Here is a 57,166-nt window from a genome sequence, read left to right as displayed (position 1 = left end):
GAAGGCCTCGGGGCTCGGCCCCGGCCCCGGGAAGATCTCGTCCAGCGAGGCCAGCAGTTCCTCGCTCAGCTCCAGCTCGGCCGCCCGCAGCGCGGACGCGAGCTGCTCGGCCGTGCGCGGGCCGACGATCGGACCGGTCACCCCGGGCCGGGTGAGCAGCCAGGCCAGCGCCGCCTCGCCGGGCTCGATGCCGTGCTTGTCGAGCAGGTCCTCGTACGCCTGGATCTGCGCACGTGCGGTCGGATCGGCGAGCGTGTCGGCGGCCCGCCCGGAGGCGCGGCGACCGCCCTCGGCCTGCTTCTTCAGCACACCGCCGAGCAGTCCGCCGTGCAGCGGCGACCAGGGGATCACCCCGAGCCCGTAGTCGCGGGCGGCCGGGATCACCTCCATCTCGGCGCGGCGCTCGGCGAGGTTGTACAGGCACTGCTCGCTGACCAGCCCGATGGTCCCGCCGCGCCGGGCGGCGATCTCGTTGGCCTGGGCGATCTTGTAGCCCGGGAAGTTCGAGGAGCCGACGTAGAGGATCTTGCCCTGCTGGACCAGGACGTCGATCGCCTGCCAGATCTCCTCGAACGGGGTGTCCCGGTCGACGTGGTGGAACTGGTAGACGTCGATGTAGTCGGTGCCCAGCCGCTTCAGCGAGGCGTCGACGGCCCGCCGGATGTTCACCGCCGACAGCTTGTCGTGGTTGGGCCAGGCCTCGCCGTCGGCGCCCATGTTCCCGTAGACCTTGGTCGCGAGGACCACCTTGTCGCGGCGGTCGCCGCCCTGCGCGAACCAGCTCCCGATGATGCTCTCGGTGCGGCCCTTGTTCTCGCCCCAGCCGTACACGTTGGCGGTGTCGAAGAAGTTGATACCGGCGTCCAGCGCCGCGTCCATGATGGCGTGACTGTCGGCCTCGTCGGTCTGCGGACCGAAGTTCATCGTCCCGAGGACGAGCCGGCTGACCTTGAGACCTGTGCGTCCGAGCTGCGTGTACCTCATGTTCATCAAGCCAACGGCTTGGAGTGCGCTCTATGCAAGGGGGCGATGATCAGTCGGCTGAGCCCGCCGGAACGACCCAGGCGGTCCGCTGCCCGGTGACCGAGGCGATCATGTCGAAGTCTCCGTCGTAGTGGAGCACCACGGCTCCGTGGCGCTCCGCGGTCGCCGCGACGATCAGGTCGGATACGGACAGCGCCTGCCAGTTGCCCTTCTTGATGAGGAGCGTCCGCACTTCGATTGCCCGGTCCCAGGCCTCGTCCGGCGAGGGGAGCCAGTCGAAGCCGCGCATCTCGTCGCGGATGCGCTCGGCATCGGCCTTGGACCGGGCACTGTGCAGAACTTCGAGTTCCACCGCACCGCACACCGCGAAACGCGTCGCTCGATATCTTCGCTCGCCCGTCGGGCGCCTCACGCCGCCCCGTACGGCCCGCCCAGCTCCCACTCCTGCCACAGCGCCTCCGCGAAGGCGGCGGCGATCTTGTGTTCGCCGGTCTCGTTGGGGTGGGTGCCGTCGTAGGTGTCCGTGTGGAAGTCGTACGACCGCGGCGGCGGGACGAGCAGCAGCGGGGAGCGCGGTGCGTCGAGGTCGGCGACGGTCTTGCCGAGGAGCTCGTTGAAGCGGGCGACCTGGTCGGCGAACGAGGTGTCCGCCTCCACCCGGATGTTGCGGATCACCGGCATGACGGCGATGCGGACGCGGGGCCGGGCCGCCCGCGCCTCGGCGACGAACGCCCGCACGTTGCCGGCCGTCTGCTCGGCGTTGGTGTAGAAGCCGAGGTCGATCAGGCCCAGCGACACCAGCAGCACGTCCGGGCGGCAGGAGCGCACGGCGTCGCCGATCAGCGGGGTCATGTGGTGCCAGCCCTCGCCCCAGCCGGCCAGGTGGGCGCGGGGGAAGTCCGGGTCGGCGTACGCGTAGGAGGTCGGGGCGTCCGCCGAGGGGTCGTGGAGTGCCTCGCGCGGGCCCACCAGCGTGAAGGGACCGCCGTACGCCGTGCACAGGTGCTGCCACATCCGGTAGCGCCAGGTGTGTTCACCCGCGCTCCCGATCGTCATCGAGTCACCTACGGGCATGAACCTGAGCACACGCTCATCATGGTCGATCGGTCCGGACGCCGCGATGTGAGACCGGACACCCGCCGTGAAGTCCGCCGCGCCGTGGCAGTCTTGGCCCATGCGCAGACCTTTCGCCCTGCTCGCCGCGACCGTCCTCACGGGCGCTCTCGCCGTGCCCGCAGCCTCCGCCGCCGACGGCAACGAGGGTTTCACGGTCAAGGACCCGCGCATCACCGAGTCCAGCGGGCTCGCCGCCTCCCGCCTCCACCCCGGCGTCTACTGGACCCACAACGACAGCGACGACGGCCCCTACCTGTACGCCGTCGACAGCGCCAGCGGCGAGACGGTCGCCCGGCTCACCCTCACCGGCGTCGGCACGCCCCGGGACGTCGAGGCGATCTCCGTCGGGCCCGGCAACCGGATCCTCGTCGGTGACATCGGGGACAACCTCGGCGGCACCTGGCCCTACGTCTGGATCTACGAACTGCCCGAGCCGAGGGAGCTGGGGGACGCCACCGTGCGGGCCACGCAGTACGTGGTGAAGTACTCCGACGGCCCCCGGGACGCCGAGGCGATGGTCGTGCACCCGAAGACCGGGCGCGTCTACCTCATCGACAAGAAGGAAGACGGCGGACACCTGTACGAGGGGCCCGAGAAGCTCTCGGCGTCCGGGGACAACGTGTTCCGCCCGCTCGCCCCCGTCGAACTGTGGGCCACCGACGCCGCGCTCTCCCCGGACGGCGAGGACCTCGCCGTGCGCGGCTACTTCGGCGGCATCCACTACGCGTGGAACGGCGGGAAGCTCCGGCGCGAGGGCCGGCTGAGCGTGCCGCTCCAGGGGCAGGGGGAGTCCGTGACCTTCAGCGCCGACGGCACCCGCCTGCTGTACGGCACCGAGGGCGCCGAGAGCCCGGTCGAGTCGCGCGAGGCGCCCGGCGCCGGCGGGGGCGGGGGCGGAGGCGGGAAGGGCGCCCGCACGGAGGACGGGAAGAGCACCGCGGACGGCGGCGACGGGGCCACCGTCAGGATCGGCGCGGTCACGCTGGCCGTGGCCGTCGCGGCCCTCTTCGGACTGGGCCGCCTGCGCCGGCGCCGCCGCTGAGCCGGGAGCCGGTCAGGCCCCCTCGCCCGCCGCCCGCCGGGCGACGAACTCCTCCAGGCCGTCCAGGATGCGCTGGAGCCCGAACTCGAAGTGGTCGAAGTCGGAGCCGAAGGTGTCCTCGGAGAGGCCGGCCAGGACGGGGTAGCGCCCGCTGGTCATGGCCTTCTCCAGGGCCGGCCGCTGCGCCTCCCAGAACTGCGCGTCCGTCAGCCCCGAGCTGCGCTCCGCCTCCTCCTGGTACAGCTGCGTCCGGGCGGCCCCGACGACGTACCCGTCGATCATGATGATCGCCGACACCAGTTCCGGGTCGGACAGGCCCATCGGCTTGATCCGGGCGAGCACCCTCTCCATGCCGTCCAGCGCGCTCGGGCCGAGGATCGGGCGGGACTGGTTGACCTCCAGCAGCCAGGGGTGCCGGCGGTACAGGGCGAGGGCGGCCCGGCCCAGGGCCTCCAGCGCCGCCCGCCAGCCGTCACCGGGGTCCGCGGGGTTCTCCGCGGGCCGCTGCACCCGGTCCAGCATCAGGTCGAGCAGTTCGGCCTTGCCGGGGACGTAGCGGTACAGGGACATCGTGCCGGTGCCCAGCTCCGTGGCGATGCGGCGCATCGACAGCGCGCCGAGTCCGTCCCGGTCGGCGACCTCGATCGCGGCCTCCACGACGCGCTCCAGGGTCAGGCCGGGCTTCGGCCCCCGGCTGGGCCGTGGTCCCGTGTCCCACAGCAGGTCGAGGGTGCGCGCGATGTCGCCGCCGCCACTGGTCTGTGCACCGCTCCCGCCACCGCTCATGAGGGCAGTCTAGATCCGCGCGGAAAAACTGGGTACGGCGTACGCGCAATCAGGTACGGTGTACCCAGTTGAGGAGAGGGGGACCCATGCACGACGACGGTTACGCGGTCCGGGCCGAGGGCCTGGAGAAGCGCTACGGCGAGAAGCGCGCCCTCGACGGCTTCGACCTCGCCGTCCGCGAGGGCACGGTGCACGGACTGCTCGGGCCGAACGGCGCCGGCAAGACCACCGCCGTCCGCATCCTGTCGACGCTGATCCGGGTCGACGGCGGCCGGGCGACGGTGGCGGGACTCGACGTGGCCCGCAGCCCGCGCGAGGTGCGGGCGCGGATCGGGCTCACCGGGCAGTACGCGGCGGTGGACGAGGTGCTCACCGGGCGGCAGAACCTGGAGATGTTCGGCAGGCTGTTCCACCTGGGGGGCCGGCGGGCCAGGGCGCGCGCGACGGAGCTGCTGGAGCAGTTCGACCTGGCCGACGCCGCCGACAAGGGCGTCGGCGACTACAGCGGCGGCATGCGGCGCCGGCTGGACCTGGCGGCCTCGATGATCCTCACGCCGGCCGTGCTGTTCCTGGACGAGCCGACGACCGGCCTCGACCCGCGCAGCCGGGGCGAGGTCTGGGACTCGGTGCGGGCGCTGGTGGCCGGCGGCACGACCGTGCTGCTGACCACGCAGTACCTGGAGGAGGCCGACCGGCTGGCCTCCCGGATCACCGTCATCGACCAGGGCCGGGCCATCGCCGACGACACCCCGGACGGACTGAAGAACCTGGTCGGCGGCGACCGGATCGAGGTCGTGGTCGCCGACCGGGCCGACATCCCCCGCGCGGTGAAGGTGGTCGCCCGGGTCGCCGACGGCGAACCCGAGTCGGACGACACCGAGTTGCGGGTGCACGCCCCCGTGACCGACCGGGTGGCCGCGCTCACGGACGTCGCCCGCACCCTGCAGGACGAGGGCGTACGGGTGGAGGACATCGGGTTGCGCAGGCCCAGCCTCGACGACGTGTTCCTGCGCCTGACCGGACACCGCACGGAGAAGGAGGAGACGGCGGCATGAGCGCCCTCGACCTGACCGGACCGGCCCCCCGCGGCCGCCTGTACTGGGCCCTGGCGGACTGCTGGAACCTCGTCCGCCGCAGCCTGACCCACTACCGGCGCCAGCCGGTCAACATCGCCTGGCAGCTCGGCTTCCCCATCCTGTCGGTGCTGCTGTACGGCTACGTCTTCGGCAGTGCGATGCAGGTGCCCGGCGGCGGTGACTACAAGGACTTCCTGATGCCCGGGATGTTCGTGATGACGATGGCGTTCGGCTTCATCAACACCGCGACCGTCGTGGTCTACGACTCCACCAAGGGCGTCATCGACCGCTTCCGCTCGATGCCGATGGCGTCGTCGGCGGTGGTGGCCGGGCGCGGGGTGACCGATCTGATCGTCGCCTGCGCCGAGCTGGCCATCCTGATGCTCACCGCTCTGGTCATGGGCTGGCGCCCGGACGGCGGCTGGGGGTTCCTGGCGGCGTTCGGACTGCTGCTGTGGCTGCGGTTCGCGCTGATCTGGCTCGGCGTCTGGCTGGGCCTGCTGGTGCCCAACCCGGAGGCGGCGGGCGGCCTGTTCGCGGTCGCCTTCCCGCTGACGATGATCTCCAGCATCTTCGTCGCCCCGCAGCTCATGCCCGACTGGCTGGGCTGGGTGGCCGCCTGGAACCCGATCTCCTCCACGGCGGCCGCGGCCCGCGACCTGTTCGGCACCCCGGTCGGCGGCGGCGACTCCTGGGTCGAGCAGCACGCGCTGCTCATGGCGGGGGTGTGGCCGCTCGTCCTCACCGCCGTCTTCCTGCCGCTGGCGGTACGCAGGTTCCAGCGGCTGAGCCGGTGAGGTGAACCAGCGGCCCGCGCACGGGCCCGTACGCGGGGGCGCCCGGTGGACGGGATCCACCGGGCGCCCCCGCTCACGTACGGCCGGCTACAGCCGCTCGATGACGTGGTCGACGCACCGCGTCAGCGCCTCGACGTCGGCCGGGTCGACCGCCGGGAACATCGCGACGCGCAGCTGGTTGCGGCCCAGCTTGCGGTACGGCTCGGTGTCGACGACGCCGTTGGCGCGCAGGACCTTGGCGACGGCGGCGGCGTCGACCTCGTCGGAGAAGTCGATGGTGCCGATGACCTGCGAGCGCTTGGCCGGGTCGGTGACGAAGGGGGTCGCGTGCTTGGACTCCTCCGCCCACGCGTACAGACGGCTCGAGGAGTCCTTGGTACGGGCCGTGGACCAGTCGAGACCGCCCTGGCCGTTCAGCCACTCCAGCTGCTCGTTGAGCAGGAACAGGGTGGCGAGGGCCGGGGTGTTGTACGTCTGGTTCTTGCGGGAGTTGTCGATCGCCGTGGGCAGCGAGAAGAACTCCGGGACGTGCCGGCCGGAGGCGTGCACGCGCTCGGCGCGCTCGATCGCGGCGGGCGAGAACACGCCGATCCACAGGCCGCCGTCGGAGGCGAAGGACTTCTGCGGGGCGAAGTAGTAGACGTCCGTCTCGGCGATGTCGACCGGGAGGCCGCCCGCGCCGGAGGTGGCGTCCACCAGGACCAGGGCGCCCTCGTCGGCACCGGCCACGCGCCGGATCGGCATGGCCACACCGGTGGAGGTCTCGTTGTGGGTGAACGCGTAGACGTCCACGCCGGCTTCGGCGACCGCCTCGGGGTGCGTGCCCGGGTCGGCGGAGACGACGGTGGGCTCGGCGAGCCACGGGGCGAGCTTCGCGGCCTTGGCGAACTTCGAGCTGAACTCGCCGAAGGTGAGGTGCTGCGACTTGTTCTCGATGAGGCCGTGGGTCGCGATGTCCCAGAAGGCGGTGGAGCCGCCGTTGCCCAGGACCACCTCGTAGCCCTCGGGGAGGGAGAACAGCTCGGAGATGCCCTCGCGCACCTTGCCGACCAGGTTCTTCACCGGGGCCTGGCGGTGGGAGGTGCCGAGCAGGGACGTGCCGGTCGCGGCCAGGGCGTCCAGCGCCTCCGTCCGCACCTTGGAGGGACCCGCGCCGAAACGTCCGTCGGCGGGCTTGATGTCAGCGGGAATCTGGATCTCAGCCACGGACGGAGCCTAGCGGCTGAGGGAAACCCGGGCGAAACATCGTCCGTCCGCTGAGACGCGCCGCGGACGGTGCCGGACGACGGCGGGCGGGCGGCGGGAGACGCGCCGGGAGGGGCGGCGGACAGTGCGGTGGGACGGGCGGCGGACGGCCGGGAGGAGGCCCGTCCACCGCCCGCTCGGGTCAGCCGCCGAGCCTCACCGGCAGCTCGAACAGGTCGTTCTGGGTGACCACCGGCTTGTTGCGCAGTTCCTCCGCCGGGACCGCCAGGTCCAGGCCGGGGAAGCGGGCGTACAGGGCCGGCAGCGCCACCCCGGCCTCCAGGCGGGACAGGGCGGCGCCGGGGCACACGTGCGGGCCGTGACCGAAGGAGATGTGCCGGCTGGCGCTCTCCCGGGTGATGTCGAAGTCGCCCGCCGTCGGCCCGTGCGCCTGCTCGTCCCGGCCGATCGCCGCGTACGACACGATCAGCGCGTCCCCGGCCGGCAGGACCTTGTCGCCCACCGGTACGTCCTCGGTCGCGAACCGGATCAGCACGTGCGACGTCGGCGTGGCGTACCGCAGTGTCTCCTCGACCACCGCCGACCACTCGGCCCTGCCGGACAGCACCAGGTCCCGCTGCTCCGGGTGGAGGGACAGGTTGACCACCGCGTTGACGATGAGGGAGATCGTCGTCTCGTGGCCGGCCGCCACCATCAGCTGGAGGGTGGAGACGATCTCCTCGTCGGTGAGGTGGTCCCCGTCCTCCGACGCCTGGACCAGCGCGGAGGTCAGGTCGTCGCCCGGGTTCGCGCGCTTGCCCGCGACCGTCTCGGCCATGATCCCGGCCAGCTCGGTCAGCGTGGCGAGGACCTCCTCGGGCGGGGTCTGGGTGGAGAAGAACTTCTCGAAGAGCTCCTTCAGCCGCGGCAGCCGCTCCTCCGCCAGACCCATCAGGTCGGCGATCACGTACATCGGCAGCGGGTAGGCGAACAGGGCCTTGAGGTCGACCGTGTCGCCCGGCTGGGCGGCCACCTGGTCCAGCAGGCCCTCGGTCAGCTCCGTGATCCGCTCCCGCATCCGCTCCACCCGGCGCGGGGTGAGCGCCTGCGCGACCAGGGTGCGCAGCCGGCGGTGGTCGGCACCGTCCACGGTGAGCATGGAACGGGGCGGGTTCGCCAGTCCGATCAGCGGCCAGTCGGGGGCTATCTCGCCGCGCTGCCAGGCGCCCCAGACGTTGATGTCCTTCACCAGACGCGGGTCGGTGAGCAGCTTCTTCGCCTCGGCGTGGCGGGTGACCGCCCACACCGGTACGCCGCCCGGCAGCGTCACGGCGGCCAGCGGCCCCGCGGCCCGCAGCGCCGCGCTCTCCCCGTCCAGGTCGGAGACGAAGGGGTCGAGGGCGATGCGGGTCTGTCCGGTGTCCGGCGTCGTGGTGTCCGTAGCAGCCGTCATGCGCGCGTGCCTCCAAGGGCGGGAGTGGGTGTGAACGTGACCGGGAGCTCGGACAGTCCGCGCAGCCACGGAGACGGGCGGCGGGTCAGCCGCGCGGCCGGTACCGCGAGGTCGATGTCCGGCAGCCGGTCCAGTACGACCTCGATGCCGGTCCTGGCGATCACCTCGGCGATCTCCTGCGCCGGGAACGGGCAGCGGTGCTCCCCGTGGCCGAAGGAGAAGTGGGCGCCGTTCCCGCCGGTCAGCGCCGAGCCGTCGGTACGCACCTGGGGGTCGGAGTTGGCGCCCTGGAGGCCGAGGAGCAGCATGTCGCCGGCGCGGATGCGGCGCCCGCCGAGCTGGGTGTCGCGGGACGCCCAGCGGGCGGCCACGTTCTGGGTCGGCGTGTCCTCCCACAGCACCTCGTTCATCGCCTCGGCGATGCTGTTGCGGCCGCCGAACAGCGAGGCCGCGAAGCGGCTGTCGGTGAGCATCAGGTGCAGCGAGTTGCCGATCCAGTCGGCGGTCGGCTGGTGGCCGGCCGCCATCATCACCATCAGGTCCTGGCAGATCTCCTCCTCGGTGAACCCCGAGGCGTCGGCGAGCATCCGGGACGTGACGTCCTCGGCGGGCTCCTTCCTGCGGGCGGCCACCAGTTCCGTCATCGACGTGAACAGGTGGATCTGGCCGGCGAGGGCCCGCTCCCGTCCGTCGATCATGTCGTTGAGGGCGGTGACCAGGGCGGGGCCCGCCTCGTCGGGGAAGCCGTAGAGCCGGGCCAGCACCCGCACCGGCAGCAGCATGGCGAACTCGCCGATGATGTCGGCGGTGCCCTGGGGGGAGATGCCGTCGATTAGTTCGTCCGCGAACTTCTCCGCGTAGCCGCGCAGTTCGAACGGGTCGACCGCCTCCAGCGCGTTCACCAGCATCCCGGCCCGCTCGCGGTGCCGCTCGCCGACGGTGTAGAGGATCGACGGCTGCCTGCGGCCGATCATCGGCAGCAGCGGCCAGTCGTCGGGGATGTTCTCCCACTGGTTCCACAGCTCGGAGTCGCGGCTGAACAGCACCGGGTCGCCGGTGATCTGGTGCAGTTCGCGGTAGCCCAGCACCAGCCAGGCCGGTGCGTCGCCGTCGAGCACCACCGGTACGACGCTGCCGTGCTCGCGCCGCATCTCCCGGTACACCCGGGCCGGGTCGTCCTGCAGCAGGGACCCCTGGAAACGGACGGCGTTGGGGAGGGAGGCGGGGCTCACACCAGCTCCTGACGGGGGGCTCGGGCCGGGTCGGCGTACAGGTTCTGGATGTGCTCCACCAGCGTGATCAGCACGATCTTGCTGGACTCCCGGGACCGCGCGTCGCAGTTCACCAGCGGCACGTGCGGGTCGAGGTCGAGGGCCTCGCGGATCGCCTGCGGGGTGAAGGTGGCGCCGCCGAAGTCGTTGCAGGCCACGATGAACGGCGTGCCGTGCTTCTCCAGCCGGTCGATGGCGTACCAGGAGTCGTCGATGCGCCGGGTGTCGACCAGCACGACCGCGCCGAGGGTGCCGGAGAACAGCCGGTCCCACAGGAACCAGAAGCGCTCCTGGCCGGGCGCGCCGAACAGGTACAGCACGTTGTGCGCGTCGAGGGTGATGCGGCCGAAGTCGAAGGCGACGGTGGTCGAGGTCTTGGCGCTGACCCCGCTGGTGTCGTCGACGGCCTCACCGGCCTGGGTCATCGTCTCCTCGGTGTTGAGGGGACGGATCTCGCTGACCGAGCGGACCATCGTCGTCTTGCCGGCGCCGAAGCCGCCCACGACCACGATCTTCAGGCCGTTGTCGGCCGACGCGCCCAGCGGTGCACGGCTCTCGGTGACCGTGTCCGTGCGCGGGTCAGAGGTTGCGGAGTCCAACGAGCACCTGCTCCAGGATGTCGGGGTGGGGTACGGCGGCCTTGCGGGGGTGGCGGGCGCTGACCCGGCCCGCCGCGAGGAGGTCGGAGAGCAGGATCCGGGTGATGCTGACGGGCAGCTTCATCTCGGCCGCGATCTCCACGACCGCCGTGGGACGCTCGGTCAGCCGCAGGATCGCCGCGTGCTCGGACTGCATGCCGGGCACCGGATCGCATTCGGCGACGACGAGGGTCACCAGGTCGAAGGGGTTGTCGGGACCGGACCGGCTGCGGCCTCCGGTGAGGGTGTACAGCCGGTCGGGGGCGTCGTCCCTGCCGGGCCGGCTCATGAGGTGCGGGGCAGCGCGGTCAGGTGCTCACCGAGCTGTTCCACGAGTTCGCTCATGTTGTGCCCGATCAGACCGGCGTCCGCGTCCTCGCTGGTGACGACGGCGAGGTGGGCGCCCTCGCCGGCCTCCACGATGAACAGCACGCCCCCGTAGAACTCGGTCATGGCCGAGCGCACCCCGCCGCTGCCGTCGCCGAACTCGATCGAGGCGCCGTGCGACAGCGACTGGATGCCGGCGGCGATCGCGGCGAGCTGGTCGGCCTGGTCGGCGGACAGCTCCGGGGTCCGGCACAGTTTCAGGCCGTCCCGGGACAGCACGAGCGCGTGCCGGGCACCCGGCGTGCGCTCCAGCAGCCCCTCCAGGAGCCAGGTGAGCTTCTCGTCGGCGGTCGTCGTGCCGGTCATGAGGTGGTGTCGCCTTCCGGGGTCGCGGGGGTGGGCTGTGCTGCGGGGGTCGGTTCCGAGGTCGTGGGCGGGACGCCGGGGTCGGGGGCGTCCGCGGTGGTGCCGGTGTCCGGGTCGGCCGTGTCGTCCGGGGTGGGGGTGCGGACGGCCTGGCGGAAACTGCTGAAGCGGGCGGTGCGGGCCCGGGTCTCCTCGGCCGTGGGGGCGGGCCGGGGAGCGGCGGGACGGCCGCTGCCGGAACGCGAGCGCTCGGCCTCGGCGAGGGTCCGGCCCCGGCGGCGGCGGGGCAGCACCAGGGGTGGCGCGTCGCCGTCGGGGGACGGGGACTCGTGGGTGGGGACCGGGTCGGGGTCGAGGTCGGACCCGGCGCGGGACGCGGCGTAGGAGACGGCGGCGCGGTCGCCGTCGCGGGACGCGGACCGCTCGGCGGGCGCGGTGCCCGCGTTGGGGCCGGCCGGGGTGTCACCGCCGTCCGCGGTGGCGTGGGCGGTCTCCGGTTCCGTCCGCTCCGGGGCGGCGCCGGCGGGGGCGGCCGGGGTGGCGGACGGAGCGGCGCCCGGGACGCGGTCCCGGTCGCGGACGCTGCTCCGGCGCTGCGGCAGGCCGGTGTCCGCGGGGTCCCCGCCGTCCGCGGGAGACGCGGCCGCGAGGGACGCGGTGTCCGCGGGCGGGGCGGAGGAGACGGCGGAGGCCTTCGGGGCCTGCGGGGCCGTGGCGGCCCGCGGGGTGGGGCGGGCGGCCGTGGCGGCTGCCGTCAGCGGGGCGGCGGGGGCCGCGTCCGCCGGGACGAGGATGTCCTGCGGGACGAGCATCAGCACGCCCGTGCCGCCGCGGGCCGAGGGACGGTAGGACACCCGCAGCCCGTACCGCCGGGCGAGCCGGCCGACGACGGCGAGGCCCAGCCGGGTGCCGGTCAGGCCCCCGAGCCCGGCGGACTCGCCGGAGACGGCGCGCTCGGCGCGGCGCAGCTGCGCCTCGCCCATGACGAGGCCGCTGTCCTCGACGGACACGATGACGCCGGCCGGGACCTCCTCGACGTACACATGGACCTCGGCGGTCGGCGGCGAGAAGTTCGCGGCGTTGTCGAGGAGTTCGGCGAGCGCGTGCATCACGCCCTCGGCGGCGTGGCCCGCGACCGCGGTGTCGCTGGCGGAGTGGACACGGACCCGCTGGTAGCCGCTGATCCGGCCCATGGCGCCGCGCAGGATCGACTCCATGGCGATGGGCCTGGCCCAGCGGCGGCCGGAACGGGCGCCGGTGAGGACGGCGACGGAGTCGGCGAGGCGGCCCGCCTGCGCGGTGCGGTGGTCGAGGTGGAGCAGGTCGGCGAGGACCTCCTCGTCGTGGTGCTTCTCCTCCATCGCGCGCAGGTCGGCGAGCATGCCGGTGGACAGTGCCTGCATCCGACCGGCCGCGTTGGCGGTCGCGGACACGGCGGCGGCGCGGGCGCTGTTGGCCTCGCGCAGCTCGGCGGTCAGCCGCGCGTTGCGTTCGCGGAGCCCCGCGGCCTCGGACAGCAGCCCGGCCCGCTCCTCCTCCAGCCGCTTCAGCTCGTCGACGTGGTCGCGGGCCGTCCGGGCGGTGTGGGCCGTGTGTTCCTCGGTGATGAGGCGCAGCTTGGCGGCGTGCTCCTCGGCCAGGCGTTCCAGTTCGGCGGTGTGCGCCGCGGTGAGCCGGGACCTTTCCTCGGCGTGCTCCCGCGCCGAGCGCGCCAGTTCGTCGCCGTGCTGCTCGGCGAGCCGGTCGCGCTCGGCGGCCAGGGTCTCGGCGAGGTGGGCCCGCTCCTGATCGAGTTCGGCGGACAACCGGGCCCGCTCGCGGGTGAGTTCACCGGTCAGTCGCTCGTGCTGGCGGCGGGAGTCCTCCACCGTCCGGGCCCGTTCCTGGAGCAGCCGTCCGACGTCCTGGGTGACGGACTCCAGGCGGGCGCGTGTCGCCCGTGCCGAGAGCACCGCGTACGTCGCGACGGCGGCGGCCGCGCAGAGCAGTACGGCGGCGACGGTGCCGATCACCACCGTGGCGCCGATGGCCTCGTCCGGGACGAGGAAGATCGCGGCGACGACGGCGAGCGCGGCGAGTGCCGCGGTGATCAGGGGGACGGGCACCAGGCTGCGGGGGGTGGGGCGGTCGCCGGGGAGCAGGGGGGAGGTCATCAATCAGGGTCCTCGGTCGGGTCCTCGGTCGGTCCGCGGGCATGCGCCGTCGTGTCTGCGCGGCCCTCGGGGGGTTCGATGGGGACGCCGGACCTGAATTCGGGGTCGCTTTTCCGAACGAGGTCCGACAACTGCGCGCAACTCGCGGTCACTATATGAGAGTTCGTGATCGCCTTGGGAAGATTCCGCAGTCGCATTCGGTAAATCACGTGTTTCAGGGGTGGCAGGGGTGGCGGGGCGCCGTGTGCGCCGTCGTCCGCTCCCGGCGACGCGGGGGCATCCTGAGGACATGACGGATCACCGGGAACTGCGCGCGGGTCTGCGGTCCGCGGTGCGCGGCGAGGTCGACTTCTCCACGACCGCGCGGGCGCTGACCACCATGGACGCCTCCAACTACCGCCGGGTGCCGCTCGGTGTGGTCGCCCCCCGGGACGCCGACGACGTGGCGGCGGCGCTGTCGGTGTGCCGGACGTACGGCGTCCCCGTGGTGCCGCGCGGCGGCGGCACGTCGATCGCGGGCCAGGCGACCGGCACCGGTGTGGTGCTCGACTTCACACGCCACATGAACCGTCTGCTGGCCCTCGACCCGGAGGCCCGCACGGCCGTGGTGCAGCCGGGCCTGGTCCTCGACCGCCTCCAGGAGGCCGCCGCCCCGCACGGCCTGCGGTTCGGCCCCGATCCCTCCACCCACGGCCGCTGCACCCTCGGCGGCATGATCGGCAACAACTCCTGCGGCTCCCACTCGGTGGCCTGGGGCACGACGGCCGACAGCGTGCGCGAGCTCGCGGTCCTCACCCCGCGCGGGGAGCGCTTGCGCCCCGGCCGGGACTGGTCCGGGGCCCCGGCGGGACTGCGGGAGCTGGTGGACGGCGAACTCGCCCGCCTGCGCACGGCCTTCCCCGACCTGCCGCGCCGCATCTCCGGCTACGCGCTGGACGCGCTGCTGCCCGAGAGGGGCGCCGACGTCGCCCGCTCCCTCTGCGGCTCGGAGGGCACGCTGGGCGTGCTCACGGAAGCGGTCGTGGACCTCGTACGGGCGCCGCGCTCCCGGGCGCTCGCCGTGCTGGCGTACGCGGACGAGAGCGCGGCGGCCGAGGCGGCGGCGGGGCTGCTGCCGCACCGGCCGCTGACCGTGGAGGGCATGGCGGCCGATCTCGTACCGGCCGGCGCGGACCTGCCGCGCGGGGGCGCCTGGTTGTTCGTGGAGACCGGCGGGGACACGGAGGCGGAGGCCCGCACGCGGGCGGAGACCGTCGCCCGCGCGGCCGACGCCCTGGACGTCCTCGTCGTCACCGACCCGGCCCGGCAGCGCACGCTGTGGCGCATCCGGGAGGACGCGAGCGGCACGGCGACGCGGATGCCGGACGGGACGGAGGCCTGGCCCGGCTGGGAGGACTGCGCGGTGCCGCCCGCCCGGCTCGGCGCCTACCTGCGGGACTTCCGGGCGCTCATGGCGGACCACGGCCTGCGCGGCACCCCCTACGGGCACTTCGGGGACGGCTGCATCCACGTCCGCATCGACTTCGACCTGCTCACCGCGCCGGGCGTCGCCCGCTTCCGGCACTTCTCCGAGGAACTGGCCGACCTGGTCGTCTCCCACGGCGGCTCCCTCTCCGGCGAACACGGCGACGGACAGGCGCGGGCCGAGCTGCTGCCGCGCATGTACGGCCCCGGGACGGTCGCCCTCTTCGAGCGCGTGAAGGCCCTCTGGGACCCCGACGACCTGCTCAACCCCGGCATGCTCGTCCGCCCCGCGCCCCTGGACGCGGACCTCCGCTTCTCCGTCCTCCCGCGCGAACCGGTCGACGTCGCCTTCGGCTACCCCGCCGACGCCGGGGACTTCTCGGCGGCGGTGCGCCGCTGCGTGGGCGTCGCCAAGTGCCGTACGACGTCCGTGTCCGGGCCGGCGGTGATGTGCCCGTCGTTCCGCGCGACCGGCGAGGAGGAGCACTCCACGCGCGGGCGCGCCCGGCTGCTGCACGAGATGCTCGCGGGCGAGCTGGTGACCGGCGGCTGGCGCTCCCCGGAGGTGCGGGACGCCCTCGACCTGTGCCTGTCCTGCAAGGGCTGCCGTTCGGACTGCCCGGTCGGGGTCGACATGGCCACGTACAAGGCGGAGTTCCTGCACCACCACTACGCGGGCCGCCGCCGCCCCGCCGCCCACTACACGATGGGCCGGCTGCCGCAGTGGCTGGGCTGGGTGGCACGCACGCGGTCCGCCGGCGTGGTCAACGGGCTGGCCTCCGTCGGCCCGTCGGCGCGTCTCGCGAAACGGCTGGGCGGGATTGCGCGGGAGCGGGATATCCCCCGGGTGGCGCGGCAGACGTTCACCCGGTGGTGGCGGGGACGGGATACGCCCCCGCCCCACGGCGCACTGGTCGTCCTCTGGCCGGACACCTTCACCGAGCACCTCTCACCGGCGGTGGGCCGGGCGGCCGTACGGGTCCTGGAGGCGGCGGGCCTGCGGGTGGCGCTGCCCCCGACCCTGCGCCCGGGCGGACGGGTCGGCGACGCCCGCACCCGCTCCGCCCTGTCCCTGGCGACCGTCCGCGGGGCCCGGGTCTGCTGCGGCCTCACCTACCTCTCCACCGGCCAGCTCGACCGCACCCGCACGGTGCTGCGCCGCACCCTGGACCTGCTGGAACCGGTCCTGGCCACCGACGCCCCCCTGGTCGTCCTGGAACCGAGCTGCGCGGCGGCCCTGCGCACGGACGCCCCGGAACTCCTCCACGACGACCCCCGCGCGGCGCTCCTCGCCACCCGCGTCCTCACCTTCGCGGAAGCCCTGGAGCGGCACGCCCCCGACTGGACCCCACCCCAGGTGAACCGCCCCGTCACCGGCCAGACCCACTGCCACCAGCACGCGGTCCTGGGCGAGGACCCCGACCGCCGGCTCCGCGCCGCGGCCGGCCTCACCGGTGACCTGGCGGGCGGCTGCTGCGGCCTGGCCGGCAACTTCGGCTTCGAGAAGGGCCACTACGAGGTCTCGGCGGCCTGCGCGGAGGACCGGCTCCTGCCGGCGGTGCGCGAGGCCCCGGACGAGGCGGTCGTCCTGGCCGACGGCTTCTCCTGCCGCACCCAGCTCGACCAGCTCGCCGGCGTACGGGGCCGCCACCTGGCGGAGGTCCTGGCGGCGGCCCTCGACGACGAGCCCCCGGCGCCCGGTCACCCGCGCTGACCCGGCCCGCGCGGCACCCGCACCACCTCCGGGCCCGCGGCACCGGCCGTGCGGCCCCTCCCCCGGGGGCCCGCACCGGGGGCCCCGCACCGGCGGCTCCACGTCCGGGCGTCGCCCGCCGACGCGGGGGCGCCGGTGCCGTCAGGGTGTCGTCTCGCCCCGTATCAGCGGGCCGCACACCGGCTGTACGCCCTCCGGGAGGTCGTCCGGGCGGCACCAGCGGGCGTCGAGGATCTCGAAGGGGTCCAGGCGCAGCTCACCGCCGAGCAGGCGGGCCTCGAAGGCGACCTCCGTGCGGGTGCGCAGGCCGCTGTTCAGCATGACGAGGCGGCCCACCTCGACGTCGAGGCCGGTTTCCTCCCGGACCTCGCGCACCACGGTGTCCCGGAAGTCCTCGCCCTTGCGGGCGAAGCCGCTCGGCAGGCCCCACTGGCGGCCCGGCGGCCACATCCGGTGCCGGAGCAGCAGCACCCGTCCCTCCTCGTCGCGCACCACGCCGGTCACGCCGACCACGAACTTGGCGTGCAGCAGCCACATGACGCGGGGCTGCACGGGGCGCAGGAGTCGCCAGAGACGGACCAGAACTCGTCGCACGGGGCCTCGGAGGGGTGGGGGACGGACGCGGGTGGCACCTGGGGGAACGGTACCCGCCGGTGGTCCACGTGACGGACGGAGTTGACCGGGGCGGGCCGGCGGCCGCATCGTCAGGCATATAACCGTTTCACGGTACTGACGGAGTCCAATACTCTGGACCGGACAGTGCACCGAACTCGACGTCCCGGAAGGCCCGGCCCGTGACCACGCCCAGCGCCGCCACCCCGTCCACCGCGCCCGTGACGGGCGGCCCCGCGTCCGCGCCGGCCGGCGTCCCCCGCGGGCGCGGCTCCCTGGGCCCGGTCGGGCTGGTGCTCGCCGGCGGGGTCTCCGTGCAGTTCGGCGGGGCGCTGGCGGTGACGCTGATGCCGCGGGCCGGCGCCCTCGGGGTGGTGACGCTGCGACTGCTGGTGGCGGCCCTCGTGCTGATGGTGCTGTGCCGGCCGAAGCTGCGCGGGCACTCGCGCGCCGACTGGGGCACGGTGATCGTCTTCGGTGTCGCCATGGCCGCGATGAACGGGCTGTTCTACCAGTCCGTCGCCCGCATCCCGCTCGGCCCGGCGGTCACCCTCGAGGTCCTCGGCCCGCTCACGCTGTCCGTCCTCGCCTCCCGGCGGGCGATCAACATCGTGTGGGCCACCCTCGCCCTCGCCGGCGTGTTCCTCCTCGGGGGCGGCGGATTCAGCAGCCTCGACCCGGTGGGCGTCGCCTTCGCGCTGGGCGCCGGCGCCATGTGGGCGGCGTACATCGTCTTCAGCGCCCGCACCGGCCGCCGCTTCCCGCAGGCGGACGGGCTCGCCCTCGCGATGGGTGTCGCGGCGGTCCTCTTCCTGCCGCTGGGCGTCGCCGAGTCCGGCACGAAGCTCCTCGACCCCACGATTCTCGCCCTGGGCGCGGCGGTCGCGGTGCTGTCCTCCGTCCTGCCGTACACCCTCGAACTGCTCGCCCTGCGCCGCCTGCCCGCCTCCACCTTCGCCGTCCTGATGAGCCTGGAGCCGGCCCTCGCCGCGGCCGCCGGTTTCCTCATCCTCGACCAGGCCCTGAGCGCCACCGAGGCCGCCGCCATCGCCCTGGTCATCGCGGCCAGCATGGGGGCGGTGCGGACGCAGGTGGGGCGGGGGAGGGCGAAGACGGCCGGGACCGGCCCCTGACGGCCGCACTCCGGCCCGCGACGGCGGACCCGGGTAGGGTACGGGGCACTCACCGGGGGGAGCGGCATGCTGGCGGGGGCGTTGGGTGATCTCGTACTGGGGCTGCTGGCCAGTTGTCTGAGCGGCCTGGCGGTGTGGCTGTGGCAGCGGGGCCGGCACAACCGGGACCTGCGGCTGCGGATGCGGGTGGTCGGCGCCCGTCCCGGCGACACCTGCCTGATCGTGATGAACAACAAGTACGGCGCCCCGGGCACCACGCACCACCACGACGTGCAGGCCATGATCGAGGCGGCCGTGCTCAGCCACGGTCTGCGGTGCGAGGTCGAGGTCGTCCGCAGTGACGACTTCCGGGGCGGCAACGGCGAGAAGCCCGAGTTCTGCATCGGCGGGCCGCTCGGGTCGAACGTCCGCAGCGCGGGCCACGTCGCGCACAGCCTTCCCGGCGTCACCTTCCACCCCTACGACCACCCGGACCACCCGCTGGCCATCGAGGCGGGCGGGGTGTGCCACCGGCGGGACAGCGGCAACGAGGAGTACGTGCTGCTCGCCAAGTTCACCGCCCCGGGCGGGGAGCGCCCCGTCGTCCTGATCTGCGGGCAGACCGCGCTCACCAATCACGCCGCCGCCTACTTCCTCCGCCGCTCCTACCGCCGGATAGCGGACACGGTCGCCTCCACCGACCGCTTCTGCCTGCTCCTGAAGGTGCCCTCGATCGGCACCTACGGCTTCCAGGGCGTCGTCCTCGAACGCGACCTCACCGACGTGGCCTTCACCCGCGGGGCGTGAGCCCGCTCCGCCTCCCGGCCCCCGCCGGACGTGCCGCCCCGCGCGGGGCGGCAGCTCACCGGGAGAGGTGTCGTCCGGCGCGGCCGACCGGGTGACGACGCCCGTGCGACGGCCCGTCCACCGGCCGGTGTGCCGCCCGGTTCCCCTGCTCGTTCCACCGCTGCCGCACCGGTAGGAAAAAAGCCAGCAAGCACGCTTGATTGTTTTGTGGGCCGCTGCCATGCTCCCGACATGGCCGACCCGACGCGTGTCATCGACGACCTGTGTGCCGAGAGCGACGAACTGGACCGGCTGGTGGCCGGGCTGGAGACGGAGCGGTGGGCGCTGCCGACGCCCGCCGCCGGATGGACCGTCGCCCACCAGATCGGCCACCTCGCCTGGACCGACCGCTCCTCGCTGCTCGCCGTCACCGACGCCGACGGCTTCCGGACGCTGGTGGAGGGCGCCCTGAACGCCCCGCACACCTTCGTGGACGACGGAGCCGAGGAGTACGCCCGGGCCGCGCCCGCCGACCTGCTCGCGCGCTGGCGGGAGGGACGGGCGGCGCTGGAGAAGGCGCTGCGGGAGGCACCGGCCGGGGCGCGGTTCCCCTGGTACGGGCCGCCCATGTCGGCCGCTTCCATGGCGACCGCCCGCCTGATGGAGACCTGGGCCCACGGACAGGATGTCGCCGACGCGCTCGGCGTGACGCGGCCCCCCACCGGCCGGCTCCGGCACGTGGCGTGGCTCGGGGTGCGGACCCGGGACTTCGCCCACGGCGCGCACGGACTCACCCCGCCCGCCGAACCCTTCCGCGTCGAACTGACCGGGCCGGACGGCGAGATCTGGGCCTACGGCCCCGACGACGCGCCGCAGCGGGTCACCGGCCCCGCACTCGACTTCTGCCTCCTGGTCACCCAGCGCGCCCACCGCGCGGACCTCGCCCTCACCGCCGACGGGCCCGACGCCGACCGCTGGCTGGACATCGCCCAGGCCTTCGCCGGGCCGCCCGGCGGCGGACGGCGGCCGAAGGAGGAGGACGCCCGGTGACCCTGCGCGTCGGGAACTTCTCCGGCTTCTACGGCGACCGCTTCGACGCCCCGCGCGAGATGCTCACCGGCGGCGAGGTCGACGTCCTCACCGGCGACTACCTCGCCGAGCTGACCATGCTCATCCTCGCCCGCGACCGGCTGAAGGACCCCACCGCCGGATACGCCCGCACCTTCCTGCGGCAACTGGAGGAGACCCTCGGCCTCGCCCACGAGCGGGGCGTCAGGATCGTCACCAACGCGGGCGGCCTCAACCCGGCCGGCCTCGCCGGCGCCGTCCGGGCACTCGCCGGCCGCCTCGGCATCCCCGTCCGGGTCGCCCACGTGGAGGGCGACGACCTCACCGCACGCCACCCCGGCAGCCTCGCCGCCCACGCCTACCTCGGCGGCTTCGGGATCGCGGAGTGCCTGCGCGCCGGGGCCGACGTGGTCGTCACCGGGCGGGTCACCGACGCGGCCCTGGTCACCGGGCCCGCCGCCGCCCACTTCGGCTGGGCGCCCACGGACCACGACCGGCTCGCGGGGGCCGTCGTCGCCGGGCACGTACTGGAGTGCGGGACCCAGGCCACCGGCGGGAACTACGCCTTCTTCGGCGAGCGCGACCCCCGGCACCTGCGGCGGCCCGGATTCCCGCTCGCCGAGATCCACGCCGACGGCGGCAGCGTCGTCACCAAGCACCCCGGCACCGGCGGCTTCGTCGACGTCGGCACGGTCACCGCGCAACTGCTCTACGAGACCGCCGGCGCCCGCTACGCCGGTCCTGACGTCACCGCCCGGCTGGACACCGTGCGGCTGACCCAGGACGGACCCGACCGGGTGCGGATCGAGGGGGTGCGCGGGGAGGCCCCGCCGCCCACGCTCAAGGTCGGCCGCAACCGGCTCGGCGGCTTCCGCAACGAGGTCGTGTTCGTGCTCACCGGGCTCGACATCGAGGCCAAGGCCGACCTGGTGCGGGAGCAGATGGGCGACGCGCTGGCCGCGTCGCCGCCCGCCGACGTGCGCTGGGAGCTGGCGCGCACCGACCGGGCCGACGCCGGCACCGAGGAGACCGCCAGCGCGCTGCTGCGGCTGGTCGTGCGCGACCCCCGGCAGGAGGCGGTGGGCCGGGTGCTGAGCGGCGCCGCCGTCGAGCTGGCCCTGGCCAGCTACCCCGGGTTCCATGTGCTGGCACCGCCGGGGAAGGGCTCCCCGTACGGGGTGTTCGAGGACGGGTACGTCCCCCGGGGCGACGTGCGGCACGTGGCCGTCCTCCACGACGGGCGCCGCGTCACCGTGCGGGAGCCCGCGGACACCGCCGTACCCGACGGCGTACCGGAACCCGCGCTCCCCGAGCCGCTGCCCCCGGGACCCACGCGACGGGCGCCCCTCGGCCTCCTCGCCGGGGCCCGCAGCGGCGACAAGGGCGGGAACGCCAACGTCGGCGTCTGGGTCCGCTCCGACGACGCCTGGCGGTGGCTCGCCCACGAGCTGACCGTCGAGCGGCTGCGGGAGATGCTCCCCGAGGCCGCCGGCCTGCCCGTCACCCGGCACGTCCTGCCCCACCTGCGCGCCCTGAACTTCCTCGTCGAGGGCATCCTCGGCGAGGGCGTCGCCGCGCAGGCCCGTTTCGACCCGCAGGCCAAGGCCCTCGGCGAATGGCTGCGGTCCCGGCACCTCGACATCCCGGAGGCCCTGTTGTGACGGTCCTCGCATCCGCCCTGAACACGGCCGACCCGGAGTACCGGGAGCACCGTGAGGCCATGCTCGCCAAGCTCGCCGCACTCGACACCGAGCACGCCAAGGCCCTCGCGGGCGGCGGCGAGAAGTACGTCGAACGGCACCGCGGGCGCGGCAAGCTCCTCGCCCGCGAACGCGTCGAACTGCTCCTCGACCCCGACACGCCCTTCCTGGAGCTGTCCCCGCTGGCCGCCTGGGGCAGCGACTACACCGTCGGCGCCTCCCTCGTCACCGGCATCGGCGTCGTCGAGGGCGTGGAGTGCCTGATCACCGCCAACGACCCGACCGTCCGCGGCGGCGCCAGCAACCCGTGGAGCCTGCGCAAGGCCCTGCGCGCCAACGACATCGCGCTCGCCAACCGGCTGCCCGTGATCAGCCTCGTCGAGTCCGGCGGCGCCGACCTGCCCTCGCAGAAGGAGATCTTCATCCCGGGCGGCGCCGTCTTCCGCGACCTCACCCGGCTCTCCGCGGCCGGCATCCCCACGATCGCCGTCGTCTTCGGCAACTCCACCGCCGGCGGCGCGTACGTCCCCGGCATGTCCGACCACACGATCATGGTCAGGGAGCGGGCGAAGGTGTTCCTCGGCGGCCCGCCCCTGGTGAAGATGGCGACCGGGGAGGAGAGTGACGACGAGTCCCTCGGCGGCGCCGAGATGCACGCCCGCGTGTCCGGCCTCGCCGACCACTTCGCCGTCGACGAACGCGACGCGCTCCGCCAGGCCCGCCGGGTCGTCGCCCGCCTCAACCACCGCAAGGCGCACGCCGATCCGGGACCGGCCGTGCCCCCGAAGTACGACGAGGACGAACTCCTCGGCATCGTCCCCGGCGACCTGAGGACCCCCTTCGACCCGCGCGAGGTCGTCGCCCGGATCGTCGACGCCTCCGACTTCGACGAGTTCAAGCCCCTCTACGGCACCAGCCTCACCACCGGCTGGGCCACCCTGCACGGCTATCCCGTCGGCATCCTCGCCAACGCCCGCGGGGTCCTCTTCAGCGAGGAGTCCCAGAAGGCCGCCCAGTTCATCCAGCTCGCCAACCAGCGCGACATCCCGCTGCTGTTCCTGCACAACACCACCGGCTACATGGTCGGCAAGGAGTACGAGCAGGGCGGCATCATCAAACACGGCGCCATGATGATCAACGCGGTCAGCAACTCCCGCGTCCCCCACCTGTCCGTCCTCATGGGCGCCTCCTACGGCGCCGGCCACTACGGCATGTGCGGCCGCGCCTACGACCCGCGCTTCCTCTTCGCCTGGCCCAGCGCCAAGTCCGCCGTCATGGGCCCGCAACAGCTCGCCGGCGTGCTGTCCATCGTCGCCCGGCAGTCCGCGGCGGCGAAGGGGCGGCCCTACGACGACGAAGCGGACGCGGCGCTGCGCGCCATGGTGGAGCGGCAGATCGAGTCCGAGTCGCTGCCGATGTTCCTGTCCGGGCGGCTGTACGACGACGGCGTCATCGACCCGCGCGACACCCGCACCGTCCTCGGCCTGTGCCTGTCGGCCATCCACACCGCCCCCTACGAGGGCGCGCGGGGTGGCTTCGGCGTCTTCCGGATGTGAGGGTCATGATTACTTCCGTACTGGTGGCGAACCGGGGCGAGATCGCCTGCCGCATCGCCCGCACCTGCCGCGACCTGGGCATCCGCACGGTCGCCGTGCACTCGGACGCCGACGCGAACGCCCTGCACGTCCGCGAGGCGGACACGGCGGTACGCCTCCCGGGAGCCGCGCCCGCCGACACCTACCTGCGCGGCGACCTGATCGTGAAGGCCGCCCTCGCGGCCGCTGCGGACGCCGTGCACCCCGGCTACGGCTTCCTCTCCGAGAACGCCGGCTTCGCCCGGGCCGTCCGGGACGCGGGCCTGGTCTGGATCGGACCGCCCCCGGAGGCGATCGAGGCGATGGCGTCCAAGACGCGCGCCAAGGAACTGATGGGCATCGAGCCCCTGCGCGAGGTCGCCGAGGCCGACCTGCCGGTGCTGGTGAAGGCGGCGGCGGGCGGCGGCGGGCGCGGCATGCGCGTCGTACGGCGCCTCGCCGACCTGGACGCCGAACTGGCCGCCGCCCGCGAGGAGGCCGCGAGCGCCTTCGGCGACGGCGAGGTGTTCACCGAGCCGTACGTGGAGGGCGGACGCCACGTCGAGGTGCAGGTCCTCGCCGACACCCACGGCACCGTGTGGGCGCTCGGCACCCGCGACTGCTCCCTCCAGCGCCGCCACCAGAAGGTGATCGAGGAGGCCCCGGCCCCCGGGCTCCCCGCGCGGCTCACCGGGGAACTGCACGCCCTCGCCGTACGCGCCGCGCGCGCCGTCTCCTACGCCGGCGCCGGCACCGTGGAGTTCCTCGTCGCCGACGGCCGGGCGCACTTCCTGGAGATGAACACCCGCCTCCAGGTCGAACACCCCGTGACCGAGGCCGTGTTCGGCCTCGACCTCGTCGCCGAGCAGATCAGGATCGCCGAGGGCCACGTCCTGGACCCGGAACCCCCGCCCGCGCGCGGACACGCCGTGGAGGCCCGCCTCTACGCCGAGGACCCGGCCAGGGACTGGGCGCCGCAGACCGGCCGGCTGCACCGCCTCGCCGTCCCGGGTGCCGTGCGCCTGGACACCGGCTACACGGACGGCGACGACATCGGCGTCCACTACGACCCCATGCTCGCCAAGGTCGTCGCCCACGCGCCCACCCGCGCCGAGGCGATCCGCCGACTGGCCTCCGCCCTGGACCGCGCGGAGATCCACGGCCCCGTCACCAACCGGGACCTCCTCGTCCGCTCCCTGCGCAGCGAGGAGTTCGCCGCGGCCCGGATGGACACCGGCTTCTACGACCGCCACCTGCCCGCGCTGACCACCCCCGCCACCGACCCCCACGCCCCGCTCGCCGCAGCCCTCGCCGACGCCCGCGGCCGCTCCCGCTTCGGCGGCTGGCGCAACCTCGCCTCACCACCGCAGACCAAGCGGTACGCCGTGGGCGGCGAGGAACACGAGGTCCGCTACCGGCACACGCGCGAGGGCCTGACCGCCGACGGGGTGCAGGTCGTCCACGCCGACGCCGCACTGGTCGTCCTCGACGTGGACGGCGTGCGGCGCAGGTACCGGGTCAGCCGCTACGGCGACCGCGTGTACGTGGGCGCCACCGCCCTCACCGCCCTGCCCCGCTTCCCCGACCCCGCCACCGAGCACGCCCCCGGCTCCCTCCTGGCCCCCATGCCCGGCACGGTCGTCCGCGTCGCCGAGGGCCTGACCGAGGGCACGCCGGTGGAAGCCGGACAGCCCCTCCTCTGGCTGGAGGCCATGAAGATGCAGCACAGGATCACCGCCCCGGTCACCGGAGTACTGGGCGTCCTGCGCGCGACGGCGGGCGAGCAGGTGGAGGTCGGCACCCTCTTGGCAGTCGTGGAAGCGACACCGTAGGCGCGCGGGGCCGTGCCCGGTGGGCGGCTGCCGCCGCGTGGGCGCGAGCCACCACAGCGAACCCGCACCCTCCGCATCACGCGAAGCCCTTTCCCCTCAGGAGCCCCCATGCCGTTGATCGAATCAGAAGAGCACAAGGCACTCCGCGAAGCGGTCGCCTCGTTCGCGAGGAACCATCCCCGCACCACCACCGGCGCCGACAACCGCCACTTCTGGCAGGAAGCCGCCAAGCTCGGCTACATCGGCGTCAACCTGCCGGAGGCGTACGGCGGGGGCGGCGGCGGCATCACCGAACTCTCCCTCGTCCTGGAGGAGATGGGCGCCGCCGGCAACCCCCTGCTGATGATGATCGTCTCCCCGGCCATCTGCGGCACCGTCATCTCCCGCTTCGGCACCGAGGCGCAGAAGCGGGAGTGGCTGCCCGCCCTGGCCGACGGCAGCCGGCTGATGGCCTTCGGGATCACCGAACCCGACGCCGGTTCCAACAGCCACCGCATCACCACGACGGCCCGCCGGGACGGCGGCGACTGGCTCCTCACCGGCCGCAAGGTGTTCGTCTCCGGGGTCGACATCGCCGACGCCACCCTCATCGTGGGACGTACCGAGGACGCCCGCACCGGGAAGCTCAAGCCCTGCCTGTTCATCGTCCCGCGCGACGCCGAGGGCTTCCAGCGGCGGCCCATCGACATGGAACTCACCTCCGTGGAGAAGCAGTTCGAGCTGGTCCTCGACGACGTACGCCTGCCCGCCGACGCGCTCGTGGGTGGGGGCCCCTCCCACGCTTTCGGCAGTGGGGGAGAGGACGCCGGGCTGCTGCAGCTCTTCGCCGGCCTCAACCCCGAGCGGATCATGACCGCCGCGTTCGCGATCGGCATGGGCCGCCACGCCCTCGCCCGCGCGGTCGAGTACGCCCGCGAACGCATCGTCTGGAAGGTCCCCATCGGCGCCCACCAGGCCATCGCCCACCCCCTCGCCCAGGCGCACATCGAACTGGAAATGGCCCGCCTGATGATGCAGAAGGCCGCCCACCTGTGCGACGCCGGAGACGACATCGGCGCCGGCGAGGCCGCCAACATGGCCAAGTACGCCGCCGGGGAAGCCTGCGTGAAGGCCGTCGACCAGGCCGTGCACACCCTCGGCGGGAACGGCCTCACCCGCGAGTACGGGCTCGCCCAGCTGATCACGGCCGCGCGCGTGTCCCGTATCGCGCCGGTGAGCCGGGAGATGATCCTCAACTACGTCTCCCACCAGACCCTGGGCCTGCCCAAGTCGTACTAGGGGCCTGTCCGACCCTTCCCATCGTCGCCCGGCCGTCCTGGAGGAACCATGTTCCGAAGCGAGTACGCAGACGTCACCCCGGTCGACCTCCCCATCCACGACGCGGTCCTCGCCCGGGCCGCCGAGTTCGGGAGCACCCCGGCACTGATCGACGGCACCGACGGCACCACCCTCACCTACGAACAGCTCGACCGCTTCCACCGCCGGGTCGCCGCCGGGCTGGCCGAAGCGGGCGTGCGCAAGGGCGACGTGCTCGCCCTGCACAGCCCCAACACCATCGCCTTCCCGACCGCGTTCTACGCGGCCACCCGCGCCGGCGCCTCCGTCACCACCGTCCACCCCCTGGCCACCCCCGAGGAGTTCGCCAAGCAGCTCGAGGACTGCGCGGCCCGCTGGATCGTCACCGTCTCCCCGCTGCTGCAGACCGCGCGCAGAGCCGCCGAACTCGCGGGCGGCGTCCAGGAGATCCTCGTCTGCGACAGCGCGCCGGGACACCGTTCCCTGATCGACATGCTGGCCTGCACGGCACCCGAACCGGTCGTCGGGATCGACCCGGCCGAGGACGTCGCCGCACTGCCGTACTCCTCCGGCACCACCGGCGTCCCCAAGGGCGTCATGCTCACCCACCGGCAGATCGCCACCAACCTCGCCCAGCTCCAGCCCGCCATCACGGCGGGCCCCGGCGACCGCATCCTCGCCGTCCTGCCCTTCTTCCACATCTACGGACTGACCGCCCTGATGAACGCGCCCCTGCGGCAGGGCGCCACCGTCGTCGTCCTCCCGCGCTTCGACCTGGAGACCTTCCTCGCGGCCATCCAGAACCACCGCATCACCGGCCTGTACGTGGCACCGCCCATCGTGCTGGCCCTCGCCAAGCACCCCCTGATCGCCGAGTACGACCTGTCCTCCCTCCGGCACGTCATCAGCGCCGCCGCACCCCTGGACGCGCACCTCGCCGCCGCCTGCGCGCGACGGCTCGGACTGCCGCCCGTCGGGCAGGCGTACGGCATGACGGAACTCTCCCCGGGCACGCACGTCGTCCCCCTGGACGCCATGCACGAGGCGCCCCCCGGCACCGTCGGCAAACTCGTCGCCGGCACCGAGATGCGCATCGTCTCCCTCGACGACCCCGGGAAGGACCTCGGCCCCGGCGAGTCCGGCGAGATCCTCATCCGCGGCCCCCAGGTCATGAAGGGCTACCTCGGCCGCCCCGACGCCACCGCCGCCATGATCGACGAGGACGGCTGGCTGCACACCGGGGACGTCGGACACGTCGACGGCGACAACTGGCTCTTCGTCGTCGACCGGGTCAAGGAACTCATCAAGTACAAGGGATTCCAGGTCGCCCCCGCCGAACTCGAAGCCCTGCTCCTCACCCACCCCGGCATCGCCGACGCGGCCGTCGTCGGCGCCCACGACGAGGACGGCAACGAGATCCCGCACGCCTTCGTGGTCCGCCGGCCGACCGCGCCGGACCTCACCGACGGCGACGTCATGCTGCACGTCGCCGAGCGCGTCGCCCCGTACAAGCGGGTCCGGCGCGTCACCTTCATCGACGGCGTCCCGCGCGCCGCCTCCGGAAAGATCCTGCGCCGCGAACTCCGCGCGGCGCCCGAGGAGCCCTCGTGACCCTGATCGGCCGCACCCGCGCCCGGGGCGTCGAAACGCTCTCCCTCGACGCCCCGGAACGCCGCAACGCCCTCTCCGCCGCCCTCGTCGCCGAACTGGCCGAGGCGCTCGCGGACGCCGGGAAGGACACCGGCGTCCGCGCCGTCGTCCTCACCCACACCGGCAACACCTTCAGCGCCGGCGCCGACCTGCGCGACCCGCCCGCCCCCGACGCGCTGGTGGCACTGCTGCGGCAGATCGTCGAGCTGCCCCGACCCGTCGTCGCCCGGGTCACCGGGCACGTCCGGGCCGGGGGCCTCGGCCTCCTCGCCGCCTGCGACGTCGCCGTCGCCGCCCACACGGCCACCTTCGCCTTCACCGAGGTCCGCATCGGAGTCGCCCCCGCCGTGATCTCCCTGCCCCTGCTGCCCCGCACCGACCCCCGCGCCCTGGCCCGCTACTACCTCACCGGCGAACGCCTCGACACCACCGAGGCGACCCGCGCCGGCCTGCTCACCGCGGCCGCCGAGGACGTGGACGACGCCCTCGCCCCCATCCTCGACGGACTGCGCCGGTCCGCCCCCGAAGCCCTGGCCGAGACGAAACGGCTGCTCACGGCTAGGGTGCTGGAGACCTTCGACCGGGACGCGGACACCCTGACCGCGCTCTCGGCACGCCTCTTCGCCTCCGCCCACGCGCGCGAGGGGATGACGGCCTTCCTCGAACGACGGGATCCGGAATGGGTGGTGTGAGCACGGCCGACCGTGCGGAACGAGTCCCCAAGCAGGACCGCAGCCGGGCCACCCGGCAACGGCTCCTGGAGGCCGCCGTGGCCTGCCTCGCCGAGCACGGCTGGGCAGGCTCCACGGTCACCGTCGTCGCCGAACGCGCCGGCGTCTCCCGGGGAGCCGCCCAGCACCACTTCCCGACCCGCGAGGACCTCTTCACCGCCGCCGTCGAATACGTCGCGGAAGAACGCTCCAGCGCACTGCGCGCCCTCTTCCCCGAGGGCGCCGCCGCGAGCGACCGCCGCGCGGTCGTCGGGGCACTGGTCGGCCTCTACACCGGACCCGTCTTCCGGGCCGCGCTCCACCTCTGGGTCGCCGCCTCCAACGAGGAACAGCTCCGCCCCCGCGTCACCGAACTGGAACTGCGGGTCGGCCGCGAGTCCCACCGCATCGCCGTCGAACTCCTCGACGCCGACGAGTCCCGCCCCGGCGTCCGCGAGACCGTCCAGGGCCTCCTCGACATGGCCCGCGGTCTGGGCCTGGCCAACCTCCTCACCGACGACACCGCCCGCCGCGAACGGGTGGTGGCCCAGTGGGCCGCACTGCTCGACGAGGCGCTGGACCGGGACGCACCGGCGCCACCGTCCGGGGCACCCGCGGTCACGGACTGAGCCGCTCCACCCGCCAGCCGCCACCCGCCCCGGCGACGTACCGCAGCCGGTCGTGCAGGCGGTTCTCCCGGCCCTGCCAGAACTCCACCGTCTGCGGGGTCACCCGGAAACCACCCCAGTGGGGCGGCACCGGCACCTGCTCGCCCTCCGGGTAGCGGGCCGCCAGACCGGCGTAGGACGCGTCCAGCTCCTCGCGGCCGGCGATCACCGACGACTGGCCACTCGCCCACGCCCCCAGCTGGGAGCCGTGCGGGCGGGTACGGAAGTAGGCGGCCGTCTCGTCCCGGCCGGTGCGGCGCGCGGTACCGGTGACGATGACCTGCCGGGCCATCGGATGCCACGGGAACAGCAGCGAGACGTGCGGGTTCTCCGCCAGGTCACGGCCCTTGCGGGAGCCGTAGTTCGTGTAGAAGACGAACCCGTCGTCGTCGAAGTGCTTCAGCAGCACCGTGCGGGAACTGGGCCGGCCCTCCGCGTCCGCCGTCGAGACGATCACGGCGTTCGGCTCGAACAGGCCGCCGTCCGTCGCGGCCTGTTTGAACCAGCGCGCGAACTGCTCGACGGGCGTGGCGGCCAGGTCGGTCTCGGAGAGCCCCTCGGTCCGGTACTGCTTGCGCATCGCGGCGAGATCGAAGGCAACGGCGTCTCGGTCGGTCACGCCGTCATCCTGCCGTACGAACACCGCCGCCGGGGACGGTGTCCTGCATCACGTGGTGGCACTGAGTGCCGCGAACACTCCCCAAAGATGGCACTCAGGGATATCGTGCAGGCACTGATCCGGTTGGGTGACCACCAGCCGGGGCACCACAGGGATGACGTCCCGGACCGCGAGTACACCCAGCGTGACCGCGGATCCACCGGACGCGTCCGCTTCGCGCCGACGGACCGGCACATGGTCGTTCCACCCACAACACCATCTGTCACCCACCTCACCAAGGAGCCGCCAGATGTCCGACTTCGTACCCGGGCTCGAAGGAGTCGTCGCGTTCGAAACGGAGATCGCCGAACCGGACAAGGAGGGCGGCGCCCTCCGGTACCGGGGCGTCGACATCGAGGACCTGGTCGGGCACGTCTCCTTCGGCAACGTCTGGGGACTGCTCGTCGACGGCGCGTTCAACCCCGGGCTGCCGCCCGCCGAGCCGTTCCCCATCCCCGTCCACTCCGGCGACATCCGCGTCGACGTGCAGTCCGCGCTCGCGATGCTCGCCCCCGTCTGGGGCCTCAAACCCCTCCTCGACATCGATGCCGAGCAGGCCCGCGACGACCTCGCGCGCGCCGCGGTGATGGCGCTGTCCTACGTCGCCCAGTCCGCCCGCGGCCAGGGCCTGCCCATGGTCCCCCAGAGCGAGATCGACAAGGCCGACTCCATCGTCGAACGCTTCATGATCCGCTGGCGCGGCGAGCCCGACCCCAAGCACGTCGCCGCCGTCGACGCCTACTGGACGTCGGCCGCCGAGCACGGCATGAACGCCTCCACGTTCACCGCCCGCGTCATCGCCTCCACCGGCGCGGACGTCGCCGCGGCCCTCTCCGGAGCCGTGGGCGCCATGTCCGGCCCGCTGCACGGCGGCGCCCCCTCACGCGTGCTCGGCATGATCGAGGAGATCGAGCGCACCGGGGACGCCGAGGCCTACGTCAAGCAGGCCCTCGACAAGGGCGAACGCCTCATGGGCTTCGGCCACCGCGTCTACCGCGCGGAGGACCCCCGCGCCCGCGTCCTGCGCCGCACCGCCCGCGAGCTGGGAGCGCCGCGCTTCGAGGTCGCCGAGGCCCTGGAGAAGGCCGCCCTGGCCGAGCTGCACGCCCGCCGGCCCGACCGGGTGCTCGCCACCAACGTCGAGTTCTGGGCGGCCATCGTGCTGGACTTCGCCGAGGTCCCGGCGCACATGTTCACGTCCATGTTCACCTGCGCCCGTACGGCGGGCTGGTCGGCGCACATCCTGGAGCAGAAGCGCACCGGCCGCCTGGTCCGCCCGTCCGCCCGCTACGTCGGCCCGGGCACCCGCGACCCGCGCGAGATCGAGGGCTACGGGGACATCGCCCGCTGAACCGGAAGCTCCCGGGAACGCAGACGACCCGCGAGTCGGGTTCCTCCCTGGGGAGGAGCCGGCCGGACGATACCGGCGACTCGCGGGTCGGGTGACTGCGATGGATTGGGCCGGCTGCGCGCATCACACACACGCTGGTCCGGCACCGAACCGAGTACGGCGACGGGCCACTAGCCCGCAGCCACCTCTTCCGTCCGGTCTGCATACATCTGCCGAACCACCTCCCTTCTGAAGTGGTTCCCACACTAGGAACCGATCGCCGGGTCATCAACCACTTTTTTCCCGGCTCTCGTTTCCGTCGCCTCCTCCGCCCGCGGAGCCCCGGCAGGTGAGGAGCGGCGTACAGCGGCGTACAACGGTTTTCACAATCTTGCGGGAACCCGATGTGCGCTGAGTCACGTTCAAGTTGAATGATGGTGAACGAGCGAACCGTCGTGCCGTACGTGCGGACGCAGCCTGCAGGGGGTCCAGGTGAGTGCTTCCCGGCGTAGTGGGACCACCGACGAGCTGGGGCCGGACGAGTCCGGGCCCGGGCGGGAGGGGTCGGACGGCTCCGACCTCCTCGCCGCGCTGCTCGACGGCATGGACGCCGCGCTGTGTGCCTTCGACGCGCACGGGACGGTCACGCACTGGAACCGTGAGGCGGAGCGGATCCTCGGCTGGAGCGCGCGGGAGGCGGTGGGCCGGGCCGGTTTCGCCGGGTGGGCGGTGCGCAGCGCGGACGCCGAGGAGGTCGAGGCGCGGCTGCTGTCGGCCATGGACGCGCCGGGCCGGCAGGTGAACGAGTTCGCGCTGCTGACGAAGGACGGCGGCCGGGTGCTGGTGCGGACGCAGTCCGCGGCGGTGCCCGGGCCCGACGGGAAGCCGGCGGGGGTGTACTGCGCGTTCAGCGAGGTGCACGCGCAGATCGACCTGGAGCGGTCGATCGCGCTGAGCGAGGCGCTGCTCGACGACGCCAGCTGGGGGGTGGTCCTGGTCGACGCCGACCTGCGGCCCGCGGTGGTGAACACGCACGCCGCGCGGGCCCTGGGCACGGGGCGTACGGCCGTCCTGGGGCGGCCGCTGGGGGAGTTGCTGGCGCAGGGAGCGGAGGAGCTGGAGAGCGCGCTCGCGCATGTTCTGGCCGAGGGCGCGCCGCCCGCGCCGGCCGAGCTGTGGGTGAGTGTGCGCACCCCGGAGGGTGAGCGGCGGCGGTGCTGGCGCAGCGGGTTCGTGCGGCTGGCGTCGCCGCTCGCGGAGGAGCCGGTGCCGCTGGGGGTCGGCTGGTTGTTCCAGGACGTGACCGAGGCCCGGCAGGGTGAGCAGGAGGCGTCGCTGCTGCGGTTCCGGGCGCAGCAGTTGCACCGTGCGGCGCGGGCGGCGGCGGAGTGCGAGGACCCGGCGGAGGCGGCGACGGTGCATCTCGACTTCGCGCTGGCCGGGTTCGCCGACCATGCGCTGATCGACCGGGTGGCGGAGTGCCCGGAGGGCGCCGGAACCGTGCGGCTGGTGCGGATCGCGGCGACGCCCTCGGGCGCGCCGGGGCCGAGCAGGCTGGACGGGCGGGCGGGGCTGCCCGTGCGGTACGGGGAGTCGCATCCGGCGGTGCAGTGCGTGGAGCGGGCCGGGTCGGTGCGGGCCGGGGCGGGCGCCCTGAGCGCGGAGGACGCGCGGGTGTGGGCGCTGGGGCGGCAGTGGCCGGAGGACGCGGTGTACGCGCTGTGCACGGTGTTGCGGAGCAGGGGGCGCACGCTCGGTGCTGTGACGTTTCTGCGGGGGGCGGGGCGGCATGCGTTCGAGCGCTCCGACGCGATGTACGCGGAGGACGTGGCCGTGCGCATCGCGGTGGCACTGGACCTGGCGTCCCTCGTCCCCCCGGAGCACTGACCGGGGGTCGTCCCAGCCGCCCAGCCGCCCAGCCGCCCGGCCGCCCGGCCGCCACAGCGCCCCGCCGGCGCCGGGGGCGGCCGTCAGTGGCGGTAGAAGATCCGGTCGGCGTACTCCTCGAACACCCGGGCGTTCCACTCGAGCCCGCCGTCCACGTTGCCGGAGCGCAGCAGGGGCGGTTCCACGCCCCGCTCCGCGAGGACGGCCGCCGCCGTCGCCATGACGGCCTGGAGCAGCGCCGTCGTGACCACCGTGGACGCGGGAGCGAACGGTGCCGGGACCCCCTCGTGGGTCAGCTCCGCGTCCCCGACCGCGATGCCGGAGTCGAGCACGAGGTCGCAGTGGTCCTTCAGGAACGTCCCCGAGGAGTGCCGGGACGTCGTCTGCGCCGCGTACGCCACCGACGTCACGCCGACGACCCGCACGCCCAGCTCGCGTGCCTTCACGGCCATCTCCACCGGCAGCGCGTTGCGCCCGGACAGGGAGATGATCACCAGGGTGTCGCCCGCGCGGAGCGGCGAGGACTCCAGCACCACGCTCGCGAGCCCGTCGACGCGTTCCAGGGCGGAGCCCAGCGTGGCGGGCCGCACGTCGACCCCGACGACGCCGGGGACGGTGAGCAGGTTCATCAGGGCGAGTCCGCCCGCGCGGTAGACGAGGTCCTGGGCGGCGAGCGAGGAGTGCCCGGCGCCGAAGGCGAAGAGGCGGCCGCCGTCCGTGACGGTGTCGGCGATCAGCGTGCCCGCGGCCTCGACGGACTCGGCCCGCTCGTCACGGATCCGCCGCAGCAGACCGATCGCGGCGTCGAGGAACTGACCGGCCGGCGTGCGGTCGCTCATGCGGCATCCCTTCGCGGGTCGAGTGCTGCGGATCACCGTGCGGTCTGGACCAGTGCCGTGTCAATACGGCGTCCGTGAGGCCGGAATTCCCGGGTCATGGCCCGTCGTTTCCGCGGCGCGGCCCGGTTGTCGGCCGTATGCGTCAGAATTGAGTCCGGGGCCAGCGCACGCGCCGGTGTGCGGTCCAGCACTCCGGCAGAGCCAATCCGCAGATCTCATCAAGGGGCATGAATGTCCGGACTGATCGACACTACGGAGATGTATCTCCGCACCATCCTCGAGCTGGAGGAGGAAGGTGTGGTCCCCATGCGCGCCCGGATCGCCGAGCGGCTCGACCAGAGCGGGCCGACGGTCAGCCAGACGGTGGCGCGCATGGAGCGCGACGGTCTGGTCTCCGTCGCCCCGGACCGGCACCTGGAGCTGACGGAGGAGGGCCGCCGGCTGGCCACGCGGGTGATGCGCAAGCACCGCCTCGCCGAGTGTCTGCTGGTCGACGTGATCGGCCTGGAGTGGGAGCAGGTGCACGCGGAGGCCTGCCGCTGGGAGCACGTGATGAGCGAGGCCGTCGAGCGCCGTGTGCTGGAGCTGCTGCGGCACCCGACCGAGTCGCCCTACGGCAACCCGATCCCGGGCCTGGAGGAGCTGGGCGAGAAGGACGGCGCCGATCCGTTCCTCGACGAGGGCATGGTGTCGCTGGCCGAGCTCGACCCGGGGGCCGAGGGCAAGACGGTCGTGGTGCGGCGGATCGGCGAGCCGATCCAGACGGACGCGCAGTTGATGTACACGCTGCGCCGGGCGGGCGTGCAGCCCGGTTCGGTGGTGAGCGTCACGGAGTCGGCCGGCGGCGGGGTGCTGGTCGGCAGCAGCGGTGAGGCGGCCGAGCTGGAGACGGACGTGGCCTCGCACGTCTTCGTCGCCAAGCCCTGACGGGGTGGCCGGTGCGACGCCGGCCGGCGTCGCGCGTCCCGCTCACCGGGCGGACGCCCCGCGCCCCGGTGTGAACGCGCCGAATCGGCGGTCCGTTGCGTGGAATCGCAGCGCCCGCCGGGATCGCGTGCGAGGCTGGGGCGTGAGGCATATGACCTGAGGGGCTCTTGGCCGGACCGACAGCGATGTCATCCCGGCCGGGGAGGGGCGGGACGATGTGCCGTGACCACGTGAGGAGCCCCGGCGCCGCACGGCGCCGGGGCCTGTCCTCCCCTGTGCTGACCCGGAGCCCCGAGCTCTCAGGGTCATTCCCCTCGGACCGTTTTCCCCGAGCGGTCCGCCTCCCGTTGGACATCTCCCCTGGGCCGCGGCGATCAATCCCCGCCGGGGGTCACTCGAACGAGGGGTGTTGCCGGGCAAGAGCGCATTTTCGAATACTCATTCGATAGCCTGCGGGTGTGGTTGCGGGTGCGGGTGGCCGCGGGCGGGGCCAGGACACAGGCAGTGGGCAGGCAGCGAGCTTGGGGGGTGCCAGGACCATGGCGCGACGCATCGACGTGACCGGGACGGACGGCGTACGGCTCGCCGCCTGGGAGTTCGGCGACCCGCCCAAGAACCGGCCGGACCCGGCGGAGCACACCGCGCAGGAGACGCCCGGCGTGCTGTTACTGCACGGCCTGATGGGCCGCGCCTCGCACTGGGCCTCCACCGCCCGCCGGCTCTCCGGGCGCTACCGCGCGGTCGCCCTCGACCAGCGCGGCCACGGCCGCAGTGACAAGCCCCCGCAGGCCTCCTTCACCCGCGACGCCTACGTCGACGACGCCGAGGCTGCCCTGGAGCAGCTCCGCCTCGGCCCCACCGTGCTCATCGGCCACGCCATGGGCGCGCTGACCGCCTGGCAGCTCGCCGCCAAACGCCCGGACCTGGTCCGCGGCCTGATCATCTGCGACATGCGGGCCTCCGCCCTGGGCGCCGCCTCGCAGCGCGAGTGGGCCGAGTGGTTCAAGGCCTGGCCGGTGCCCTTCGCCACCCTCGCGGACGTACGCAAGTGGTTCGGCGAGGACGACCCGTGGGTGGAGCGGCCCAACCCGGCGCGCGGCGAGTTCTACGCCGAGGTGATGGCCGAGTCGCCCGACGGCTGGCGCCCCGTCTTCGACCCGGACCAGATGCTCCGCTCCCGCGAGACCTGGGTGTTCGACGCCCACTGGGAGGAGCTGGCCCAGGTGCGGTGCCCCGCCCTGGTGGTCCGCGGCCTCGACGGGGAACTGGGCCGCGCGGAGGCGCAGGAGATGGTGCGCGTCCTGCCCCGCGGCCGGTACGCCGAGGTGGCCGACGCCGGTCACCTCGTCCACTACGACCAGCCGGAGGCCTGGCTGGCCGCCGTCGAGCCCTTCCTCGACTCCCTCGGCGACTGAACGCCCGCGCGGCGAGGCGCAGGACGATCTCCCCCTCCGCAGCCGGAAGCCGACGGGCAGCACGGCGCCCGTGCCCCTCCCGGGCGGGGGACGCCCGAGGGGGTCCATGGAACCGCGGTCGCCGGACGGCACGGAGTCGCGGTCGCCGACCCTGCGGAACGGCGGTCGCCGGCCACTACGGATCCGCGGTGGCCGGACGATCCGGATCCGCGGCCGCCGGGCGGCGCGGGCCCGGCGCGGGCCCGGCGGGAGGGCGGCCGGCGCGCGGCGGGAGGGGGTCGCGGGCCCGGTCGGAGGGTGGTAGGTGGCCTACCGGTCCCGTCCGCACGCGTAGGCCAGTGGCGGGACGATCTCCTCCACGTCCGGCAGCCACCGGTTGGCCGCGGACGGCCGGCAGGCCCACTGCACGGCGCCCCGCGACCCGACCCGGGTGGGCGGCGCGGCCACGAAGTCGCCCTCCCCGCGCACCGTCAGGTCGATCGACGACAGCGACCAGCCCAGGCCGCGCAGCAGCTTCGGCACCTTCGCGGCGGCCCCCGGCAGCACGAAGAACTCCGTCCGCCGGTGCGGCGTCACCGTGACCGGCCCCGGCGTCAGCCCCAGCCGCTCCATCCGCGCGAGCGCCAGGAACCCGGCCGACTCCGGCACGGACACCGCGTCGAAGGTCAGCCCGGTGGGCAACAGGACCGAGGCGTCCGGCCGCTCCCGCCACATCCGCCGGGCGACGGTCGCGCTGCCGGTCGCCCGCACCGCCCAGTCCTCGCGGGCCGGATGCGCCCCGGGCGCGGGGCACGCCGCGTCACCGCACGAGCAGCCCTGCACCCCGCTCCGGGTCTCCAGCCAGGTGCCCGGCACCACGTCCCAGTGCCGCTCCTCCGTGTAGCGGACGGCGGCGTCCAGCAGCGATTCCCCGCGCTGCTTCGGGATCTGTACGGCGTCGGCGCCCGCGATGGTCTCTTCCACGATGAACACAACTACGGGTGTCACCAGGGGTTACGCCCGCCCGTATGCGCGGGGGGAGAGCACCGGGTCCCGGTCCGGGGCGCACGGGTGCATCCGCGGGGGCGCGCGGGGGAACCGCGTTCGCGGATGGGTAACCACGAGGGGGGCCGGCAACCGCCGTTACCCCGGCAATCCTCACATGCTTCGCATTGTCGGCACAGCGGCGGGGCATTGATCTTCACGGCCGGTTCGTCTCGCCGGGACGTGAGAAGTACGGCCGCGGAAGAACGTCAACCCGGTGCGTGGGCAGGCACCGCAGCCTCAGGGGGTACGCCATGGCCGCAAGGCCTCTCGTCGCGCGGCAGCCGAACGAACGGCTGCAGGCGCTCATCCAGGAAGCCGGGTGCTCCAACGCCGGACTGGCCCGCAGGGTCAACATGTGCGGCGCCGAGCACGGCCTCGACCTGCGCTACGACAAGACGTCGGTGGCGCGCTGGCTGCGCGGGCAGCAGCCCAGGGGCCGGGCGCCGGCGGTCATCGCCGAGGCCCTGGGCCGCAAACTGGGCCGTACGGTCACGATCGACGAGATCGGCATGGCCAACGGCAAGAACCTCGCCTCGGGGGTCGGGCTCCAGTTCTCGCCGACGGTACTGGGCGCCATCGAGCAGGTCTGCGAGCTGTGGCGCAGCGACGTGGGGCGGCGGGACTTCCTGTCCGGCTCCTCCGTCGCCGCCTCCGCGCTGGTGGAGCCGAGCCGCGACTGGCTGATCTCCGCACCCGACGGGCAGGTGGCGCGCTCGGCGGGACCGCGGGTGGGTCAGTCCGACGTCGCGGCCGTCCGGTCCATGACGCAGGCGCTGGTCGACCTGGACCACCAGTACGGCAGCGGGCACGTCCGCCCGGTCGTGGTGCACTACCTCAACAGCGTCGTCTCGGGACTGCTGGCGGGGTCGTACCGGGAGGCCGTGGGCCGCGACCTGTTCGCCGCGGTCGCACGACTGACCGAACTCGCCGGGTACATGGCCGTGGACACCGGGCAGCCGGGGCTCGCCCAGCGCTACTACATCCAGGCGCTGCGGCTGGCGCAGGCGGCCGGGGACCGCGGCTACGGCGGCTACGTGCTCGCCGCCTCCATGAGCCACCTGGCCGCGCAGCTCGGGAACCCGCGCGAGATCGCCCAGTTGGCACGGGCGGCGCAGGAGGGCGCGCGGGGGCGGGTGACCCCCCGCGCGGACGCGATGTTCCTCGCGGCGGAGGCACGCGGGCACGCGCTGATGGGCGACACGCACGCCGCGCACGCGGCGGCGGGGCGCGCCCTGAGCGCGATGGAGTCCGCCGCCGCGGACTCCGGCGACGACCCGGTGTGGATCACGCACTTCGACGAGGCCTATCTGGCCGACGAGTTGGCGCACTGCCACCGGGACCTCGGGAACGCCGAGGCGGCGGCGCGGTACGCCCGCCAGTCCCTGGACGGGCATCCCGCCTCGCGGGCCCGGCGGCGGGCGATCGGCTACGTGCTGCTGGCCACCGCGCAGGTGCAGCAGCGCGAGATCGAACAGGCCTGCAGCACCGGCCTGAAGGCGGCGGAACTGCTGGGCGGGCTCCGCTCCAACCGGGGCGCCGAGTACCTGGAGGACCTCCAGCAGCGCCTCGAACCCTTCCGGGAGGAGCCGGTGGTACGGGAGTTCGGGGCGCGCATGGAGCTCCAGACGGCCGCCTGAGGGCAGTTGGGCGACAGGGAGACGGGGGAGAGGGGACATGATCAGCGAGCGGTGACGTGGTTTTGTTACCGCGCTCACAGGGCAGGAGGTCAGGTTCTGTGCTGCGTGGCACCGTGCTCCGGGGACCCGGTAGCGTGAGCCGACGATTCACAAGGTCCCCCATTGGTAGGAGTCCCGGTGACGCAGAGTGGACAGGGCGAGGAGCCCTCGGCGCGCCCCGCGCGCGAAGGCATCGTGCTGCCCTCCGACGGTGGTGAGCCCCTGCTGCCGGGCGCGGCGGCCGGACCGGTCGCCCCGGGCGGCTCCGGTGCCGACGGCCGGCCCCCCGCGGGCGGGTTCCCCGCCTCGGCCCCGCCCGGCGGCCAGACCTGGGGCACACCGTGGGGTCCCGGCCCGCAGGAGCCCGGCCCGTCGTCCGGCCAGAACTGGCAGGCCCCGCCCGACGGTTCGTGGGGCGGCACTCCGGAACAGTCCTCCTGGAACGCCCCGGCCGCGTCCCCGGGCGGCCAGGGCCCCGGCCCGCTGCCGCCCGAGGGTGCCCGTCCCGCGTCCCACGGCGCCGACGCCGGCTACGGCGGGCACCCCGGTGCCGCGCCCCTGCCGCAGCCGGACGCCGGGTACGGCGGCCACCCGGGCGCGCCGCACGGCGGCGGCGACCCCTACGGCGCCCCCCACGGCGGCGGCGACCCCTACGGCGCTCCGCACGATGCTCACCCCGGCGCTCACGGCGCTCACGGCGCTCACGGCGCCTCCCAGGCGTACGGCGCCGCGCCCGCACCCCACGCACAGCCGGGCGCCGGGTACGGCGGCCACCAGGGCCCGGACGCCGGCGCCTCCGACCCGTACGGCTCGGCCTACGGAACCCCCGCGCACCAGGCCCCCCACCAGGGCTACGGCGCCCCCCGGGCCGGCGGCGCGCCCCTGCCGCCCGCCGCACCCGACGGGTCGGAAGGGGCCACCCAGTTCCTGCCGCCGGTGCCCGCCGCCGGCGCCGACGAGGGCGCGACGCAGTACATACCCCCGGTGGGCCCGGGCGCGCTGCCGCCCGAGATGCCCGCCGCGCACCACTCCGAGGACACCCGGTACCTGGGTCGCCCGCAGCAGCACGCGCCCGGCGCCGGTCCGCTGCCGTCCGCCGGCCATCCCGACGCCGAGGCCACCCAGTTCATCGCCCCCGTCACCGACCAGCCGCCCGGCGCGTCCTACGGCGCACCGGCCGGTCCGCCGCCCGGTGACGCCGGCCGGCAGCCGCCCGCCGAGTTCGACAACCTGTTCCGCAGCGACGACGGCGGCCCGGCCGGCTCCACCCAGCAGCTCCCGCGCGTCGAGTACGGCGGCCCCGCCCCGGCCGCGCACACCCCGCACCCGTCCGGCCGCTCCGGCGGACGCGGTGGAGGCGCCGGACGCGGCGGGGGCGGCGGACGCGGCGGGGGCCGCAGCGGCACCCGCGTGCCGGTCATCGCGGCGGTCGGCGTCGGCATCGCCGTCCTCGGCATCGGCGCGGGCGCCCTGCTCGGCAGCGGGGGCGACGAAGACGGCGGCGCCAAGGAGACGGTGTCCGCCACCGCGCCCGCGAGCCAGGAGGCCGAGGCGTCGCCCTCGCCCACCGTGGACCCCGTCCGCGAGCAGGCCGTCGAGCTGGACAAGCTGCTGGCGCACAGCGGCGACAGCCGGACCGCCGTGATCAACGCGGTCGCGGACGTGAAGTCCTGCCGCAACCTGGAGCAGGCGGCCAAGGACCTCCGGCAGGCGGCCGGGGAGCGCAGCAAGCTGGTCACCGACCTCTCCGCGCTGTCGGTGGACAAGCTGCCCGACCACGAGGCCCTGAGCGCCGCGCTCACCAAGGCGTGGCAGGCGTCGGCCTCCGCCGACAACCACTACGCGGCGTGGGCCGACCAGGCGGCCGGCAAGAAGGGCTGCCGGAAGGGCCAGGCCCGCACGACCAGGGAGACCCAGGCCGGGAACCGGGACAGCGGTACCGCGACCGCCGAGAAGGGCAGGGCGGCCACGCTGTGGAACAAGATCGCCCAGCAGTACGGGCTGACCCAGCGCCAGCCCACCCAGCTCTGAGCCCGGCCCGCCCGGGACCGGCCGGCCGCCGTTCACCGGTGGCCGGCGGACCCGCTACAGATCCGCGCCCCGCAGGGTGTCCGTCACGTCCGTGAAGCCCTTGCGGGCGGCCACCAGCCGGCCCTTCTCGACCACCTGGAGGGTCACGTTCGCGTTGACCAGGCGGGGATAGCCGACGGCGGCCAGCTCGTCCTGGAACTTCCACTCCAGGGTGGGGGTGAGGTCGCCGGTGGTGACCTTCAGCCCGCCGTCCAGCGCGCCGCTCACCGTGTCGGAGTTCACCTCGCCGTCCCCGAGCGACTCCACGACCTGCCGGAACACGGTGTAGGCGATCCAGGTGGTCTGCACCCCGGCGTCCGCCGCGTCGACCCGGTTGTCACCGAACGCCTCCTTCTCGATCACCTGCTTCATGGCGTCCCAGCGCGGGTCGCCCGCCGCCGGGTACCAGCCGGTCACGTACGACCCCTCGTAGGGACTCGACGGCCCGCCGGACGCGTCCACGGCGGACTGGTCGACGCTGCCCAGCACGGTCGCGGTGCGCACCTCGGGGTAGTCCGCGCGGGCCCGCCGGAAGGAGTCCATGAAGGTGCCCGTGCGGTCACCGAGCGCGGGCACCACACAGCCGGGTCGGGCGGGATCGGTGGTCGCGCGCTCCAGGGCCCGCCTGGTCTGGCTCTCGTACGAGGTGTCCGCCTCCACGGCCCGCTGGTCGCCGGCGAGCGCGTGCCCGCCCGCCTTCAGGCCCGAGTCGAGCAGCGGGGGCAGCTGGTCGCCCGCGAGGGTGTCGGGCCGGATCAGGGTGACCGGGCCGCAGGTGTCGGCGAGGGTGCGGCCGAGGCCCGCCAGCAGCGCCGGCTGGCCGCCGTTGACCGGGTAGGACAGGGGACTGGTGAACTCGGCGGTGGTGATGCCGTAGCCGCCGATGTAAGGGATGCCGGCGGCCTCCAGGGTGGGCAGGAAGCCCTCGGCGTACTGGCTGTAGGAGCCGACGACCGCGACGACCTCCTCCTCCACGGCACGCCGGGCGCACCGTGCGGCGCTCACCGAGTCGTTGCGCTCGTTGCAGGTCAGCACCTCGACCCGGCGGCCGTCGAGGCCGCCCTCGGAGTTGATCCAGCGGGCCCAGGCCTCCGCGAAGGCGGGCATCCCGGGCTTGTTGGTGGCGTCGGTGTCCTGCGGCGCCCAGGTCATCACCGTGATGGTGTCGTCCCCGGAGCCCCCCGTGGCACCGGGGACGACACCGCACCCGGCGGCGATCGGCGCACACGCCGCCAGCGCGCCCGTGGTCAGGGCGGCGGCTCTGACGCGCCGGGTGAGGAGGCGGGGGAGGAAGGTGCTGCGGTTCTGTCGCCTGCCGGTCATGTCCCCGCACGATTCCCCCACACGGCCAACCCCGGAGTGACCCTCGGTCAACGGACGGTGACGGCGGGGTGAATTGCGGGGTCCCGTGCGACCCGCGGCGGGCGGAAACGTACGATCGACGACCGTGCAAGGTTCGGAGAACTCTTCCCGTCGCGGCCGTCGCTCCTCCACCATGGGCGGCATGCCACTCAACGACATGCCGTGGTGGCGCTGGCGCAGCAATGTGCGCTCCGCGCTGCACATGCTCTCCGACCCCGGCTTCCAGCGGGACGTCTGGCTGGCCGGCGTGCCCGGCTACGGGGACGTCACCGACGCCGTGTACCGGCTGGTCGAGGACACCTGGCTGGACAACTGGTCGGCGGAGAAGTACGTCGGCACGATCTTCCGCGACTCCCAGGAGGCGGCGCTCGTCGACACCGCGGTGCTGCGCGTGCTGCGGATCATGCACCAGGTCGGGCCGGACGCGCCGGTGACCGCCTACCTCGAGCACGAGGGGTGGCCGGAGGCGGTGCGTGCCGCGCGGGACGCGCACGTCCGGATGGCGACCAGCGACGGCGAGGACCCGGACACCCCGCCGAGCAGCCTCGACGTGCTGCGGATCGTGACGCGGTCCGCGTAGCGGAACGACCCCCCGGCCGTGACGCCTCGTGTGGGACCCTTTTCTGCATGAGCGAGCAGTCCACCCGAGCCGCGGCCCCGGCCGACCAGTACGTCCTCACCCTGTTCTGTCCCGACAAGCAGGGCATCGTGCACGCGGTGTCCAGCTACCTGTTCATGACCGGCTGCAACATCGAGGACAGCCAGCAGTTCGGCGACCACGACACGGGACTGTTCTTCATGCGGGTCCACTTCTCCGCGGAGGCCCCGGTGACCGTGGAGAAGCTGCGGGCGAGCTTCGCGGCGATCGGAGACTCCTTCCGCATGGACTGGCAGATCAACCGGGCCGACGAGAAGATGCGCATCCTGCTCATGGTCAGCAGGTTCGGGCACTGCCTGAACGACCTGCTGTTCCGCGCGCGGACGGGCGCGCTGCCGGTGGAGATCGCCGGCGTGGTGTCCAACCACACCGACTTCGCCGAGCTGGTGTCCTCGTACGGCATCCCCTTCCACCACATCCCCGTGCCGAAGGACGGCAAGCCGGAGGCGGAGGCCAGGCTGCTGGAGATCGTGCGCGAGGAGGAGGTCGAACTCGTCGTCCTCGCCCGCTACATGCAGGTCCTCTCCGACGACCTGTGCAAGCAGCTCTCCGGGCGGATCATCAACATCCACCACTCCTTCCTGCCGAGCTTCAAGGGCGCGAAGCCGTACCACCAGGCGCACCTGCGGGGCGTGAAGCTGATCGGCGCCACCGCGCACTACGTCACCGCCGACCTCGACGAGGGGCCGATCATCGAGCAGGAGGTCGAGCGGGTGGGGCACGACGTCACCCCCGAGGGGCTCGTCGCGATCGGCCGTGACGTGGAGTGCCAGGCGCTGGCGCGGGCGGTGAAGTGGCACGCGGAGCGGAGGATCCTGCTGAACGGCCGCAGGACCGTGGTCTTCGCCTAGTTGTTCGGTCAGCCCCTCCGGCCGCCCGAGCCCGAGCCCGCGCTACATCCTGCTCATGCTCGCCGCGGCGAAGAGGACGTCGCGGATCGCCGTGCGGTCCCCCTCCTGCCCGGCGGCAGCCTCCCGCGGGGGGAGGTGGCCGGCGGCCAGGCGGCAGAACTCCGCGCCGTCCAGCGCGACATGCGCCACCTCGTGCTCGGCGGAGCCCTTCGCCGCGGGGGAGTCCAGCGGGATCAGCCACTCCCCGCCGCCCGACCCCTCGATCTCCAGCCGCAGGCTGCGCCCCGGCTCCCCGGCGGCGACCAGCCGGCGCTCGACGGGCGAGGCCAGCCCGTGCAGCCTGCGGTGCTCCAGGACGGCCGGGAGCATCCGCGCGGCCAGGTCGACCAGGCGGTGCAGATGCCGTCCCGAGGGTGGTTCGTAGGGGTAGTCGACCGCCTCGGCGATGTCCTCGGCGTGCACCCAGCACTCGAAGGCGCGGTCCAGCATCGCGTCGGACAGCGGCAGTTCGAAGTCGCCGTAGGGGACCGTCGTCCGCCCGGTGCCGCCGCCGGTGAAGGACACGGTCCGCACGAGGGCGTGGCTCTGCTCGCGCCAGGGTCCGCGCACGGAGCGGGTCGGCGGGAAGCGGGCGGCCCGCCAGTACGCCTCGGTGCGCTCCGCGGGGGTGGGCCGGGCGGCCGCGACGGTGCCGAGCGGGTCGTCCAGGCCGAGGGCGACCGCGACCAGCCCGTCGACCGTCAGCAGGTGCGCGATCACCCCGGCGACGGTGGTGCGGCGGCTGCTCGCCTCGTCGGCCTCGTACCAGCGCAGCCGTACCGGCGCGTGCCACTCGGAGACACCGAAGTCCTGGAGCAGGGCGTCCAGCCGCGCCGTCTCGGCGTCGTAGGCGGCGGCCCACTCCGGTACGGGGACCCGCGGCGGGCGCCGTTCCAGGCAGGACTCCAGCACGCGGGTGCGCAGCCCCGGGTCCAGGTCGAGGCTCTCGGGCCGGTGCAGGAGGCCGACCGCCTCCCGCAGCCGCAGCGCCTCGTCCGCGCAGGGCCCGCAGTCCCCGAGGTGCTCCTCGACGGCCTCCGCCTCGGCCGGCGCGCAGGCGGCCAGGGCCCAGGCGCCCAGCAGGGACTTCAGCACGCCGTGCTCCGGGACGAGGGGCATACCGTCCGGCCCGTCCGTGCCGGGCGGGACCGTGGCGGGCCGCCGGCTCACGCGGCACCCCCGATCCCGGGCGGGGCGCCGGGGGTCTCGGCGTCGTGGGCGGTGGCGAGCAGCTGGAGGCCCAGGCGGAGCCGGCGGCGGGCCTCGTCGTCGGTGACGCCCAGGTCGGTGGCGGTCTGGTGGTAGTCGCGGCGCTGGAAGTACGCCAGTTCCAGGGCGGCCCGCAGCGGCGCCGGCATGGACTGGACGATGTAGTCGGCGCGGGCGGCCACCGAGGCGTGCCGCAGCTTGCGCTCCAGGTCCTCGGTGGTGCCGTGGCCGCCGCGGGCGAGGGCCGCGGTCTCGGTGGTGCGCAGCCGCTGCACGGCCAGCCGGTTGGTCAGCGCGGCGAGCCAGCTGCGCAGGGGGCCCTCACCGGGGTCGTAGGCGTCCGGGTGCTGCCAGAGGTGGGCGAAGACGTCGCGGGTGATGGCGTCGGCCGCGTGCTCCTCGCCGACGACGCGGTGGGCGAGGCCGTGGACGAGGGAGGCGAACCGGTCGTAGAGCTCCCCGAGGGCGGCCGCCTCCCCGCGCGCGAGCCGCTGCTGCATCCTGCGGTCCCAGCGGGGCGGTGCGTCCCGTTGCGGCATGCGGCCCCTCACCCCCTGTTCTCCCGGCGCCCCGGGCCGGTCGGTGCCCGGGGCCGGCGTATGGCCGGTGACTTGTTGAATGTAGTCGGCACGAACGAGGGCGCACGCCCCTTTGTGGCAATGTGCGCCCCCGACGGAGCCGCAGGTGGTAAGGGGCCGCCCTCGCACGTCGGACGTTGTCCGGCTCACGCCTACCCCACACCGCCTCGATCGGAACCGATCGAATCGGATCGAATGCGACCAGAACAAGCCCTTTCCGATCGGTAACGGTTTTCTGGACGGCGTTTCCGGGAACGGCCGGTGGGCAGCCGCGCTGCAGGGAAGCGTAGGCATTGCTTCCGTTTCGGCGAGCGAGGGGCGTGGTGGTGACCTTCACAGTGACCGATCAGGAGCAGGACGCGTGGGCCGTGCTCCACGTGTCGGGCGAACTGGACCTGGTGACGTCCCCGGTGCTGCGCCAGCGGGTGCACGACGTGGTGGCCGAGGGCCGGCACCGTCTCGTCCTGGACCTCTCCGAGGTGTGGTTCTGCGACTCCAGCGGGGTGGGCGTGCTCATCGCCTCCCGCCGGCTGCTGCGCTCCTGCGGGGGCAGCCTGCGGCTGATCCTCCCCGCGCGGGGGGCGGCCGAGGGCAGCCACGTGAACAAGGTGCTCGGCGCCCTCGGGGTCCGCCGGCTCTTCGAGATCCATCCGGACGTCCCCTCCGCGGTCGACGAGGACGCCCGTCCGCTGTCGGCGTGAACCGCCGCCCCGGACGTCCGTCGTGGAACCGCTCACACGTGTCACGCCGTTGTTCCGTTATTCCCCCGGTCTTGGTCCGGGCGACGCTTTCCTGCTCCCGGACGCCCGCTGACCACGTACGCTCCCTGCGAGACGACCCACTGACCTAAGGCGGCCTGAAAGAGACATGGTCACCAGCGAGTACGAGCGCAGGATCGCGGCCCGGTTCGCCACCTTCGACCAGGACGGCAACGGCTACATCGACCGCGAGGACTTCAGCGGAGCGGCCAAGGCGCTGCTCGCCGAGTTCGGCACCGCCGCCCGCTCCGACCGGGGCCAGGCGCTGTACATCGGCGCCGAGGCGTTCTGGCAGGGCATGGCGGGCATCGCGGACCGGGACGGCGACCAGCGCATCACGCGCGAGGAGTTCGTGCACGGCGCGGTCAAGCGGCTGCGGGACAACCCGGAGCGCTTCGCCGAGATCGCCCGCCCCTTCCTGCACGCGGCGCTCGCCGTCGCCGACACCGACGACGACGGCGCGGCCGGTGTCGAGAACACCGCGCGGGTGCTCAAGGTCCTCGGCGTGGCCGAGGACGTCGCCCGTACGGCCGCCGCCGCCCTCGACACCGACGGCGACGGCAGGATCGGCGAGGAGGAGATCGTCCGGGCCTTCGCCCGCCACTTCACCGTTCCCGAGTGAGGCACCCCCGCGCCGATGTCACGGATCGTGGCATTTTCGTGATCACCGAGCGTGGAGTCCGGCTCGCACCCTCCGCGTGACTCGTCACGTTCCGGAGTCGGACGTCCCCTCCGGTACCTTGTGTGGGATGCGAGTCGTTCCGAGCGCGCACCGCGGCGGAGTCGCCCCCGAGGCGACTCCGTCCGGGCTGGTGCCTGCGGTGACTCGCCGTGCCACCGGCCCCGTCGCCGCCCCCTGTTCGACTCCCCGTGACGGGCGTCGCACAGTATGCCGTACGTGTACTCCTTCGCGCGGGAATATGCCTGAAGCGCTTGTTGACGTGACTGTACGTCAACCATGCTGTCCCACAAGGGACTCACGTTCCGTGACCCCTGTCCCGGCCGTTGTTCTGGCCATGCAGAAAATGGCTACGATCGTGGCCCTCGTGAGGCGCGAGTCCAAGTGTCCGCCGGTTCGGATGGTGTGAGCGGTGCAGGTGCTTCAAGTGCAGTTGGAGATCCGGCCCGACCCCGCTGAGGTGGGGCGTGCCCGTCGGTGGGCCCGTTCACGGCTGGCCGGGTCCGGGATAGGGGCCGACGAACCACTGGCCGAGACGCTGATCCTGCTCGTCTCGGAACTCGTCACCAACGCCGTGGTGCACACCGGCTGTCCCGCCGTGCTGCGCCTGTCCCTGCCGGGCGCCGGGGCGGCCGCGGAGGCCGTGGTCCGCCTGGAGGTGGCCGACCGCAGCGACCGGGCGCCGGTGCCGCGCTGTGTGGACGGCGAGTCGACCGGCGGCCGCGGACTCGCCCTCGTGGACGGTCTGGCCGACCGCTGGGGCTGGAGCGCCGAGGGCGCCGGCAAGCGCATCTGGTGCGAACTGGACCGCTGTGCGGGCCGTTCCACGGCCGCCGCGCCCGCCTGCGGCGGGAGCTCCCCGACGGCGTACGAGGGACGGGCGTACGAAGCGGTCTGACCGCGCGGGGCCGCGGGCGGGCGGGCCGCCGGGGGCCGGCACCGCGGCCCTCGCCTGCTTCCCCGGAGGGGCACGGGAGCACGGCGGGCCGGTCCCGGGGGGCGGTGTGTGAAGCGGTGCGCCGGGCGTGCTTCCGTGCGCGGTCGCAACAAACAGGCCTTATGCCGCATCCCTCCCCATCTCACCCGAACCGGTGTTGACGCCTCGTGATGGTTTGATCACGCTGTCGTCAGCGATTCGCCGCGAGGGGACGGCGAGGGCCCGGCGACGGGAGCCCTCGACGAGTGTGGGTCGTCAGTCGGCGCCGGCGCCCCCAGGGCCGAGGGGGAGCCCGGGCGGGAGCGCCGAGCCGAAGAGCGGTGCGGCGCTGCCGTGCTCGGGGCGCGCAGCGTCGCACCGCCGCCATCCCTCCACTCGTCCACAGGCTGTGGACAACGCGCGCTCACCGGGCGGCGGCGGGCGTCGCCGTCCCCGCCCGCAGACCGCCGGCCCGGAAGGTCCGCCGGTAGGCCGTCGGAGTCACCCCCAGCGCCGCCTGGAGGTGCTGCCGCATCGACTGCGCCGTACCGAAACCGGCGTCACCCGCCACCCGGTCCACGGACAGGTCGGTGGACTCCAGCAGGTGCCGGGCCCGCTCCACCCGCTGCTGGGTCAGCCACTGTCCCGGACTGACCCCGGTCTCCTCCCGGAAGCGGCGTGTGAAGGTGCGCACCGACATCGCCTCCCGTGCGGCCATGTCGCGCAGCTGGATCGGCTCGTGCAGCCGGGCCAGCGCCCACGCGCGGGCGCCGCTCGTCGACGCCTGCTGCGGATCGGGCACCGGCCGCCGGATGTACTGCGCCTGCCCGCCGTCCCGGTGCGGCGGTACGACCGTGCGCCGGGCCACCTCGTTGGCGACGGCGGCGCCGTGGTCGCGCCGCACCATGTGCAGGCAGAGGTCGATGCCGGCCGCGACACCCGCCGAGGTCAGGATGTCGCCGTCGTCGATGAACAGCACGTCCGGATCCACCCGGACCCGCGGGAAGAGCCGCTGGAGCCGCTCGGCGTCCGCCCAGTGCGTGGTCGCGCGCCGCCCGTCGAGGTGCCCCGCGGCGGCCAGGACGTAGACGCCGGTGCAGATGGACGCGATCCGGGCGCCGGGACGGATCCGGGCCAGGGCGGCGGCCAGTTCGGCCGTGAGCTCGCCGCGCTCGTGGACCGGGCCCAGCTCGTAGGAGGCGGGGATGATCACCGTGTCGGCGGTGGCGAGCGCCTCGGGGCCGTGGGCGACGTGGAGGGTGAAGTCGGCGTCCGTCTCGACCGGCCCCGGCGGCCGCACCGAGCAGGTGACGACCTCGTACAGCCGCCGTCCGTGCCCGTCGCGGGGGCCGCCGAAGATGCGGTGCGGGATGCCCGTCTCGAAGGGCAGCAGCCCGTCGAGGGCGAGGACGACGACCCGGTGCGGCCGGAAGCCGTCGGGGGCGGGGGAGCGCTCGGCCGGATGCATGGCCCGATCCTAGTGAACACTGTCCTGCGGGCCACTCGCCGCGGGGTCCGCGCCACCCGAAGCTCTATGACGTGACCCAGACAAGCGAGACAGCCGCCGCCGTGGAGCCGCCCGCGAGCGGCCGCACGCCGCACCGCACCCGTGTCCACCGGGCGTGGTTCGTCGCCGCCGTGACGTTCGTGACGATCATCGGCGCCGCCGCCTTCCGATCCGTACCGGGCCTGTTCATCGACCCGCTGCACGACGAGTTCGGCTGGTCGCGGGGCACCATCGGCGCGGCGGTCTCCGTGAACCTCGCGCTCTACGGGCTCACCGCGCCGTTCGCGGCGGCCCTGATGGACCGTTACGGCATCCGGCGGGTCGTCGCGGCCGCCCTCACCGTGATCGCCCTCGGCTCGGGGCTGACGGTGTGGATGACCGCGGCCTGGCAGCTGATCCTCTGCTGGGGCCTGCTGGTGGGGCTCGGCTCCGGCTCCATGGCGCTGGCCTTCGCCGCGACCGTCACCAACCGGTGGTTCACCGAGCGGCGCGGTCTGGTCACCGGCATCCTCACCGCCGCGGCCGCCTCCGGACAGCTGATCTTCCTGCCCGTGCTGTCGTGGATCGTCGCCACCCACGACTGGCGGCCGGCCGCCGTCACCGTGGCGCTCGCCGCGCTCGCGGTGGTGCCGTTCGTCTGGCTGCTGCTGCACGACCACCCGGCCGACGTCGGCCAGAAGCCCTACGGATCGCAGGAGTTCGTGCCCAAGCCCGCCCCGGTGCCGGGCGCCGCGCGGCGCACGCTGACGGTGCTGTCCTCGGCGGTGCGCACCGGGCCCTTCTGGCTGCTCGCCGGTTCCTTCGCGATCTGCGGCGCCTCGACGAACGGGCTGATCCAGACGCACTTCGTGCCCGCCTCCCACGACCACGGCATGCCGATCACGACGGCGGCGTCGCTGCTGGCGGTCATCGGGGTGTTCGACGTCGTGGGGACGGTCGCCTCCGGGTGGTTCACCGACCGGTACGACTCCCGGCGGCTGCTCGCCGTGTACTACGCGCTGCGCGGTGTCTCGCTGCTGTTCCTGCCGATGCTGCTGGCACCGGGCGTGCACCCGCCGATGGTCTTCTTCATCGTCTTCTACGGCCTCGACTGGGTGGCGACCGTGCCGCCCACGCTGGCGCTGTGCCGGGAGCACTACGGCGATGACAGCGCGATCGTCTTCGGGTGGGTGCTCGCCTCCCACCAGGTGGGCGCGGCCGTGGTCGCCTTCGCGGGCGGCGTGGCGCGGGACGCGTTCGGCTCGTACGACGTGGTCTGGTACGGGTCGGGGGCGCTGTGCGCGGCGGCCGCGCTGATGGCCCTGGTGATCCGGCGGCGGGCGGTGACGGCCGGCCCCGTGGCGGGCGTCTGACGCACCGGACGGCGGCCGGTCCCGCGGGGGCGGGCCCTGCGGGGCCGGCCCGGCGGCGGTTCAGGCCGTGGGCAGCCGGGAGACCCCTCGGGCGCGGGCCACGGCCCTGGCGATCCGCTCCGCGTCCAGCGCCAGTTCCCGCAGGTTCCCGCTGATCGGGTTCGTGTAGCCGGTGAAGTGCAGTCCGGGGGCGCCGGGTGCGGTGCGGGGCCCGTGGGCCACGGGTCTGCCCCGCTCGTCCAGCACGCCGAGCCCGCCGACCAGGGGCTCCAGCCCCCGCAGGTAGCCGGTCGCCGCGATCACCACGTCCGGGGTGATCCTCGCCCCGTCCGCCAGCACCACCGCGCCCTCGTCGAACCCCTCCACGGCGGCCACGACCTCCACCGTCCCCTTGCGCACCGCGTCGATCAGCCCGACGTCCTGCACGGGGATGGCGCCCTCCCGCACCCGGCTGTAGAGACCGGCGTCGGGCCGGGGCAGGCCGTGGGCCGTCAGGTCGGGTATCGCGACCCGCGCCTGCACCCGGGAGACGCGGTCGACCAGGCCGACCGGCAGCCGGCGCACCAGGACGCCCGAGTACTGGGCGGGCCAGCCGGCGGTCGACCGGCGCACGATGTGCGGCGGCGTGCGCACCGCCAGCCGCACCCGGGCCGCGCCCCCCTCCGCCAGGTCCACGGCGATCTCGGCGCCCGTGTTGCCGACGCCCACGACGAGCACGTCCCGGCCGGCGTAGGGCTGCGGGGCGCGGTACGCCGAGGCGTGCAGGAACTCGCCGGTGTAGGTGTCCCGGCCGGGCCAGTCGGGGACGCGCGGGGTGTGGTTGTAACCGGTGGCGACGACGACCGCCGCACCGGTCAGCTCCCGGCCGCCGGTGGCGTGCAGCAGCCAGCCGGTGCCGTCGGGGGTGCGCTCGATGCGGGAGACCTCGACTCCGGTGACGATCTCCAGCCGGTGGTGCTCGGCGTACTTCTCCAGGTACCTGACCACGTCGTCACGGGCCGGCCACCGCCCGAACCGGCGGGGCATCGGCAGTCCGGGCAGGGCGGACAGCCGCCGGGTGGTGTGCAGGCGCAGCCGGTCGTAGTGGCGCCGCCAGGACGCGCCGACGTGGTCGGAGCGTTCCAGGACGACCGCCCGTATCCCCCGGGCGCGCAGGGCGTACGCGGCGGCCAGCCCGCCCGGTCCGCCGCCGACGACGTAGACGGGGCGGTCCGCCGGATGCGGCGCGGTGGGCTGCGCGGACGTGGTGGAGTCGGTCATGGGCGCGAGCCTAATTCCGCACCTGGTTGATGGGTATCGGTCAAGACCGGAATTGGTTGCGGATTGATCACGTCGTTTCGCCGCGGACGACGACCTGCCCGGAACCCGCCGGCGTCCGGGGCTCCCGGGTCGCCCGCGCGGCGGACCGGGGTCAGGGCCAGAGGAGTTCGCGGGTCCAGCCCTCGGGGCCGTGCCGGTAGCGCAGGCGTACGTGGCGGCGTCGGGCGTCGCCCTGGAAGAACTCGACCTCGTCCGGTCGCAGGCGGTACAGCGTCCAGGACGGGACCGGCGCCGCCGGTTCCCGCCGCGCCCGTTCCCAGGCCCCCTCCGAGGCCCGTGCCAGGTCCTCCACCGAGTCGAGGACCTCGCTCTGGCTGCCGGTCAGGGCGGCGGCCAGCGCCCCCGTCGAGCGGGCGTGCAGGTCCGCCTGCGCCTCCTCGGGCGGCGCGACGCCGACGGGCCCGCGCACCCGCACCTGACGGCCCAGCACCGGCCAGTAGAAGGCCAGCGCCGCGTACGGGCGGCCGGCGAGCTGACCGCCCTTGCGGCTGTGCGCGTGGGTCGCGAAGGACCAGCCGTCGTCGTCCGCGCCGTGCAGCATGACGATGCGCACGTCCGGCCGGCCCTCCGCGTCCGCCGTGGCCAGCGACATGGTGTGCGGCTCGGCCTGCCCGGCCGCCGCCGCCTCCGCCAGCCACCGCGCGAACAGCGGCAGCGGCGCGGCGGGCGCGGTGTCCGGGGCCAGCGGCGGCAGCGAGGTGACCGCCGGGTCCCACACCCGCAGCGACCTCAGCACCTCGTGAAGATCGGGTTCCATGACCCGATTGTCGGGCGTGCGGCCCGCTCAGACCGACCCGAGGTCCGAGGAGACCCACCGTTCGGGTCGCATCCGGACGACGACCTGCTCGCCGTGGTCCTTCCAGGCGAAGTCGACGTACCCCTCCACCTTGTCGGCCGGGAGGTAGCGGGCGGAGATCTCCCGGAGCAGTTCGACCGTGGCCGGCGTGGTGCCGACGACCGGGCCCTCCACGGAGACGTAACGGATCGTGGGTTCGACGCGGTCCACCAGCAGCGAGAACCGTCCCGCCGCGCCGATCAGCCGGTTCTTCCGCGAGTCGAGGCCGGTCATGATCCAGACGTCGCCGCCGGGCGCGTACTGGTACCAGATGGGCACGGTCAGCGGCGCGCGGCCGTCCCCGGCGTCCACGGCGAGGGCGGCGACATGGGGTTCGGCCAGGAACTGTTCACGTTCTTCGCGGGTCAGGGCCATGGCGGGTTCCTCCTGCGACGGGTGGGACAGGGATACGGGCGGGTGCCGGTGTACGGCGGACCCCGGCGGCTTCAACGCGGGCCGCACGGGAGGTGTTCCTTCCCCTTCCGTCCGGCCCGCGCTGCCCCGCCCCACGCGACAGGCGGCGGTCCACCGGAGTGAACCGCCGCCCGGATGACAGGACTTGCGTGATCGCGCGGGGGGTGTGGGAGGCCGGGCGGCTACTTCGTCGGCTTCCTGCCGGTGACCCCCAGGTGCACCAGCAGCGCCAGGTTGGGCTTGAGCTCGGCCTGCTTGACGCCCCAGGAGGAGAAACCTTTCTGGTGGGAGGCGACGGCCGCGAGCATGGCGACCAGGGCACCCGCGATCGCCCCCGGATTCACGTCCTTGTCGAGGCGTCCCTTGGACTGCAGTTCGGCGACGGAGGCGGCCAGTGACGAGTTCACCGAGTTCAGGATCTTCATGCGGAGCTTGTAGAAACGCTTGTCGCCCTCGGCGGCGCCGAGGTCCACGACCCGCAGGATGGCGTCGTTCCTCCGCCAGAACTCCAGGAAACCGTCGACGAGTTCCTGCGCCGTCTGCCAGCCGGCCCGCCCGGTCCAGGAGCGGCCCTCCAGCAGCTCGGTCAACGCGCCGCTCTCGGCGGCCATTTCCTCGGCGAGCTCCAGAACGGCGCCCTCGACGTCCGGGAAGTACTGGTAGAAGGTGGCCGGCGAGGTTCCCGCGCGGCGGGCGACGTCGATGACCTTGACATCCCGGTAGGGGGACGAGCTGAGCATCTCGCTGAGACAGTCGAGCAGCTTCTGCCGGGTCGCCTGCCCACGCTTTCCGGCCACCCGGCCGTCGACGGTACGCACTTGTCCTGTCATGCCGTCAGCTTACCGACGGGCGATCCGGGCGCGATTCGGCCGACTGCAAATGGGGTGCGCGGCCACGGACGCGCTGGTGTGCCTGGTCTGCGCGGTGCGGGCGGCGCGGCTAGTTTGGCGGCATGGCCGAAAACAAGGCATCGCAGTACTCGGAGGGCACCCCGTGCTGGGTGGACGCGCAGCTCCCCGACGTGGAGGCGGGAAAGCGGTTCTACGGCGACCTCTTCGGCTGGACCTTCGAGGACCAGCCCCAGGGGACCGTGCGGGCGCTGAAGGAGGGGGAGCCCGTCGCCTCCCTCGCGCACAAGACGGACGGCCGGCTGCCCACCGTGTGGACGGTGTCCTTCGCCACTCCCGACGCCGAGGCGACGTGCCGGCGTATCCGCGCGGGCGGCGGTCAGATCGTCTCCCCGCCGCTGCCCTTCGGCGACCTGGGCGTCACCGCGCTCGTCACCGACCCCGAGGGCGCCGTGTTCTCCCTGTGGCAGGGCGCGCGCACCCCCGGCTTCGGCCGCCGGCGGGAGCCGGGCACCTTCGCCTGGGTGCAGCTCTACGCGCGGGACACCGAGGCGGCCAACACCTTCTACGGCGACCTCTTCCACGAGGCCCTGTTCGGCCCGGACGCCGACCCCGCCTTCGGCCGGGCACCGGTCACCGACGTCTTCGCCGCCGAGATGCCGCCCCATCTCCTGGTCCACTTCGCCACCGGGGACCTGGCGGCCGCCCTGGCGGAGGTGGCCCGGCTCGGCGGCCGGGTCCAGGTCCCGCCCTTCGAGACGTCCTACGGCACGGCGGCCGTGGTCACCGACAATCAGGGGGCCTCCTTCGCCCTGCTGCACCGCTAGGGGGTGTCCGGCCGGCCCGCGCGACGGGCCCGGCCGTTTCCGGTCCCGGTGTCATATGTAAACCTGGACACCCGATTTGTCGGCCGGTTCGCAACCCGGGGCCCGGACAGGAAGAATCGGGGTGCGTGCCGCCACGGCGGTGCGGTGGTGAGACGCTGCACTACGGTCGCGCCCAGGTGGTGGCGCGACGCGTACGGGGAGGTGGCAGGCAAGTGGTGGATCAGCTGACGCAGCACGATCCGCGGCGAATCGGGCCGTTCGAGGTGCTGGGACGGCTGGGAGCCGGCGGCATGGGGCTGGTCTATCTCGCGCGCTCGGCGTCCGGCCGGCGGGTGGCGATCAAGACGGTCCGGACGGAGCTGGCCGAGGACCAGCTGTTCCGGGTCCGCTTCACGCGCGAGGTGGAGGCGGCCCGCGCGGTCTCCGGTTTCTACACGGCTGCCGTCGTGGACGCCGACCCGCGCGCCGCCGTGCCGTGGCTGGCCACCGCCTACGTCCCCGCGCCCTCCCTCGAGGAGATAGTGAACGAGTGCGGGCCGCTGCCGGCCCAGGCGGTGCGCTGGCTCGCCGCGGGCGTCGCGGAGGCGCTCCAGTCGATCCACGGCGCCGGGCTCGTCCACCGCGACCTCAAACCGTCCAACGTCCTCGTCGTCGAGGACGGACCCCGGGTGATCGACTTCGGTATCGCCTCCGGCGTCTCGAACACGCGGCTGACGATGACGAACGTCGCCGTCGGTACCCCGGCCTACATGTCCCCGGAGCAGGCCAAGGACTCCCGCAGCGTCACCGGCGCGAGCGACGTCTTCTCCCTCGGCTCGATGCTGGTCTTCGCCGCCACCGGCCACCCGCCCTTCCACGGCGCCAACCCCGTCGAGACCGTCTTCATGCTGCTGCGCGAGGGCCCGGACCTCGACGGCCTCCCGGACGAGCTGCGGCCGCTCATCGAGGCGTGCATGCAGATGGAGGCCACGGCCCGGCCCAACCCCGCCGACCTCCAGGCGCAGCTCGCCCCGCACCTCTTCGGCTCCGGCTCGGACGACAGCGGTACGGCCTCGGCCTGGCTGCCCGAGCGGGCGGTGAGCCTGATCGAGACCCGCCGGGGCGGCCGTCCCGCGCCCAAGCCGGCGCACACCACGGGCCGCAGCGCGGGCGGTGCCCGTCCCCCCGTGCCGCCCCCGCCCCCGCACGACCCGGTCGTCCCGCCGCCCCCGTCCCGGCCGGCGCCGGTGGGCGCGCACGCCGGTGCGGCCGTGGGTGCCGGGGCCCCCGACACCGGCCCCGTGCGGCTGTCCGGCGCCGCGGTGCCCATCGGACCCGGCCCGCGCGTCGCCGACACGCGCGCGGCCGCCGTGAAGGCACCCCCGCCGGAGGCCGCCCTCGCCGCCACCTGGTCCCGGCCCCGCCCCGGCGTCAACGGCGCCGACCCGGCCGTACCGGCGCCCGCCGCCCCACCGGAGCACCCCAGCGGCTGGCGGCCCTGGCGCTTCCGCATGTCCAACGACGTCTGGGGCACCCCGGCCGTCGACGGCGACCTCGTCTACGTCACCTCCTTCGAGGTGCACGCCCTCGACGTCGCCACCGGCCGGCGCCGCTTCAAGACCCGGGACGTCGCCTGGTCGATGGCGGTCGCCGACGGGCGCATCCACGCCTCCGACGGGCCCACCCTCTTCGCCCTCGACGCCCGCGAGGGCGGCGACCTGTGGCGGATCTCCACGGACGCCTGGGTGTACTCCCTCAAGGCCGACCGCGGCACCGTCGTCACCGGTACGCGCGGCGGCGGCGTGCAGGGATGGGAGGCGGCCACC

Annotated in this window: 51 protein-coding genes (2 of these 51 cut by a window edge); 28 read left to right on the top strand and 23 right to left on the bottom strand. The window is 74.0% G+C overall.

Annotation, left to right across the window (positions count from 1 at the left end; genetic code table 11):
• The 3 genes in view from IE118_RS16445 to IE118_RS16435 are tightly spaced (at most 49 nt apart) and all read right to left on the bottom strand, a layout consistent with a single transcriptional unit that may run on beyond the window.
• Window positions 1-984: the 5' portion of an aldo/keto reductase gene (locus IE118_RS16445; RefSeq protein ID WP_189558620.1), read on the bottom strand. Its footprint begins 9 nt before the window's first position; 984 of the gene's 993 nt are visible here — the first part of the coding sequence; its start codon is at window positions 982-984; its stop codon lies off the left edge, out of view.
• A gap of 49 nt (window positions 985-1,033) precedes the next feature.
• Window positions 1,034-1,348, bottom strand: a complete 315-nt coding sequence (locus IE118_RS16440) for a PIN domain nuclease (protein WP_373303193.1) — start codon at window positions 1,346-1,348, stop codon at window positions 1,034-1,036.
• Window positions 1,349-1,392: 44 nt separating this feature from the next.
• Window positions 1,393-2,070, bottom strand: coding sequence for an SGNH/GDSL hydrolase family protein (locus tag IE118_RS16435; RefSeq protein ID WP_189558618.1), 678 nt, complete (start codon window positions 2,068-2,070; stop codon window positions 1,393-1,395).
• Window positions 2,071-2,158: 88 nt separating this feature from the next.
• Here IE118_RS16435 and IE118_RS16430 point away from each other — a divergent pair, with 88 nt between their 5' ends.
• Window positions 2,159-3,142: a WD40 repeat domain-containing protein gene (locus IE118_RS16430; RefSeq protein ID WP_189558617.1), complete on the top strand. Its 984-nt coding sequence runs from the start codon at window positions 2,159-2,161 to the stop codon at window positions 3,140-3,142.
• Between the two features lie 12 nt (window positions 3,143-3,154).
• Here the strand turns inward: IE118_RS16430 and IE118_RS16425 are convergent, their stop codons facing one another.
• Window positions 3,155-3,928: a TetR/AcrR family transcriptional regulator gene (locus IE118_RS16425; protein ID WP_189558616.1), complete on the bottom strand. Its 774-nt coding sequence runs from the start codon at window positions 3,926-3,928 to the stop codon at window positions 3,155-3,157.
• 86 nt (window positions 3,929-4,014) lie between these two features.
• Here IE118_RS16425 and IE118_RS16420 point away from each other — a divergent pair, with 86 nt between their 5' ends.
• Complete coding sequence (locus IE118_RS16420) at window positions 4,015-4,983, top strand: ATP-binding cassette domain-containing protein (RefSeq protein WP_189558615.1); 969 nt, start codon at window positions 4,015-4,017, stop codon at window positions 4,981-4,983.
• Entirely contained in the window at window positions 4,980-5,801 is an 822-nt protein-coding gene (locus IE118_RS16415) for an ABC transporter permease (protein WP_189558614.1), read from the top strand. Before IE118_RS16420 ends, IE118_RS16415 begins: the two co-directional genes overlap by 4 nt.
• Window positions 5,802-5,888: 87 nt before the next feature.
• On the opposite strand, the gene serC is transcribed toward IE118_RS16415, so the two are convergent.
• From serC to IE118_RS16380, 7 genes are all read right to left on the bottom strand, one after another.
• On the bottom strand, window positions 5,889-7,007 hold the full coding sequence (gene serC / locus IE118_RS16410; RefSeq protein ID WP_189558613.1) for a phosphoserine transaminase: 1,119 nt from the start codon (window positions 7,005-7,007) through the stop codon (window positions 5,889-5,891).
• A 181-nt stretch (window positions 7,008-7,188) separates the two neighbouring features.
• The gene (locus tag IE118_RS16405) at window positions 7,189-8,439 is read right to left on the bottom strand and encodes a cytochrome P450 family protein (protein WP_189558612.1); all 1,251 of its coding nucleotides are present in this window, start codon (window positions 8,437-8,439) and stop codon (window positions 7,189-7,191) included.
• Entirely contained in the window at window positions 8,436-9,671 is a 1,236-nt protein-coding gene (locus tag IE118_RS16400) for a cytochrome P450 (RefSeq protein ID WP_189558611.1), read from the bottom strand. Before IE118_RS16400 ends, IE118_RS16405 begins: the two co-directional genes overlap by 4 nt.
• Complete coding sequence (locus tag IE118_RS16395) at window positions 9,668-10,309, bottom strand: GTP-binding protein (protein WP_373298357.1); 642 nt, start codon at window positions 10,307-10,309, stop codon at window positions 9,668-9,670. The genes IE118_RS16400 and IE118_RS16395 overlap by 4 nt, the downstream gene beginning before the upstream one ends.
• Window positions 10,290-10,637, bottom strand: coding sequence for a DUF742 domain-containing protein (locus IE118_RS16390; RefSeq protein WP_189558610.1), 348 nt, complete (start codon window positions 10,635-10,637; stop codon window positions 10,290-10,292). The genes IE118_RS16395 and IE118_RS16390 overlap by 20 nt, the downstream gene beginning before the upstream one ends.
• Window positions 10,634-11,041, bottom strand: coding sequence for a roadblock/LC7 domain-containing protein (locus IE118_RS16385; RefSeq protein ID WP_189558609.1), 408 nt, complete (start codon window positions 11,039-11,041; stop codon window positions 10,634-10,636). Before IE118_RS16385 ends, IE118_RS16390 begins: the two co-directional genes overlap by 4 nt.
• The gene (locus IE118_RS16380) at window positions 11,038-13,194 is read right to left on the bottom strand and encodes an ATP-binding protein (protein WP_189558608.1); all 2,157 of its coding nucleotides are present in this window, start codon (window positions 13,192-13,194) and stop codon (window positions 11,038-11,040) included. The genes IE118_RS16385 and IE118_RS16380 overlap by 4 nt, the downstream gene beginning before the upstream one ends.
• Window positions 13,195-13,483: 289 nt before the next feature.
• Between IE118_RS16380 and IE118_RS16375 the strand changes: the two genes are divergently transcribed.
• Window positions 13,484-16,372, top strand: coding sequence for an FAD-binding and (Fe-S)-binding domain-containing protein (locus IE118_RS16375; protein ID WP_189558607.1), 2,889 nt, complete (start codon window positions 13,484-13,486; stop codon window positions 16,370-16,372).
• Between the two features lie 141 nt (window positions 16,373-16,513).
• Here IE118_RS16375 and IE118_RS16370 read toward each other — a convergent pair whose 3' ends face one another.
• Window positions 16,514-16,966 carry an NUDIX hydrolase gene (locus tag IE118_RS16370; protein WP_229846829.1) on the bottom strand — a complete coding sequence of 151 codons (453 nt, stop codon included), beginning with the start codon at window positions 16,964-16,966 and terminating at the stop codon, window positions 16,514-16,516.
• A 200-nt stretch (window positions 16,967-17,166) separates the two neighbouring features.
• Between IE118_RS16370 and IE118_RS16365 the strand changes: the two genes are divergently transcribed.
• The 10 genes from IE118_RS16365 (at window position 17,167) to IE118_RS16320 (ending at window position 29,341) form a co-directional block, all read left to right on the top strand.
• Complete coding sequence (locus IE118_RS16365; RefSeq protein ID WP_189558605.1) at window positions 17,167-18,117, top strand: EamA family transporter; 951 nt, start codon at window positions 17,167-17,169, stop codon at window positions 18,115-18,117.
• Window positions 18,118-18,198: 81 nt separating this feature from the next.
• Complete coding sequence (locus IE118_RS16360) at window positions 18,199-18,903, top strand: hypothetical protein (RefSeq protein WP_221345320.1); 705 nt, start codon at window positions 18,199-18,201, stop codon at window positions 18,901-18,903.
• Between the two features lie 231 nt (window positions 18,904-19,134).
• Window positions 19,135-19,932 (top strand): TIGR03084 family metal-binding protein, encoded by a 798-nt coding sequence (locus IE118_RS16355; protein WP_189558604.1) that lies wholly within the window; start codon window positions 19,135-19,137, stop codon window positions 19,930-19,932.
• Window positions 19,929-21,611 carry an acyclic terpene utilization AtuA family protein gene (locus IE118_RS16350; protein ID WP_189558603.1) on the top strand — a complete coding sequence of 561 codons (1,683 nt, stop codon included), beginning with the start codon at window positions 19,929-19,931 and terminating at the stop codon, window positions 21,609-21,611. The genes IE118_RS16355 and IE118_RS16350 overlap by 4 nt, the downstream gene beginning before the upstream one ends.
• Window positions 21,608-23,206: an acyl-CoA carboxylase subunit beta gene (locus tag IE118_RS16345; RefSeq protein ID WP_189558602.1), complete on the top strand. Its 1,599-nt coding sequence runs from the start codon at window positions 21,608-21,610 to the stop codon at window positions 23,204-23,206. Before IE118_RS16350 ends, IE118_RS16345 begins: the two co-directional genes overlap by 4 nt.
• Before the next feature lie 5 nt (window positions 23,207-23,211).
• Complete coding sequence (locus tag IE118_RS16340; protein ID WP_189558601.1) at window positions 23,212-25,056, top strand: acetyl/propionyl/methylcrotonyl-CoA carboxylase subunit alpha; 1,845 nt, start codon at window positions 23,212-23,214, stop codon at window positions 25,054-25,056.
• Between the two features lie 108 nt (window positions 25,057-25,164).
• Window positions 25,165-26,334, top strand: coding sequence for an acyl-CoA dehydrogenase family protein (locus tag IE118_RS16335; RefSeq protein WP_189558600.1), 1,170 nt, complete (start codon window positions 25,165-25,167; stop codon window positions 26,332-26,334).
• 48 nt (window positions 26,335-26,382) lie between these two features.
• On the top strand, window positions 26,383-27,963 hold the full coding sequence (locus tag IE118_RS16330; protein ID WP_189558599.1) for a 4-coumarate--CoA ligase family protein: 1,581 nt from the start codon (window positions 26,383-26,385) through the stop codon (window positions 27,961-27,963).
• The gene (locus IE118_RS16325; protein ID WP_189558598.1) at window positions 27,960-28,694 is read left to right on the top strand and encodes an enoyl-CoA hydratase family protein; all 735 of its coding nucleotides are present in this window, start codon (window positions 27,960-27,962) and stop codon (window positions 28,692-28,694) included. The genes IE118_RS16330 and IE118_RS16325 overlap by 4 nt, the downstream gene beginning before the upstream one ends.
• The gene (locus IE118_RS16320; protein ID WP_189558597.1) at window positions 28,682-29,341 is read left to right on the top strand and encodes a TetR/AcrR family transcriptional regulator; all 660 of its coding nucleotides are present in this window, start codon (window positions 28,682-28,684) and stop codon (window positions 29,339-29,341) included. The genes IE118_RS16325 and IE118_RS16320 overlap by 13 nt, the downstream gene beginning before the upstream one ends.
• On the opposite strand, the gene pdxH is transcribed toward IE118_RS16320, so the two are convergent.
• Window positions 29,331-29,999, bottom strand: a complete 669-nt coding sequence (gene pdxH, locus IE118_RS16315) for a pyridoxamine 5'-phosphate oxidase (RefSeq protein ID WP_189558596.1) — start codon at window positions 29,997-29,999, stop codon at window positions 29,331-29,333. The two genes, IE118_RS16320 and pdxH, sit on opposite strands and share 11 nt — an antisense overlap.
• Window positions 30,000-30,288: 289 nt before the next feature.
• Here pdxH and IE118_RS16310 point away from each other — a divergent pair, with 289 nt between their 5' ends.
• Together IE118_RS16310 and IE118_RS16305 are read left to right on the top strand one after the other, a co-directional pair.
• Window positions 30,289-31,389: a citrate synthase 2 gene (locus IE118_RS16310; RefSeq protein WP_189558595.1), complete on the top strand. Its 1,101-nt coding sequence runs from the start codon at window positions 30,289-30,291 to the stop codon at window positions 31,387-31,389.
• 471 nt (window positions 31,390-31,860) lie between these two features.
• Window positions 31,861-33,255 carry a PAS domain-containing protein gene (locus IE118_RS16305; protein WP_189558594.1) on the top strand — a complete coding sequence of 465 codons (1,395 nt, stop codon included), beginning with the start codon at window positions 31,861-31,863 and terminating at the stop codon, window positions 33,253-33,255.
• 83 nt (window positions 33,256-33,338) lie between these two features.
• Here the strand turns inward: IE118_RS16305 and IE118_RS16300 are convergent, their stop codons facing one another.
• Window positions 33,339-34,094: an SIS domain-containing protein gene (locus IE118_RS16300; RefSeq protein WP_189558593.1), complete on the bottom strand. Its 756-nt coding sequence runs from the start codon at window positions 34,092-34,094 to the stop codon at window positions 33,339-33,341.
• Between the two features lie 231 nt (window positions 34,095-34,325).
• Between IE118_RS16300 and IE118_RS16295 the strand changes: the two genes are divergently transcribed.
• Both IE118_RS16295 and IE118_RS16290 read left to right on the top strand, forming a co-directional pair.
• Complete coding sequence (locus tag IE118_RS16295) at window positions 34,326-35,021, top strand: iron-dependent transcriptional repressor DtxR (protein WP_189558592.1); 696 nt, start codon at window positions 34,326-34,328, stop codon at window positions 35,019-35,021.
• 539 nt (window positions 35,022-35,560) lie between these two features.
• Complete coding sequence (locus IE118_RS16290) at window positions 35,561-36,436, top strand: alpha/beta fold hydrolase (protein WP_189558591.1); 876 nt, start codon at window positions 35,561-35,563, stop codon at window positions 36,434-36,436.
• Window positions 36,437-36,745: 309 nt separating this feature from the next.
• On the opposite strand, the gene IE118_RS16285 is transcribed toward IE118_RS16290, so the two are convergent.
• Window positions 36,746-37,408, bottom strand: coding sequence for a bifunctional DNA primase/polymerase (locus IE118_RS16285; protein WP_189558590.1), 663 nt, complete (start codon window positions 37,406-37,408; stop codon window positions 36,746-36,748).
• 305 nt (window positions 37,409-37,713) lie between these two features.
• Between IE118_RS16285 and IE118_RS16280 the strand changes: the two genes are divergently transcribed.
• A complete protein-coding gene (locus IE118_RS16280; RefSeq protein ID WP_189558589.1) occupies window positions 37,714-39,099 on the top strand; it encodes an NsdA family TPR-like regulatory protein in 1,386 nt (461 codons plus the stop codon).
• A gap of 177 nt (window positions 39,100-39,276) precedes the next feature.
• Window positions 39,277-41,169, top strand: coding sequence for a hypothetical protein (locus IE118_RS16275; protein ID WP_189558588.1), 1,893 nt, complete (start codon window positions 39,277-39,279; stop codon window positions 41,167-41,169).
• Window positions 41,170-41,223: 54 nt separating this feature from the next.
• Here the strand turns inward: IE118_RS16275 and IE118_RS16270 are convergent, their stop codons facing one another.
• Complete coding sequence (locus IE118_RS16270; protein ID WP_189558587.1) at window positions 41,224-42,531, bottom strand: ABC transporter substrate-binding protein; 1,308 nt, start codon at window positions 42,529-42,531, stop codon at window positions 41,224-41,226.
• Between the two features lie 172 nt (window positions 42,532-42,703).
• Here IE118_RS16270 and IE118_RS16265 point away from each other — a divergent pair, with 172 nt between their 5' ends.
• Both IE118_RS16265 and purU read left to right on the top strand, forming a co-directional pair.
• The gene (locus tag IE118_RS16265) at window positions 42,704-43,150 is read left to right on the top strand and encodes an SCO4402 family protein (protein ID WP_189558665.1); all 447 of its coding nucleotides are present in this window, start codon (window positions 42,704-42,706) and stop codon (window positions 43,148-43,150) included.
• Window positions 43,151-43,197: 47 nt separating this feature from the next.
• Window positions 43,198-44,079: a formyltetrahydrofolate deformylase gene (gene purU / locus IE118_RS16260; RefSeq protein ID WP_189558586.1), complete on the top strand. Its 882-nt coding sequence runs from the start codon at window positions 43,198-43,200 to the stop codon at window positions 44,077-44,079.
• A 42-nt stretch (window positions 44,080-44,121) separates the two neighbouring features.
• Here the strand turns inward: purU and IE118_RS16255 are convergent, their stop codons facing one another.
• On the bottom strand, window positions 44,122-45,288 hold the full coding sequence (locus IE118_RS16255; RefSeq protein WP_189558585.1) for a maleylpyruvate isomerase mycothiol-dependent enzyme family protein: 1,167 nt from the start codon (window positions 45,286-45,288) through the stop codon (window positions 44,122-44,124).
• On the bottom strand, window positions 45,285-45,866 hold the full coding sequence (locus tag IE118_RS16250; protein WP_189558584.1) for a sigma-70 family RNA polymerase sigma factor: 582 nt from the start codon (window positions 45,864-45,866) through the stop codon (window positions 45,285-45,287). The genes IE118_RS16255 and IE118_RS16250 overlap by 4 nt, the downstream gene beginning before the upstream one ends.
• 359 nt (window positions 45,867-46,225) lie before the next feature.
• On the opposite strand from IE118_RS16250, the gene IE118_RS16245 reads away from it, so the two are divergent.
• The 3 genes from IE118_RS16245 to IE118_RS16235 all read left to right on the top strand — a co-directional run bounded on the left by IE118_RS16245 (window position 46,226) and on the right by IE118_RS16235 (window position 48,240).
• Window positions 46,226-46,606, top strand: coding sequence for an STAS domain-containing protein (locus IE118_RS16245; protein WP_189558583.1), 381 nt, complete (start codon window positions 46,226-46,228; stop codon window positions 46,604-46,606).
• A gap of 166 nt (window positions 46,607-46,772) precedes the next feature.
• Window positions 46,773-47,285 (top strand): EF-hand domain-containing protein, encoded by a 513-nt coding sequence (locus IE118_RS16240; protein ID WP_189558582.1) that lies wholly within the window; start codon window positions 46,773-46,775, stop codon window positions 47,283-47,285.
• A 484-nt stretch (window positions 47,286-47,769) separates the two neighbouring features.
• Window positions 47,770-48,240 (top strand): ATP-binding protein, encoded by a 471-nt coding sequence (locus tag IE118_RS16235; RefSeq protein ID WP_189558664.1) that lies wholly within the window; start codon window positions 47,770-47,772, stop codon window positions 48,238-48,240.
• Window positions 48,241-48,682: 442 nt separating this feature from the next.
• On the opposite strand, the gene IE118_RS16230 is transcribed toward IE118_RS16235, so the two are convergent.
• A complete protein-coding gene (locus IE118_RS16230) occupies window positions 48,683-49,726 on the bottom strand; it encodes a GlxA family transcriptional regulator (RefSeq protein ID WP_189558581.1) in 1,044 nt (347 codons plus the stop codon).
• 71 nt (window positions 49,727-49,797) lie between these two features.
• On the opposite strand from IE118_RS16230, the gene IE118_RS16225 reads away from it, so the two are divergent.
• Window positions 49,798-51,117, top strand: coding sequence for an MFS transporter (locus IE118_RS16225; protein ID WP_189558580.1), 1,320 nt, complete (start codon window positions 49,798-49,800; stop codon window positions 51,115-51,117).
• 60 nt (window positions 51,118-51,177) lie between these two features.
• Here the strand turns inward: IE118_RS16225 and IE118_RS16220 are convergent, their stop codons facing one another.
• From IE118_RS16220 to IE118_RS16205, 4 genes are all read right to left on the bottom strand, one after another.
• Window positions 51,178-52,377, bottom strand: a complete 1,200-nt coding sequence (locus IE118_RS16220; protein WP_189558579.1) for a flavin-containing monooxygenase — start codon at window positions 52,375-52,377, stop codon at window positions 51,178-51,180.
• 151 nt (window positions 52,378-52,528) lie between these two features.
• Window positions 52,529-53,194 (bottom strand): pyridoxine/pyridoxamine 5'-phosphate oxidase, encoded by a 666-nt coding sequence (locus IE118_RS16215; RefSeq protein ID WP_189558578.1) that lies wholly within the window; start codon window positions 53,192-53,194, stop codon window positions 52,529-52,531.
• A 27-nt stretch (window positions 53,195-53,221) separates the two neighbouring features.
• Complete coding sequence (locus IE118_RS16210; RefSeq protein ID WP_189558577.1) at window positions 53,222-53,647, bottom strand: pyridoxamine 5'-phosphate oxidase family protein; 426 nt, start codon at window positions 53,645-53,647, stop codon at window positions 53,222-53,224.
• Window positions 53,648-53,868: 221 nt separating this feature from the next.
• Window positions 53,869-54,504: a TetR/AcrR family transcriptional regulator gene (locus IE118_RS16205; RefSeq protein ID WP_189558663.1), complete on the bottom strand. Its 636-nt coding sequence runs from the start codon at window positions 54,502-54,504 to the stop codon at window positions 53,869-53,871.
• A 134-nt stretch (window positions 54,505-54,638) separates the two neighbouring features.
• On the opposite strand from IE118_RS16205, the gene kbpA reads away from it, so the two are divergent.
• Complete coding sequence (gene kbpA, locus IE118_RS16200; RefSeq protein ID WP_189558576.1) at window positions 54,639-55,361, top strand: AfsK-binding protein KbpA; 723 nt, start codon at window positions 54,639-54,641, stop codon at window positions 55,359-55,361.
• Window positions 55,362-55,573: 212 nt separating this feature from the next.
• Window positions 55,574-57,166 carry the 5' portion of a protein serine/threonine kinase AfsK gene (gene afsK / locus IE118_RS16195; protein ID WP_189558575.1) on the top strand. Its footprint extends 789 nt past the window's final position, so 1,593 of the gene's 2,382 nt are visible here — the first part of the coding sequence; it begins with the start codon at window positions 55,574-55,576; its stop codon lies beyond the right edge, outside the window.

The sequence above is a fragment of the Streptomyces pilosus genome, from assembly GCF_014649835.1.
Lineage (GTDB): Bacteria > Actinomycetota > Actinomycetes > Streptomycetales > Streptomycetaceae > Streptomyces > Streptomyces pilosus.
The sequence above is the reverse complement of the archived record's forward strand: the minus strand, read 5'-3'. Positions and strand labels throughout refer to the sequence as shown.

Excerpts from the sequence above, each read along its gene's own strand:
- IE118_RS16220 (WP_189558579.1), bottom strand. The coding sequence starts at position 52,377 with ATGACCGACTCCACCACGTCCGCGCAGCCCACCGCGCCGCATCCGGCG.
- IE118_RS16240 (WP_189558582.1), top strand. The coding sequence starts at position 46,773 with ATGGTCACCAGCGAGTACGAGCGCAGGATCGCGGCCCGGTTCGCCACC.
- IE118_RS16415 (WP_189558614.1), top strand. The coding sequence starts at position 4,980 with ATGAGCGCCCTCGACCTGACCGGACCGGCCCCCCGCGGCCGCCTGTAC.
- IE118_RS16210 (WP_189558577.1), bottom strand. The coding sequence starts at position 53,647 with ATGGCCCTGACCCGCGAAGAACGTGAACAGTTCCTGGCCGAACCCCAT.
- IE118_RS16215 (WP_189558578.1), bottom strand. The coding sequence starts at position 53,194 with ATGGAACCCGATCTTCACGAGGTGCTGAGGTCGCTGCGGGTGTGGGAC.
- IE118_RS16280 (WP_189558589.1), top strand. The coding sequence starts at position 37,714 with ATGGCCGCAAGGCCTCTCGTCGCGCGGCAGCCGAACGAACGGCTGCAG.
- IE118_RS16330 (WP_189558599.1), top strand. The coding sequence starts at position 26,383 with ATGTTCCGAAGCGAGTACGCAGACGTCACCCCGGTCGACCTCCCCATC.
- IE118_RS16320 (WP_189558597.1), top strand. The coding sequence starts at position 28,682 with ATGGGTGGTGTGAGCACGGCCGACCGTGCGGAACGAGTCCCCAAGCAG.
- IE118_RS16355 (WP_189558604.1), top strand. The coding sequence starts at position 19,135 with ATGGCCGACCCGACGCGTGTCATCGACGACCTGTGTGCCGAGAGCGAC.
- IE118_RS16250 (WP_189558584.1), bottom strand. The coding sequence starts at position 45,866 with ATGCCGCAACGGGACGCACCGCCCCGCTGGGACCGCAGGATGCAGCAG.
- IE118_RS16290 (WP_189558591.1), top strand. The coding sequence starts at position 35,561 with ATGGCGCGACGCATCGACGTGACCGGGACGGACGGCGTACGGCTCGCC.
- IE118_RS16335 (WP_189558600.1), top strand. The coding sequence starts at position 25,165 with ATGCCGTTGATCGAATCAGAAGAGCACAAGGCACTCCGCGAAGCGGTC.
- kbpA (WP_189558576.1), top strand. The coding sequence starts at position 54,639 with ATGGCCGAAAACAAGGCATCGCAGTACTCGGAGGGCACCCCGTGCTGG.
- IE118_RS16430 (WP_189558617.1), top strand. The coding sequence starts at position 2,159 with ATGCGCAGACCTTTCGCCCTGCTCGCCGCGACCGTCCTCACGGGCGCT.
- IE118_RS16265 (WP_189558665.1), top strand. The coding sequence starts at position 42,704 with ATGGGCGGCATGCCACTCAACGACATGCCGTGGTGGCGCTGGCGCAGC.
- IE118_RS16405 (WP_189558612.1), bottom strand. The coding sequence starts at position 8,439 with ATGACGGCTGCTACGGACACCACGACGCCGGACACCGGACAGACCCGC.
- IE118_RS16340 (WP_189558601.1), top strand. The coding sequence starts at position 23,212 with ATGATTACTTCCGTACTGGTGGCGAACCGGGGCGAGATCGCCTGCCGC.
- IE118_RS16230 (WP_189558581.1), bottom strand. The coding sequence starts at position 49,726 with ATGCATCCGGCCGAGCGCTCCCCCGCCCCCGACGGCTTCCGGCCGCAC.
- IE118_RS16390 (WP_189558610.1), bottom strand. The coding sequence starts at position 10,637 with ATGAGCCGGCCCGGCAGGGACGACGCCCCCGACCGGCTGTACACCCTC.
- IE118_RS16375 (WP_189558607.1), top strand. The coding sequence starts at position 13,484 with ATGACGGATCACCGGGAACTGCGCGCGGGTCTGCGGTCCGCGGTGCGC.
- IE118_RS16270 (WP_189558587.1), bottom strand. The coding sequence starts at position 42,531 with ATGACCGGCAGGCGACAGAACCGCAGCACCTTCCTCCCCCGCCTCCTC.
- purU (WP_189558586.1), top strand. The coding sequence starts at position 43,198 with ATGAGCGAGCAGTCCACCCGAGCCGCGGCCCCGGCCGACCAGTACGTC.
- IE118_RS16385 (WP_189558609.1), bottom strand. The coding sequence starts at position 11,041 with ATGACCGGCACGACGACCGCCGACGAGAAGCTCACCTGGCTCCTGGAG.
- IE118_RS16425 (WP_189558616.1), bottom strand. The coding sequence starts at position 3,928 with ATGAGCGGTGGCGGGAGCGGTGCACAGACCAGTGGCGGCGGCGACATC.
- IE118_RS16300 (WP_189558593.1), bottom strand. The coding sequence starts at position 34,094 with ATGAGCGACCGCACGCCGGCCGGTCAGTTCCTCGACGCCGCGATCGGT.
- IE118_RS16310 (WP_189558595.1), top strand. The coding sequence starts at position 30,289 with ATGTCCGACTTCGTACCCGGGCTCGAAGGAGTCGTCGCGTTCGAAACG.
- IE118_RS16420 (WP_189558615.1), top strand. The coding sequence starts at position 4,015 with ATGCACGACGACGGTTACGCGGTCCGGGCCGAGGGCCTGGAGAAGCGC.
- IE118_RS16295 (WP_189558592.1), top strand. The coding sequence starts at position 34,326 with ATGTCCGGACTGATCGACACTACGGAGATGTATCTCCGCACCATCCTC.
- IE118_RS16380 (WP_189558608.1), bottom strand. The coding sequence starts at position 13,194 with ATGACCTCCCCCCTGCTCCCCGGCGACCGCCCCACCCCCCGCAGCCTG.